At 54.5% G+C, this 57,671-nt stretch carries 49 protein-coding genes (2 of these 49 only partly in view); 29 read left to right on the top strand and 20 right to left on the bottom strand.

Annotation, left to right across the window (positions count from 1 at the left end):
• From B051_RS0115830 to B051_RS0115805, 5 genes are all read left to right on the top strand, one after another.
• Positions 1–234: the 3' portion of a hypothetical protein gene (locus tag B051_RS0115830; protein WP_245539644.1), read on the top strand. Its footprint begins 141 nt before the window's first position; only the last 234 of its 375 coding nucleotides appear in the window; its start codon lies beyond the left edge, outside the window; its stop codon occupies positions 232–234.
• Between the two features lie 64 nt (positions 235–298).
• Positions 299–1,198 carry a transporter family protein gene (locus B051_RS21455; protein WP_018479194.1) on the top strand — a complete coding sequence of 300 codons (900 nt, stop codon included), beginning with the start codon at positions 299–301 and terminating at the stop codon, positions 1,196–1,198.
• Between the two features lie 74 nt (positions 1,199–1,272).
• Entirely contained in the window at positions 1,273–3,570 is a 2,298-nt protein-coding gene (locus B051_RS0115820) for a nitric-oxide reductase large subunit (RefSeq protein WP_018479193.1), read from the top strand.
• Between the two features lie 219 nt (positions 3,571–3,789).
• The gene (locus B051_RS0115815) at positions 3,790–4,422 is read left to right on the top strand and encodes a hypothetical protein (protein WP_018479192.1); all 633 of its coding nucleotides are present in this window, start codon (positions 3,790–3,792) and stop codon (positions 4,420–4,422) included.
• Between the two features lie 234 nt (positions 4,423–4,656).
• A complete protein-coding gene (locus B051_RS0115805) occupies positions 4,657–6,303 on the top strand; it encodes a M28 family peptidase (RefSeq protein ID WP_018479190.1) in 1,647 nt (548 codons plus the stop codon).
• An 830-nt stretch (positions 6,304–7,133) separates the two neighbouring features.
• Here B051_RS0115805 and glgP read toward each other — a convergent pair.
• Together glgP and B051_RS0115795 are read right to left on the bottom strand one after the other, a co-directional pair.
• Positions 7,134–8,780, bottom strand: a complete 1,647-nt coding sequence (gene glgP, locus B051_RS0115800) for an alpha-glucan family phosphorylase (RefSeq protein WP_018479189.1) — start codon at positions 8,778–8,780, stop codon at positions 7,134–7,136.
• 550 nt (positions 8,781–9,330) lie between these two features.
• Positions 9,331–9,990 carry a response regulator transcription factor gene (locus B051_RS0115795; RefSeq protein WP_018479188.1) on the bottom strand — a complete coding sequence of 220 codons (660 nt, stop codon included), beginning with the start codon at positions 9,988–9,990 and terminating at the stop codon, positions 9,331–9,333.
• Between the two features lie 473 nt (positions 9,991–10,463).
• Here B051_RS0115795 and B051_RS0115790 point away from each other — a divergent pair, with 473 nt between their 5' ends.
• Entirely contained in the window at positions 10,464–10,805 is a 342-nt protein-coding gene (locus B051_RS0115790; protein ID WP_018479187.1) for an STAS domain-containing protein, read from the top strand.
• Between the two features lie 65 nt (positions 10,806–10,870).
• Entirely contained in the window at positions 10,871–11,218 is a 348-nt protein-coding gene (locus B051_RS0115785) for an STAS domain-containing protein (RefSeq protein WP_018479186.1), read from the top strand.
• A gap of 91 nt (positions 11,219–11,309) precedes the next feature.
• On the opposite strand, the gene B051_RS21450 is transcribed toward B051_RS0115785, so the two are convergent.
• A complete protein-coding gene (locus B051_RS21450; RefSeq protein WP_051080675.1) occupies positions 11,310–12,800 on the bottom strand; it encodes a hypothetical protein in 1,491 nt (496 codons plus the stop codon).
• A gap of 421 nt (positions 12,801–13,221) precedes the next feature.
• On the opposite strand from B051_RS21450, the gene cphA reads away from it, so the two are divergent.
• Complete coding sequence (gene cphA / locus B051_RS0115775; RefSeq protein WP_033316943.1) at positions 13,222–15,861, top strand: cyanophycin synthetase; 2,640 nt, start codon at positions 13,222–13,224, stop codon at positions 15,859–15,861.
• A gap of 115 nt (positions 15,862–15,976) precedes the next feature.
• On the opposite strand, the gene B051_RS0115770 is transcribed toward cphA, so the two are convergent.
• The 4 genes from B051_RS0115770 to B051_RS0115755 form a co-directional block, all read right to left on the bottom strand.
• Positions 15,977–17,344, bottom strand: a complete 1,368-nt coding sequence (locus B051_RS0115770) for a glycoside hydrolase 5 family protein (protein WP_018479184.1) — start codon at positions 17,342–17,344, stop codon at positions 15,977–15,979.
• A gap of 298 nt (positions 17,345–17,642) precedes the next feature.
• A complete protein-coding gene (locus tag B051_RS0115765; RefSeq protein WP_018479183.1) occupies positions 17,643–18,869 on the bottom strand; it encodes a glycoside hydrolase family 1 protein in 1,227 nt (408 codons plus the stop codon).
• Positions 18,870–18,923: 54 nt separating this feature from the next.
• On the bottom strand, positions 18,924–20,117 hold the full coding sequence (gene glf, locus B051_RS0115760; protein WP_018479182.1) for a UDP-galactopyranose mutase: 1,194 nt from the start codon (positions 20,115–20,117) through the stop codon (positions 18,924–18,926).
• A 37-nt stretch (positions 20,118–20,154) separates the two neighbouring features.
• A complete protein-coding gene (locus B051_RS0115755) occupies positions 20,155–21,414 on the bottom strand; it encodes a glycosyltransferase family 1 protein (RefSeq protein ID WP_018479181.1) in 1,260 nt (419 codons plus the stop codon).
• A 747-nt stretch (positions 21,415–22,161) separates the two neighbouring features.
• Here B051_RS0115755 and B051_RS0115750 point away from each other — a divergent pair.
• From B051_RS0115750 to B051_RS0115705, 10 genes are all read left to right on the top strand, one after another.
• Positions 22,162–22,875, top strand: a complete 714-nt coding sequence (locus tag B051_RS0115750; protein WP_018479180.1) for a hypothetical protein — start codon at positions 22,162–22,164, stop codon at positions 22,873–22,875.
• A gap of 66 nt (positions 22,876–22,941) precedes the next feature.
• Positions 22,942–23,691: a DUF72 domain-containing protein gene (locus B051_RS0115745; RefSeq protein ID WP_018479179.1), complete on the top strand. Its 750-nt coding sequence runs from the start codon at positions 22,942–22,944 to the stop codon at positions 23,689–23,691.
• A 136-nt stretch (positions 23,692–23,827) separates the two neighbouring features.
• Positions 23,828–24,841 (top strand): NAD(P)/FAD-dependent oxidoreductase, encoded by a 1,014-nt coding sequence (locus B051_RS0115740; protein WP_018479178.1) that lies wholly within the window; start codon positions 23,828–23,830, stop codon positions 24,839–24,841.
• Positions 24,841–25,164, top strand: coding sequence for a 2Fe-2S iron-sulfur cluster-binding protein (locus B051_RS0115735; protein WP_018479177.1), 324 nt, complete (start codon positions 24,841–24,843; stop codon positions 25,162–25,164). The genes B051_RS0115740 and B051_RS0115735 overlap by 1 nt, the downstream gene beginning before the upstream one ends.
• A gap of 389 nt (positions 25,165–25,553) precedes the next feature.
• On the top strand, positions 25,554–25,943 hold the full coding sequence (locus B051_RS0115730) for a hypothetical protein (RefSeq protein ID WP_018479176.1): 390 nt from the start codon (positions 25,554–25,556) through the stop codon (positions 25,941–25,943).
• An 80-nt stretch (positions 25,944–26,023) separates the two neighbouring features.
• Positions 26,024–26,560 carry a DUF1697 domain-containing protein gene (locus B051_RS0115725; RefSeq protein WP_018479175.1) on the top strand — a complete coding sequence of 179 codons (537 nt, stop codon included), beginning with the start codon at positions 26,024–26,026 and terminating at the stop codon, positions 26,558–26,560.
• Between the two features lie 173 nt (positions 26,561–26,733).
• Entirely contained in the window at positions 26,734–27,411 is a 678-nt protein-coding gene (locus tag B051_RS0115720; protein WP_018479174.1) for a hypothetical protein, read from the top strand.
• A 62-nt stretch (positions 27,412–27,473) separates the two neighbouring features.
• Positions 27,474–28,274 carry a HipA family kinase gene (locus tag B051_RS0115715; protein ID WP_018479173.1) on the top strand — a complete coding sequence of 267 codons (801 nt, stop codon included), beginning with the start codon at positions 27,474–27,476 and terminating at the stop codon, positions 28,272–28,274.
• The gene (locus B051_RS0115710; RefSeq protein ID WP_018479172.1) at positions 28,252–28,635 is read left to right on the top strand and encodes a DUF3037 domain-containing protein; all 384 of its coding nucleotides are present in this window, start codon (positions 28,252–28,254) and stop codon (positions 28,633–28,635) included. The genes B051_RS0115715 and B051_RS0115710 overlap by 23 nt, the downstream gene beginning before the upstream one ends.
• Entirely contained in the window at positions 28,616–29,221 is a 606-nt protein-coding gene (locus B051_RS0115705; RefSeq protein ID WP_211214345.1) for a tetratricopeptide repeat protein, read from the top strand. The genes B051_RS0115710 and B051_RS0115705 overlap by 20 nt, the downstream gene beginning before the upstream one ends.
• Before the next feature lie 12 nt (positions 29,222–29,233).
• Here B051_RS0115705 and B051_RS0115700 read toward each other — a convergent pair whose 3' ends face one another.
• Positions 29,234–29,617, bottom strand: coding sequence for a hypothetical protein (locus B051_RS0115700; RefSeq protein WP_018479170.1), 384 nt, complete (start codon positions 29,615–29,617; stop codon positions 29,234–29,236).
• Between the two features lie 133 nt (positions 29,618–29,750).
• Here B051_RS0115700 and B051_RS21445 point away from each other — a divergent pair, with 133 nt between their 5' ends.
• Complete coding sequence (locus B051_RS21445; protein ID WP_018479169.1) at positions 29,751–30,296, top strand: NUDIX domain-containing protein; 546 nt, start codon at positions 29,751–29,753, stop codon at positions 30,294–30,296.
• A 39-nt stretch (positions 30,297–30,335) separates the two neighbouring features.
• On the opposite strand, the gene B051_RS0115690 is transcribed toward B051_RS21445, so the two are convergent.
• From B051_RS0115690 to B051_RS0115675, 4 genes are read right to left on the bottom strand one after another with little or no spacing between them, the layout of a single operon-like run.
• Complete coding sequence (locus tag B051_RS0115690; RefSeq protein WP_018479168.1) at positions 30,336–31,232, bottom strand: cyanophycinase; 897 nt, start codon at positions 31,230–31,232, stop codon at positions 30,336–30,338.
• 36 nt (positions 31,233–31,268) lie between these two features.
• Positions 31,269–31,694 (bottom strand): hypothetical protein, encoded by a 426-nt coding sequence (locus B051_RS0115685; RefSeq protein WP_018479167.1) that lies wholly within the window; start codon positions 31,692–31,694, stop codon positions 31,269–31,271.
• A 19-nt stretch (positions 31,695–31,713) separates the two neighbouring features.
• Positions 31,714–32,595: a TIGR02587 family membrane protein gene (locus B051_RS0115680; protein ID WP_018479166.1), complete on the bottom strand. Its 882-nt coding sequence runs from the start codon at positions 32,593–32,595 to the stop codon at positions 31,714–31,716.
• A 13-nt stretch (positions 32,596–32,608) separates the two neighbouring features.
• Complete coding sequence (locus B051_RS0115675) at positions 32,609–33,322, bottom strand: transporter (protein WP_018479165.1); 714 nt, start codon at positions 33,320–33,322, stop codon at positions 32,609–32,611.
• 787 nt (positions 33,323–34,109) lie between these two features.
• On the opposite strand from B051_RS0115675, the gene B051_RS0115670 reads away from it, so the two are divergent.
• Positions 34,110–34,763, top strand: a complete 654-nt coding sequence (locus B051_RS0115670; RefSeq protein ID WP_018479164.1) for an outer membrane beta-barrel protein — start codon at positions 34,110–34,112, stop codon at positions 34,761–34,763.
• Between the two features lie 4 nt (positions 34,764–34,767).
• Positions 34,768–35,496, top strand: coding sequence for a hypothetical protein (locus tag B051_RS0115665; RefSeq protein WP_018479163.1), 729 nt, complete (start codon positions 34,768–34,770; stop codon positions 35,494–35,496).
• Between the two features lie 84 nt (positions 35,497–35,580).
• On the opposite strand, the gene B051_RS0115660 is transcribed toward B051_RS0115665, so the two are convergent.
• Both B051_RS0115660 and B051_RS0115655 read right to left on the bottom strand, forming a co-directional pair.
• Entirely contained in the window at positions 35,581–36,321 is a 741-nt protein-coding gene (locus B051_RS0115660) for a (Fe-S)-binding protein (RefSeq protein WP_018479162.1), read from the bottom strand.
• Positions 36,322–36,323: 2 nt separating this feature from the next.
• Positions 36,324–37,169, bottom strand: a complete 846-nt coding sequence (locus tag B051_RS0115655) for a hydroxymethylglutaryl-CoA lyase (protein WP_018479161.1) — start codon at positions 37,167–37,169, stop codon at positions 36,324–36,326.
• Positions 37,170–37,314: 145 nt separating this feature from the next.
• Between B051_RS0115655 and B051_RS0115650 the strand changes: the two genes are divergently transcribed.
• From B051_RS0115650 to B051_RS0115640, 3 genes are all read left to right on the top strand, one after another.
• Positions 37,315–38,172: an SDR family NAD(P)-dependent oxidoreductase gene (locus B051_RS0115650; protein ID WP_018479160.1), complete on the top strand. Its 858-nt coding sequence runs from the start codon at positions 37,315–37,317 to the stop codon at positions 38,170–38,172.
• Positions 38,169–39,599, top strand: coding sequence for an aldehyde dehydrogenase (locus B051_RS0115645; protein WP_018479159.1), 1,431 nt, complete (start codon positions 38,169–38,171; stop codon positions 39,597–39,599). The genes B051_RS0115650 and B051_RS0115645 overlap by 4 nt, the downstream gene beginning before the upstream one ends.
• A 107-nt stretch (positions 39,600–39,706) precedes the next feature.
• Positions 39,707–40,102 carry a hypothetical protein gene (locus B051_RS0115640; protein ID WP_018479158.1) on the top strand — a complete coding sequence of 132 codons (396 nt, stop codon included), beginning with the start codon at positions 39,707–39,709 and terminating at the stop codon, positions 40,100–40,102.
• A gap of 268 nt (positions 40,103–40,370) precedes the next feature.
• On the opposite strand, the gene aceA is transcribed toward B051_RS0115640, so the two are convergent.
• Entirely contained in the window at positions 40,371–41,651 is a 1,281-nt protein-coding gene (aceA, locus tag B051_RS0115635; protein WP_018479157.1) for an isocitrate lyase, read from the bottom strand.
• A gap of 13 nt (positions 41,652–41,664) precedes the next feature.
• Positions 41,665–43,263 carry a malate synthase A gene (gene aceB / locus B051_RS0115630; protein ID WP_018479156.1) on the bottom strand — a complete coding sequence of 533 codons (1,599 nt, stop codon included), beginning with the start codon at positions 43,261–43,263 and terminating at the stop codon, positions 41,665–41,667.
• 152 nt (positions 43,264–43,415) lie between these two features.
• Between aceB and B051_RS0115625 the strand changes: the two genes are divergently transcribed.
• From B051_RS0115625 to B051_RS0115610, 4 genes are all read left to right on the top strand, one after another.
• Positions 43,416–44,897 (top strand): helix-turn-helix domain-containing protein, encoded by a 1,482-nt coding sequence (locus B051_RS0115625; RefSeq protein WP_018479155.1) that lies wholly within the window; start codon positions 43,416–43,418, stop codon positions 44,895–44,897.
• Between the two features lie 703 nt (positions 44,898–45,600).
• Positions 45,601–47,166: an exodeoxyribonuclease VII large subunit gene (gene xseA, locus B051_RS22050; RefSeq protein WP_018479154.1), complete on the top strand. Its 1,566-nt coding sequence runs from the start codon at positions 45,601–45,603 to the stop codon at positions 47,164–47,166.
• Entirely contained in the window at positions 47,156–47,419 is a 264-nt protein-coding gene (gene xseB, locus B051_RS21435; RefSeq protein ID WP_018479153.1) for an exodeoxyribonuclease VII small subunit, read from the top strand. Before xseA ends, xseB begins: the two co-directional genes overlap by 11 nt.
• 18 nt (positions 47,420–47,437) lie before the next feature.
• Entirely contained in the window at positions 47,438–47,626 is a 189-nt protein-coding gene (locus B051_RS0115610) for a hypothetical protein (RefSeq protein ID WP_018479152.1), read from the top strand.
• A gap of 83 nt (positions 47,627–47,709) precedes the next feature.
• Here B051_RS0115610 and B051_RS21430 read toward each other — a convergent pair whose 3' ends face one another.
• Positions 47,710–49,917 carry a bifunctional alpha,alpha-trehalose-phosphate synthase (UDP-forming)/trehalose-phosphatase gene (locus B051_RS21430; protein ID WP_018479151.1) on the bottom strand — a complete coding sequence of 736 codons (2,208 nt, stop codon included), beginning with the start codon at positions 49,915–49,917 and terminating at the stop codon, positions 47,710–47,712.
• Between the two features lie 533 nt (positions 49,918–50,450).
• Here B051_RS21430 and B051_RS0115600 point away from each other — a divergent pair.
• Positions 50,451–51,050, top strand: coding sequence for a DUF2179 domain-containing protein (locus B051_RS0115600; RefSeq protein ID WP_018479150.1), 600 nt, complete (start codon positions 50,451–50,453; stop codon positions 51,048–51,050).
• Between the two features lie 526 nt (positions 51,051–51,576).
• Here B051_RS0115600 and glgB read toward each other — a convergent pair.
• The 3 genes in view from glgB to B051_RS21425 are tightly spaced (at most 15 nt apart) and all read right to left on the bottom strand, a layout consistent with a single transcriptional unit that may run on beyond the window.
• Positions 51,577–53,871 (bottom strand): 1,4-alpha-glucan branching protein GlgB, encoded by a 2,295-nt coding sequence (glgB, locus tag B051_RS0115595; RefSeq protein ID WP_018479149.1) that lies wholly within the window; start codon positions 53,869–53,871, stop codon positions 51,577–51,579.
• On the bottom strand, positions 53,864–57,199 hold the full coding sequence (gene treS, locus B051_RS0115590) for a maltose alpha-D-glucosyltransferase (protein WP_018479148.1): 3,336 nt from the start codon (positions 57,197–57,199) through the stop codon (positions 53,864–53,866). The genes glgB and treS overlap by 8 nt, the downstream gene beginning before the upstream one ends.
• Positions 57,200–57,214: 15 nt before the next feature.
• Positions 57,215–57,671 carry the 3' portion of an alpha-1,4-glucan--maltose-1-phosphate maltosyltransferase gene (locus B051_RS21425; protein WP_018479147.1) on the bottom strand. It continues 1,565 nt past the right edge of the window, so only the last 457 of its 2,022 coding nucleotides appear in the window; its start codon lies off the right edge, out of view — the gene reads right to left on this strand; the stop codon is at positions 57,215–57,217.

Raw genomic sequence — 57,671 nt, 5'->3', positions numbered from 1 at the left:
GAGTGCCAAGGCAAGTGTCACCTCCGCAAAGAGCTTAAAAAAGACGCCGAGCGCGAAAAGCAGTCGCAGCGCCAGCAGCAGACCGCCGTGGATATGATTGCGCATAGAGCGGAGTCAGTCGTGTTGGCTGCCGCTATACCTGAAAACGACAGCGGCGACTGCCCCACCTATCAGGCCGGCAGGTATACCTCCCCCGACCACGCTTTTTTCCACCCGCCCCAATTCATTTCTTAGTTTCTATACCTGGCGCCAGACCGGCACCACCCCTTTTTATTATCAATCAAAAAGAACCTAAGTCATGAAAAAGTTAGTATTACTTGCGCTTGCCCTTTTATCCATCAACATCAGCAGCGAGGCCTGCGACAAAGGCTGCACCATGGGCGGCAGCTACATGGGCATCCTGCCCCAGTTCCACAAGCACTTTGTGGGCGTGCGCTACAGCACCCGCTCCTTTACCACCACGGCCACGCATGGCCAGCACGTACAGGTGACCGATGAGCGTTTCGCCACCGCCGAGCTCTGGGGGCGCTTCAACCCTGTGAAGAATGTGCAGTTGTTTGCCTTTCTGCCTTATGTGCTCAATGCGCAGACCAGCGGCCATAGCTCCATCAAGAGCAAAGGCTTTGGAGACGTGACACTCATGGCCAACTACTCCCTTCTCAACACCGGCGACAGCCTGGGCCATACCTTCAAGCATACCCTGCAGTTGGGTGGTGGTGTAAAACTGGCGACCGGCAATTTCCAAAAGCAGGAGCACGACGAGCAGCTGGCAGCCAACATGCAACCCGGCACCGGCAGCACTGACTACATGGTGAATGGCATCTATACCATCCGCTACAAGCAACTGGGCCTGAGCAACGACTTCACCTACCGCTTCAACACCGAGAACAGCGACGGCTACCAGTTCGGTGACCGCCTGAGCACCTCCTCCAACGTGTTCTATTGGCAGAATGTGAAAGGCATCTCGCTGCTGCCGAGCGCCGGGGTGTACTATGAGCACGCCAAAGGCGACCGCTACGAAGGAGCCACCAACGCTCAAAAAGGCGGCGACTCATTCTTCACCAACCTCGGCCTGAGCGTGTATGTGAAGAACATCGCCGTGGGCGGCACCCTGCAACTGCCCGTCAGCAGCACCGAGGCTCACCACCACACGGAGGGCAACAGCCGCAGCATGGTCAGCCTCACCTACATGTTCTAAGGCTCTCTGCTCGGAACCCCAGCGCAGGAATTTCAACCTAAACTCAATTATATACTTTCCAAATTCTACTTTTTATGAGATACAGAAACCTATGGCTGGGGTTCATTGCCGTGATAGTCGGCTCCTTCGCCGTTCTCGGTTACTACGGTATCGAGATTTACCGAGAAGCACCGCCTATACCTGTGCAGGTGGTCACCACATCCGGCAAAGTCGTGTTTTCAGAGCAGGACATCAAAGACGGACAGAATGTGTGGCAGTCCACTGGCGGGCAGCAGCTGGGCTCTGTCTGGGGCCACGGCGCCTACATTGCGCCTGACTGGAGCGCCGACTGGCTGCACAAAGAGGCCATGTACTTCCTGGACTATTGGGCGCAGCAGGAAAAAGGCATGACCTACGACGAACTGGATGAAGAGATTAAAGCCATGCTGGAGGCGCGCCTGCAGAAGCAAATCCGGGCCAACACCTATGATGCCGAGACAGGTATACTCACCATTTCGGATTTGCGCGCCGAGGCGATTGCCGATGTGAGCAAGCACTACACCGGCCTGTTCATGGATGACCCTGCCCTGGCCAAGTACCGTGATGCCTACGCCATGAAAGACAACACCGTGGAAGACCCGGTGCGGATGGAGAAGCTCAACGCTTTCTTTTTCTGGACTTCCTGGGCCTGCGTGACGGAGCGTCCGGGCAAGAAAATCACCTATACCAACAACTGGCCCGCCGAGAAACTGGTAGCCAACGAGCCCAGCTCCGACCTCATCATCTGGACCGGCTTCAGCGTGATTATCCTGATTGCGGGTGTAGGTATGCTGGCATACTATTATGCCTCTAACAAAGAAGAGGAGATTGACCACTCTAAACTACCGAAGCAGGACCCACTGCTGGGACTGACAGCCACGCCTTCCATGAAAGCGACCTTGAAATACTTCTGGATTGTGACGGCGCTGATTCTCGTGCAGGTGACCCTGGGTGTCGTGTCGGCGCATTACGGTGTGGAAGGACAGGCACTGTACGGCTTCCCGCTAGCCGAGTACCTCCCCTACTCCATCACCCGTACCTGGCACGTGCAGCTGGCTATCTTCTGGATTGCTACTTCCTGGCTGGCTACCGGTCTGTACATAGCGCCTGCCGTGTCGGGCCATGAGCCGAAGTTCCAGAAACTGGGGGTGAATTTCCTGTTCGTCTGCCTGCTCATCATCGTGGCCGGTTCACTGGCCGGCCAGTGGTACGGCATCATGCAGAAGCTGGGCTATACCGAGAACTTCTGGTTCGGGCACCAGGGCTATGAGTATGTGGACCTGGGTCGATTCTGGCAGATTTTCCTGCTGGTAGGCCTGTTCCTGTGGCTGGCGCTGATGGTACGTGCTATACTGCCTGCCTTCCGTAACGATGTGGAGGGACGCCACCTGCTGGGCATGTTCCTCATTTCGTCGGCTGCCATCGCCATCTTCTATGCCTCTGGCCTGATGTGGGGACAGCATACCAACCTGGCCATTGCCGAGTACTGGCGCTGGTGGGTAGTCCACCTGTGGGTAGAGGGCTTCTTTGAGGTGTTCGCCACGGTGGTCATCGCCTTCCTCTTCGTGCGCATGGGCCTGTTGGATACCAAAATGGCAACGGCAACGGTGCTCTTCTCGACCATTATCTTCCTGTTCGGCGGTATCATCGGTACGTTCCACCACCTATACTTCAGTGGCACGCCGACTGCGGTGATGGCGCTGGGTGCTACCTTCAGTGCGCTGGAAGTGGTGCCATTGGTGCTGATTGGTTTCGAAGCCTACCACAATCTGCAAATCAGCAAGCTCACGCAGTGGATTAAAGCCTACAAGTGGCCCATCTACTCCTTCGTGGCGGTGGCCTTTTGGAACCTGATTGGTGCCGGTGTGTTCGGTTTCGTGATTAACCCGCCGATTGCACTCTACTACATGCAGGGACTGAACACAACGCCGGTGCATGCCCACACAGCCCTGTTCGGAGTATACGGTATGCTGGGCATCGGCCTTATGCTGTTCGTGCTGAAAGGCCTCTCGGCCCGCCGCCGCTGGAAAGACGGTGTCATCAGCTTTGCGTTCTGGTCCATCAACATCGGCCTGATTCTCATGGTGCTTATCAGTGTGCTGCCGATTGGCCTCATGCAGACCTGGGCGAGTGTGGAGTACGGTCTGTGGTACGCCCGCTCCATGGAGTTCATGCAGACCGACACCATGAACATCCTGCGCTGGCTGCGCGTGGTGGGTGACACCATCTTTGCGGGCGGTGTGCTGGCGCTGGCCTGGTTCATCATCGGCCTGAAAACCGGCTGGTCTTTGGAAGAGGATGAGGACGTGGTACCGTATGTAGAAGAGGAAAGGGAAACGAGCAAACACGCCTAAGTTATACCTGACGCATACATTATTTCCTGTTTTCCTGAACGGCTCCTTCGGCTCTATAGCTGGAGGGGCTGTTTTTTTGGGGAGACTATACCTGAGAATAGCCACAGGTATAGCCAACATCAAGCACCCCAAATCGTAAAGCAGAGGTTGACAAAGCATGTTGTGGGATGGCATTCTTGTAACAGCAGTCTTCATAAAACGCCGAAAACAAACAGAGTCATGGGTATAAAAAAGATAGTCGATAAGATAAAGGAAGAGGTAAAGGTAGTGCAGGGCGAAGAGCCCAAAGACAAGCTATACCAGAACGAGCAAACCTTTCCGGATGTGGCCAGCGCTCAGGAGGCGTTTGAGGAATCGAAGCGCAAGCTGTTCAACGTGAACCTGTGGTCCAACCTGGAAGGCATCAACTCCACCTTTGAGCTGCACGATGAGCGAGGCCTGAAAACAACAGCCGAGACACCTAAAGTGGGCTACTATGTGAAAATAACGCTGCCCGCCTCCAACGTGGAGAATTGGGTCAACATATCAAATATCGTACAGGATGAAAATCTGGCCGAGTTCACCGTACATCCCAGCGAAAAACCAAATCCGCCTGCCGATGAGGAGGAAGTGACACAACACTTTTTTACAAAAGAGGCTAGCAGCACCTTCCGGGTGGAGCTACAGGGTACACGGTTAATAGCCTCTGAGATTGGCCAGAATGAGTACATCAACAACAAAGGGAAGGAATCCGGTGGGCGCAAAATCCTCAACACCTTGGTAGCCGAAGGCGGCTGGGCTGGTTTCCAAGCGCTGCAGTGGGACAAACTGACCAGCTATCTGGTGCACCAGGAGGAGGCAAAACCTGAGTAAGAAACATCTGCATTCCACAGTATACCTGCAAGCGCATCCGATGGAAATATTCAGCCTGTTGCTTTTTCTGCTGTTCCTCACTGCCCTTACCTTATTCCTGAGGCGTCAGGAGCGCCGGAAACGAAACTCCAAATAAACTGTTTTGGCTCCCGGCTATACCTAGGCAGCAGGTATAGCCGGGAACTATATTGACATTTCTCTTATATTTGGAGAAATAAACCGAGTCATATCTGAATGAAACGCTTCCTGCTCCTTTTGCTATCCTGCGGTGTGCTGCTGCACGAAAGCGCGTTGGCCCAATCGCTCACACTAGATAAACCCACAGCCAAATCGCTGAACAAGGTAAAACCGAAGGATATTAAGGCCCATGTGAAATACTTGGCCGATGACCGCCTTCTGGGTCGCCAGCCCGGCACGCCCGGCTATCAGATGGCCGTAGATTATGTAGTCGACCATTACAAGAAGGCAGGCGTGGAGCCAGCCGGTGAAAACGGGACCTACCTGCAGTTGGTGCGCCTGCGTAAATCCTTCATCGGAAAAGATGCCGCCCTCAGCGTGCTGGACGCGCAGGGAAATGAGATGAAACTCACAGATGGAAAGGAGTTCTCTATCTACCCCCATGCTGAGGAGCAACAGGTGAGCATCAACGCGCCGCTGGTATTTGCCGGATACGGCATCAGCGCCCCTGACTTGGGCTACGATGACTACGCAGGTATAGACGTGACGGGTAAAATCGTGGTGGTGCTGCGCGGTGCTCCTGCCAGTTTCCCTTCTACTGTTTCAGCCTACAGCCGCGACATGATGACGGTGCTGCAGACGGCCGCTGACAAAGGCGCCGTGGGAGTGGTGGTAGCCACTGCTAATCCGAAAGGCCGCGTGCCAAACCTGCAGCGTGGCACCTACAGCGTGATGGACGCAAACGGAAAAGTAGCCGTATCGCGGAACTATGTGTCTGAAAAAATCAAAGTGCTAGCCAATATAGACGCTAAGACGTTCCACCAGCTCCTGCAGGGCGCTGCCCTGGACACTGCCCAGGTAGTGCCCGGACTGAAAAAAGGAACAACGGCTTCTGCCCCGCTCGGCTATACCTTGCGCGCCAGCTACAACTCTACTTACCAGGACTTCGAGAGCCAAAACGTGATAGGCAAAATCACTGGATCAGACCCGCAACTGAAGAACGAGTACGTAGTGCACAGCGCCCACCTCGACCACGTCGGCATAGGCGCACCGGTAAATGGCGACTCTATCTACAACGGAGCCCACGACAATGCCTCGGGTGTGGCCAGTGTGCTGGAGATAGCTAAAATCTATTCCCGCCTGCCTGAAAAACCGAAACGCTCCGTACTGTTCGTGATGGTGACCGCCGAAGAGATGGGCCTGCTAGGCTCCGCATACTTCGCCCGCTACCCAACAGTGCCGGTACAGAGCATCGTAGCCGATATCAACACCGACATGCCGACTATTATCGCGCCGTTGCTTTCTGTCGTAGGACTGGGTGCCAACCATTCTACGCTGGAGAATGAGGTGGCTGCTGCGGCGCAGCACCTGGGTTTGGCAGTGGAAGAAGACCCGGAGCCGGAGCAGATGCGCTTCATCCGCAGTGACCAATACAGCTTCGTGACACAAGGAATACCTGCCCTGCACATCAAGTATGGCAACAAGACCAAAGACGGACAGAACAACCTGAACAAGCAAGTGGAGGCTTGGCGCGCCGTCCATTACCACAAGCCGCAGGATGGCTTCGAAAACGGCACCTTCGACTTCGACGCCGGCAAAAAATACGTACAGCTCAACTTCCTTATTAGTTACCAAGTAGCCAATAACCCGCAACGACCCACCTGGAAGCCAGGCGACTTCTTCGGAACGCGGTTCGTGCAGTAGAAAGTAGTATCATACCTAAACACGGCGAGCTGCTCTGATTTCAGGGCAGCTCGCTGTGTTTAGATAGTACCGATACCGGTTGCTTCTGTGTGTAGGTGGTGTCTGGTGTTACATCTCATTCCTGAACCCTCCCCTCCGAGCAGTGGGACTCCTCCTGCAGGAGCTGTACTCCTGCTCTAACTTTCATACCTCGCCCTTTCTGTCATTCCGACGAAAGGAGGAATCTGTTACGCTGCCTGCCGCCGGTGCGAGCGCAGCGGGAACCGGCGGTGAGACATGCCGGCCAATATGCACCTGGCGTTCCCTCTGTTCCCTTCCCCTCAGAAAAGCCGCATCTGCGCTGACGCTGGATGCTCTGCCAGTAGGGCATGAGATTCCTCCTTTCGTCGGAATGACAGAGAGTGTATGGGAAAGGGTACAAGAGTGGCGGGAGCGTGAGCAGATATAGCAGGCGAAGACCAGGTATAGGTATAGCTGACAGGTATAGCCTTGACACCCCTCTGGCTCCCCTCAAGGGGAGAGTTTCCACAGCAGCTAAAAGGAAAAGACATCGGCCAGGTGCGCCAATGGCGATTTTTTGTTCGAGCGGTCAGCGAGTTCAAAAGCGTCTTGACTTTTTTGCTTACTTTTTGTGTCAAGACAAAAAGTAAGGCCCGCCCGGCCAGGGCAAGCTATACAATAAAAGCAGAAGGAAGAAGCTAACAATAACTACGAAGCTACCTACTTAAACACCAAGAGCTGCCCTAAATCAGGACAGCCCTTGGTTCAATCGTTGCTGCGAATCATCACCTCACTTTTCCGAGGCCTTAGCAGAAATCATTATCCATTAACTAGTACATCATATCATAATACTCATGCGCCATACGGTCGGAGTCGAAACGTGGGATGATGTCCCGCATGCCTTGCTTCACAATATTCATCCACTTGGCTCTGTCGCTGTAGTAGGTCGGAATCACCTCTTTTTCGAGGATATTCATCAGGTTTTTGTGGTCAATCTCATCCTGCATGGGGTCAGGGAGGTTGGTGTCCACAACAGGTAACACGAAGCTGTTTTCGCCGTGGCGCGCAAACTCTGGCAGCCAGCCATCCAACACCGACAGGTTGACTGCTCCGTTCATAGCCGCCGTCATGCCACTGGTGCCGGATGCTTCGCGTGGGCGGCGTGGCGTGTTAAGCCACACATCCGCTCCTTGCTTCAGCTTCTTGGAAAGGCCAATCTCATATCCCGTCAGCACAGCAAAGTTCGACTTCTGGTACGACAGGCTCACCAGGCTGTTGAAAACGCTCACTGCGCCCTCATCAAACGGGTAAGGTTTGCCTGCCCATATCACCTGCACCGGCCGCGCCTCCTGCGAAAGCATGTCGAAGAAACGCTCAATGTCATGCACCAGCAGGTCGGCACGCTTATAGGCGGCAAAGCGCCTCGCCCACACAATGGTGAGCACGTCGGGCCGGAAGAGTTTACCTGTCTGGTCTGCCACAATCTCGAACAAATCCCGCTTCATGTCAGCTTTGCGCTGTATCATAGCCTGGTTGTCGTCGTGCTCCAGGCCCTGTCGCAGGGTCTTGTCCATCCAGAAGGGCACATTTTGGGCATTGGTGATGGCTTTTATATCACAGATTCCCTCGTTGCCGTACCACATGCGCCGGGACACCTCCCCGTGCAACTGCGACACCCCGTTGGCCACTTTGGCCAGCCGCAGCGCCGCCAAGGTATAGTCGAAGTAGTTGCCGTGCATGCCGGTCATTCTTCTGGCCTCCTCCAGTGGCGTATCATTGAAGAACGACATCCTGTTGAGCAGCTGGATATCGTGCACCTCGTTACCGGCTTTTTCCGGGGTATGCGTGGTAAATACCAGGCGCTTCCTGACCTCCTCCGCACTGCCATATTTCTCATGCAGGTGGAAAGCCAGCGGCAGCGCGTGACCCTCGTTCATGTGATAAATGTCTGCCCCACCGAGCTCCTCTACTACTTTGGCACCGGCTATACCCAGCACAATACTCTGCGCGATGCGAGTGGTCTGCTCCTTGTCGTATAAATGGTATGTAATGGTGCGGGCCAAGTAATCATTCTCAGGGAGGTTAGTCGTGAGGAAGTACATAGGCACCGTGCCGAAAACCTCAGGCCGCAGCACCAGCGCTTGCACTACCACCGGGTGGCCATTCACATTGACTGTTACTTTGATGCCAGAGTCTTCGAGGTAGGTATAGTATTTCTTCTGAAACTGCACCCGCATGGTCTGGTCGTCGTTGCGGGTCTGGTCATAATAGCCGTACTTCCACAGGATGCCGATTCCCACCATGTTCTGACGCAGGTCATAGGCGCTGCGCATGTGCGACCCGGCCAGGAAACCTAAACCCCCTGAGTAGACTTTGAGCGCCTGGTGAATGCCGTACTCCATGCTGAAATACGCTACGCGTTTCTGATACTTCTCATTAATCTCGTAAGGATGGTACCACTTACTGTAAATTGTCATAATCTAAAAACCTAAATTTAATCATAAATGAGGGCCTGAATGCAGTTCGTTTGCACGCCTCTCCAGTATCCGCACAGGCCATACCTGAACTTGCGATAATTCAATTCCCCTCCTATAACAGCGCCCCAAATCTCGATTTATATAAAACAACGTATCTTGTACGTATAGTAAAATCCGTATTTGTCTCGCTGCTTTCAACCTGCAATTTGAGACAACCAAAGTTCCTATACAAGCTTCACTCCCTTTTTGTTAACGATATAGTACTAAAAACCTGTCCCTACCCGTCCTGCTGCTGTATTGGTTTTGAACCCAGTTTGGCTTATACTTACACGGCCGGCCTTCTTGGTGAGCCCAGGTGCCAAGTATAGGTTTCTCGACCCGATGCCCAGACTGTCTCCATTTGAGTTCCGTTAGTGTAACCCTCCTTCATCTAAACTATCGCCAAAGAATTAGTCTCCTGACCAGTTGCCTAGCATATTTGGTAGACAAGCGGAAAATGAAAAAGCGCCGCTGGGAGGCGGCGCTTGTATCAAATATATTTGTCTTAACCCTAACTGTTGATGAGCCCTCGCTGCAGCGCATACCTTACCAGCATAGCGGTATTGCGTGAGCTGGTCTTCTCCAGCAGGTTCTGTCGGTGCGTTTCTACAGTACGCTTGCTGGTAAACAACCGTTCAGCAATTTCGGCATTCGTGAAGCCCTCGCCGATGAGCGCCAGCACCTCCAGCTCTCGCTTCGAAAGCTCCCGTTGCTGCTCAGCGGTTGGCTGCAGCACTGGTTGGGCCAAGTTATAAGACTGTACCTTGCGGAGGAGGTGCAGCGCTATGTCAGAACAGATATACCGGCTCCCAGAAGCCACAAGCAGGAGCCCGTGGCAAAGTTCGTCCCTGCTTACGGTTTTGAGCATGTAGCCTGAGGCCCCGATTTCCATCATCCTTTTCACATGGCTTATGTCGTCGAGCACCGAGAGCACCAACACTTTCACGTTCGGATATTGCTCCACTATCTCTCTGGTCAGTTCAAAGCCATCCTTGCCAGGCAAACCAATATCCATTAGCACCACATCGGCATGCACAGTAGCCAGCAAGTTCAAGAGTTGGTCTCCATTTGCGGCCTCACCCACTATTCTGATAGAGGGATGCCCGTTCAACAGGGCCTTTACCCCATCCCGGATAATTGTGTGGTCGTCCGTGATTATTACATCAATCATGCTATAGATGTCGTGTACAAATTAGCTGATGAAGCCATTTGGGATAAATAGTGCAGTCCTTTGGTTCTCAATTTTCCCTTTATATTGTTATCGTAAAAGCCTTTCAGGAGCGTTGCCACCTAGTGCGGTGTAACTCCTATCCCCTGGCCTCTAAGACGCGTCCAAGGTCCAAAAGAATGGGTAATTTTCATGATAAAAACCAAAACTGCAATGGCAGGTGGGTTTCTTCGTTAAAAAACAAGGCTTGCCCCGAACATTTAAGTATTTTCTACTATATAACTATACGTGTTTATATCATCTGGTAGAACCTTAATTATGGTTAGATTTGTATTGGCCTGATTCTTAACTAGCTGACATTTTTTCTACTTCAAATCTGAGTATAGGCAACACTTTAAAGCTATACCTTCGGCCTTCGAAACAAGGCAGTCATACCTGATGCTCTGATATGCTAAAAGGTCTTAAATAAGCGAGTTATGGGAATTTCGATACAGGAAATGCCGGAGAGTGTAGTCATCCAGTGCCAGGGAGAACTGGACCAACACGTTGTAGCCTCGTTTGATGAGGCGATTCAAAAGGCGAACTTCTCCTCTCACCACAACATCTGGGTAGACTGTGCGGGAATCACCTCCATCTCTACCTCAGCCATGCGGTCAATACTTTCGTATTTAGGCACTATAGATACACTTGGTATCAGTTTAGTGCTTTACAACCTGCAGCCGGTGGTACAGCAAAAACTGGAGCAGGCTGGGCTTACCCCGCATCTGAAAATAGTACCCGGTATCAAAGAGGCTTACCTGCACTACAAGCACAGGTGAAATGCGGGTTGATTTAGTGAGCCGCCATTAGAAGGCGGAAGTGATTGATGTAAAATGCCTACGTTATGAAAACATTCCATGTTACCACGACTGAACTGCATGACGGCACCATCCTGAAGTTTGAGGGGGAGCTTGACGCCAGTTCATCCGTTTACGCAGACCATGCACTGGAACAAGCCATCGCAGCAGAAAAGGATTATGTCCTGATTGACTGCAGCGGTCTCCTTTATATCTCCTCTGCCGGGTTAGGCGTGCTGCTGGCCGCTTTTCAGGCCTGCAACCTCAAAGACCAACAACTGGTGATGGTGGACATGAAACCGAAAATCCGGAACGTGTTCGAGATTCTGGGGCTGGACCGCATCATCAAATCGGCCGCCACAGTAGAGGAGGCAAAACAGCTGGTAGTGAAGTAGCAGCCATACCTACACCATTTACTGAGCTAATACAAAAAAAGGGCCGCTAGTTGCGGCCCTTTTTCCTTCAAATATACTCAAACATTATGTTCTATCTGTCATAATCGCTGCCTTCGTTGCGGCGGTTGCGTGAGAACAGCGCTCTTTCGTTGCTGTCATCGTTGTGGGAACGGCTGCTGCTGCCACGGCCGGAAGAGGAGCCATAGCTGCCCTGTGAAGAGCCACCGTAGCTGCCTTGTGAACCGTAGCCGGATGAGCCGTAGCCTCCTTGTGAGGAGCTGCCATAGCCTTGGGAGCTACCATAGCCACCTGAGCTGCCCATAGAGCTGGTTCTACCTGACATACCGGACTGAGAACCCTGGCCATAGCCAGACGAGCCATAGTCGGAGCCGCTTCTGCCGTAGCCACTCTGCGAGCCATAACCACCGCCCATAGAACCGGATGAACCGTAGCCTCCCTGCGAAGAACCGTAGTTGCCTTGAGAGGAGCCGTAGCCGCCTGAGCCTGTGTTGCTGTAGGTGCCGCCGCTAAAGGAACCGGCACCGCTGCCAAAGGAGCCACCGCCCATGGAGCCGGAACCGCCGCTGCCCATAGAGCCGCTGCCGTAACCTGAAGACGAGCCACCATAAGAGCTGCCTCTTGAGCCCTGGTCACCGCCCATTGAACCGTAATCGCCGCCACTCATGGAGCCGTAGCTGCCTGAGCCGCCGTAACCGCCATGTGAGCTATAGTTGGAGCCACCGTAGCCGGAACCACTGTAGCCTCCTTGTGAACCAGAGCCGTAGCCACCAGTTGAGCCTCCGCCCATAGAACCGGAACGGCCGCTGTAGTTCTGGCTTCCGCCCATGGAGCCGGAGCTACCATAGTTGCTGCCTTGCGAGCCGGAACCATAACCCGATGAGCCATAACCTCCTTGTGAGGAACCGCCATAACCACCTGAGCTGCCTCTGCCTGACATACCGGACTGTGAGCCGGAGCCATAGCCAGACGAGCCATAACCAGATGAGCCGTAGCCGGACGAACCATAGTTACCGGAGCCGCTCATAGAGCCAGAGCCGTAGCCGCTTCCTTGTGAACCTGAACCATAACCTCCTTGTGAGGAACCGTATCCTCCTTGGGAGCTTCCATATCCACCCTGAGAGCCGGAGCCATATCCGCCTCCGTATGAGCTACCGCCCATGGAGCCAGAGCCGCTGTAGCTGCTGCCCTGTGAGCCGTAGCGCTCTCTGCCTGACTGGCCGTAGCCAGAGCTGCTGCCATACTGGCCACTGCCGCCTCCACCATACGAGGAGCCCCGGCTGCTGTAGTCACTGCCTCCTGTAGAGCCAGAACCATAGCTTGAGGAGCCGTAGCCGCCTCTGTCGTAGTTACCCGAATTGGATGAGCCACCACTGTAGTTTCTGTATGAACCTTCTCTTCTGTCTCTGTCATTGTCTTCTTCGCCACCAGTCACTCTCTCCCAGGCATGGCTGATTGTTTCGCCAATTCTGCCGAAGAAGCCTCTGTCTTCATCGTTGGAGCGGTCGCGGTTGTAAGAACCATAATCACCTTCGTCGTAATTACGCTGATAGTCTCTTGCCATAGCTTTATGTTTAAATAGGTTGATAAATTTTAACAAATCGTATGGTCATTAAACGCTTTATCACCCATCAGGTTTAGAAAAACAGGCATATCCTATAGCTTATATTTTCCCACAACACATAACACAACCTGTAGTAAATCAATAAGTTATATATAACACTACTGCTATACATAATCAATCTGGCAGCCGCTGGTAGGTGTATATACTGGCCTAAACAACCGAACCTGACCAGCCACACAGGTTAAATACTTATTTTATAAAAGCCTCAACCAAAATAGCCGGCACAGGCATTCCCAAACTTCGGTCTTACTCGTAAAAAACTCTTAGCGCAATCCCTGAGGTCCAGGGCAATGGGTGCCTGTTCCTGCACTGTCTGATGCCAGCACCGACTTGGCACCCGTTGAGTTGATGATAAAAGCACATGAAAATATTAGAGCTAAGAATAATGCGTGGGCCAAACTACTGGTCCATCAAGCATCCTAAAATCATCGTGATGAAGCTCGACCTGGAGAACCTGCAGGATGTGCTCACCAGTGAGGTACCGCAGTTTCCGGAACGCCTAGAAAAACTCTTCCCAGGCATGTATGAGCACCGCTCCTCTACCGGTACACCAGGAGGCTTCTTTAAGCTTGTGCGCGAAGGCACGCCGTTTAGCAAGGTGGTGCAGCACATCGCCCTGGAGCTACAGACGCTGGCAGGTATGGACAGCGGCTACGGCCGCCGATACCCTGGTCCGGAGACGGGCACCGACTACGTGATATTCTCTTACCAGCAGGAACGTGCGGGAGAGTTTGCCGCCCATGCCGCCGTCCGAATCACCGAGGCGCTCTCACGTGGCAAGAAGCCAAGCATCGTGCAGGATATAGCCCGCCTGCACCAGATTCGCGAAGACGAATACTTCGGACCAAGTACCGAGGCCATCGTGACGGAGGCGGTCAGCCGTAACATACCCTACATCAACAACCACCGCAGTGGCCTGATTCAGCTTGGTTACGGCATCCACCAGAAGCATATACAGGCGGCTATGACCAGCAAAACCTCGTTCTTCGCGGTGGAGAACGCCGGTAATAAAAACTCCACCAAACTGATATTGGAAGAAGCCGGTATACCGGTGCCGCAGGGTAGCATCGTTACTAACCCAGAGGAGTTGGAGGAGGCGATTGAGCAGTTGGGATTTCCAGTCGTCATCAAACCCCTGAGTGGCAACCAGGGTAAGGGCGCCAGCATCAACGTACGCTGCCGCAAAGACTCCCTGAAATCCCTCGCAGAGGCGCAACGCTATTCCCGCGAGGTCATGGTGGAGCAATTCATTGTTGGTGATGACTACCGCCTGCTCGTCATCAATGGCAAGTTCACGGCCGCTGCCAAGCGCACACCGGCACTGGTCATCGGCGATGGGGTTTCCACCATACAGCAGCTGGTGAAGCAAGTAAACAAGGACCCACGCCGAGGTATAGGCCACGAAAAGGCACTCACACACATTAAGGTAGACAAGCAGACCCGCAGCATACTCAAAGACAGGGGCCTCACCTTGAAGTCGGTGCTGCCTGCCGGCGAGGTGCTATACCTGAAGAGCACGGCCAACCTCAGCACAGGCGGCACGGCCACTGATGTGACTGATATAGTGCATCCGTACAACGTGCTCATGGCCGAGCGTATAGCTGGCATCATTGGTTTGGATGTGTGTGGCATTGATGTGATGACCACCGACATTGCCATACCTTTGACAGAGACACGGGGAGCCGTGATTGAGGTGAACGCCGCGCCGGGTCTGCGCATGCACATCTCCCCTACCGAAGGACTGCCGCGCAACGTGGCAGAGCCCATCATCAACATGCTCTTCCCGCATGGCACTCCCTCGCGTATACCTATCGTGGCCATTACGGGCACCAACGGCAAAACCACTACCACGCGACTCGTCGCCCACATGCTCAAATTCAAGGGTTTCCAGGTAGGCTTTACCACCACGGATGGCATTTACATACAGGACAACAAAATCATCAAAGGCGACACGACCGGTTCCTACAGCAGCGAGTTCGTGCTCAAAGACCCCACCGTGAATTACGCCGTGCTGGAGTGCGCCCGTGGCGGTATGCTGCGCTCTGGACTCGCTTTCAGGCAATGCGACATCGGCATCGTGACCAACGTGTCGGCCGACCACCTGGGCCTCGGCGACATCTATACCGTGGACGACATGGCGCAGGTGAAAGCCGTTGTGCCCAGAACGGTGTGCTCCAATGGGTATGCCATACTCAACGCGGACGATGACCTGGTATATGACATGGCGACAGGCCTCAACTGCAAAGTCGCATTCTTCAGCCTGGACGAGAACAACCCGCGCATCCTCAAGCACATCGCCAAGGGCGGGCTGGCTGCCGTGTTCGAGAACGGCTTTATCTCCATCTTCAAGAACACCTACAAAATACGCGTGGACAGGGTGGCTGATATCCCGCTGACCTTTGGGGGGCGCGCCAGGTTCAACATACAAAACGTGTTGGCGGCCACACTCACCGGCTACATCAACCACTTCGAGATTGCCGAAATCAAAACAGCGTTACGCACGTTCCTGCCTTCTGCCGAGACCACACCAGGCCGCATGAACCTGTTCAAACTGCCACGCTACGAAGTGCTCATAGACTACGCCCACAACATTGCCAGCATGGAGGCCATCGCCGACTTTGTGGCCAATGTGCAGGCCACCTACAAAATAGGCATTGTGGCAGGTGTAGGCGACCGACTGGATGAAGACACCATTGAACTTGGACGGATAGCGGCTAGGACCTTTGATGAAATCATCATCCGGCAAGACAAGGATTTGCGGGGCAAGGATGGACAGGAGCTGAACAACCTGTTGAAGCAAGGCATCATGTCCGTTAAACCTGATATGAAGGTGATGGAGATACAGCAGGAGACCAGAGCCTTAGCCCACGCGCTGGAATATGCCCCGGAAGGTGCTTTCATCGCCCTCTTCTCAGAGGATATACCGGGCTCCATCAGGATGGTGGAAAGCTTCCGCATCATCCAGCACCGCCAGGAACCTGTGGACCAGAACGGAGCCTGATAGCAACTGCCTTCGCACCCATAAGTTTATGTTTGAGAAAAAGCTGCGCTTCCCGCTCCGGGAGGTGCAGCTTTTTTCTTTTCGGACCAAGTTTAGGTATAGCTATACCTGCTTTCTATACAAATGGCGACACCTGCCGCAGTGCAACAGCCACATCAGCCTGCACCATACCCAAATCAAGCTGCATGTCTCCTGCAGAATCCTGGGTAAAGGTGCGAGTGGCGATAGCGCGGCCTTCGTGGGTATGCCAAGTGGTGAGGGTATAGGTACCGGTCGCCATACCTGGCAGTGTGATGTTAACCGGTAACGGAGTTGCCTCCTGATTTATGGTGCGGTCCTTGCGCAGGTTTTGCTGGCGCAACAGCCACACCACCGCCTGCCTATCGTCGGCGCAGGCAAATGGCGCGAAGGCAGGCTCGCTCACCCGTATCTCCTCATTCAGGTTCCTTCTTCGGAAAGTGGTCCATTCAATGAGTTTCACAAACGCCGCCATACCTTTCTGGGCCAGTCGCATGCCATGCGTGAGTACGTGCGGGTGGCGGTTAGGCCAACGCATACCGCCACCGGCCCCGCCCGAAGCCAGGTGCGCCCACTGCATGTGACGGAAATACTCGTCATCGAAGTGCTCCGGCAGCGTGCGCTTCAAATCTTTGAAGGCATGAATGGGTCCGTGCTCGCTATCAAAAAAAGGGCGACTGTCCTGCAGGTGCTGAAGCGCCTCTCGAGTGAGTTTGCCCGTACAGATGGCAGATGCCACGGTGTTTTTAGGATGGTTGATGGTGGCCGCATCGTAGAAGTGGGTACTGGCGAAGTCCAGCAGCGGGTGACGGAAAATGGCATCGGCCACATCGGGGCGCTCGTGCAGCAGAGGACCGTAGATGGAGACGGTCTGCGGGTGTGACCGGCCATAGAGGCGCAGCTCCGTTTCCCGCACGTGCGTGCTCAGCTCAGTGATGAAATCAGTGAACACATCGGTGCGGCCACCGGCATGGGCGGGGTGTATCTCGTTCCAGAGGTCCCATGCAAAGAGCACGCCGCTGCCGCCCCACCGCTCAATGGCGAACGTGAAACGGCTTTTGATGGCTTGCAAGGTATCGGGGCAGGTGAGCCAGCCGGAGCGCTTAGCGCAGGGGCCGCCATTCTTCCGGTTGTAGGGGTGGTGCTTCCACCTAATCCACATCCAGAAGGTATCCACGGGGGTGAGCAGGATGCGCAGGCCGTGCTTGGCACAGAGGGCGAACAAATCGTCCCAGAGTCGCACCATGTTGGGTGCAAATTTTCCTATAGGCCGCTCAATATACCTGTTCTCGGTCTGGGCGTACTCCAGCATGAAGCGTAGGCAGGTTACTCCGTGCTGCGCCAGCCAAGCCAGGTGCCCGTCCACCTGCGCCAGGTCCTTGCGCCGAAAGGCCTTAGCAAAATCCGGCCAGGTGATGGCGTCGTTCTGACCAATGGGTGTCCAGCTTCTGCCGTGCTCGGTCATGAAATAAGGTACGTCGGGTGCAACCTGTATCCAGGGGAGATGGTGTTGGTGGGCTTCAGCCTGTGTGGTTTTGGTGTGGCTACCCGCTAGTCCCAGTTCTTGGGTTAGTAGGCCGTTAATGGCTTCATTATCTTTTAACTTTACTGGAACTTCTGATTTTAGCTGCTTGTACTCCATACCTACCTATGGACTCCCGGCTCTAGTTTCCGTCCGGGAATCATCCTGAATTCAAAACTAGCGGTAATCAATAAAATTTAAAATGATGCTATCGATGCCTGTCGCTCGCCTCCTTTTTGAGTTAAGTGACAGGCGCCTGTCGCAAAGATAAGCTTTCGGAAAGTGTCGTCCTGCGCATTATTTCCTGCGCCTTCCGCAGCGCCTCGGCATAGGGCTCACACAGAATGCGTTGTGGCTTGTCACCAGGTTCTTGTTCCGCATCCCAGAGTCCCGCCCTGTGCCAGCAATCCAATCGGTCCCAATCCGGGCGGTCGATGATTGGATACAGGCAAATGCCCCAGAACTGGATGCCTTCCTGAACCACGGCTGCGCATTCTTCCGTCACAAAGCGAACCCAATGCGGACGGTCTATACCTGGATGGCTTGTCTCTGCCAGTACCAGGGGCTTGCCATAGCGATGGTATACCTCTGACAGCAAATCCCTCAAACCCCGCCACCGCTCATCGGCGTGCTCTTTCACCCAACTGAGGGTGGCATTTGTGCCTACCTCCCACTGGTTGTCATAATAATAATTGGCTCCAATTATGTCCAGGTAATCCGGTGAACCGCCTAACTCCGGGCAGATGCGGCCGCACAGTATGTCCACTGCCTGGTACTGGAGCTCGTGCGCGCGTTGTGCCTCGGCCAATTGCTCCAGATTCGCATCCAACGGTGCCACCACATTCACCAACGGCTCTGTCGTCATAATCAACACGGAAGGGTCTACCTCACGCATGGCTGCCACGCCCTCAATATAAGCGCGCATCAGGGCATATTTCACTTCCCACCCTTGGCCCATGCAATAAGGGGAGGTACCCCTTACATCACCGCCAAGCCAGGACAGAAAACTCACTTCGTTGATGGGAGTCATCACCAGGATATCATCCGGGTAACTGGAACGGTAAAACGTGACGAAGGCACGGCACATGGCCGCAAAGCGCCTGGCAAACATAGGGTGCAGGGGTGTCAAATCATCCGGGAAACCGAAATGGCACAGGTCCCATACCTGCTGTATGCCCAGCGCCTTGCCCTGGCGCAGCATCTGCCTCACCGTTGACCAGTCGTATTCGTACGGGCGCTTCTCCACTTGGCTCCAGCGTATACCTTCCCGCACGGTCCGTATGCCAAATGCCAGCAGGTTCTGGTAATCCTGTTGTAATTGCTGCAAATGGCCGGTGAGCAACAGAAAGTCCACTCTGTTTCCAAAGGCGTTGAGCTTGTCAGTGCATTCAAACCCTGCCATCCAGAATGAGTGGAACGGGCTCTCCTGAAGTGTATTGGTAAATGGTATGGCCGCTTTTTTTGTCATGCGCAATGTATAGGTACTTTCTCGTCCCAACCACCCGGCCAGGAAGATTTAGGGTCAGATGGCGTTTCCGTAGCCGCCTTTGCCAAGGTTCACCCCAACATCAACCTGCTTGAAACCGTTGCTTTTCAGCTTTGCGCCATCGAGTAGCGCCGGCTCCTCTTGCACCGATAGTTTCTTGAAGAGCGTGAGCGCCTGGGCCACCACCTGGTCCATGTTGTAGTATTTATAGGTCGCCAGTCGGCCCACGAAGTGCACGCCCGGCGTGGCATCGGCCAGCTTCTTGTACTGGTTGTAAAGCGCAGCATTCTCCGGCCGTGGCACCGGATAGTAGGGATCCCCTTCCGCCTGCGGATACTCATAGACCACACTGGTCTTGGTATGCTCCTGCCCAGTCAGGTATTTAAACTCTGTGATGCGGGTATAGGCGTGCTCGTTGGGGTAGTTCACCACCGCCACCGGCAGGTGCACCGGCTTGTCCAGCGTCTCGTGCTTGAACTCCAGCGAGCGGTAGGGCAGCTTGCCATACCTGAAATCAAAGTACTCATCCACCGGACCGGTATAAATCATCTCCCGGAAAGGAATCATGTCCAGGATGTCGTGGTAATCGGTGTTGAGCATGATTTTGATGTTGGGGTGCGCCAACAGCTTCTCGAACATACTGGTAAAGCCGTGCAACGGCATGGCCTGGAAAGTATCGGTAAAATAACGGTCGTCGCGGTTAGTGCGCACAGGCACCCGAGACGTCACGGACTTGTCCAGTTCCGACGGGTCCATGCCCCACTGCTTGCGGGTATAGTTCCGGAAGAATTTCTCGTACAGCTCGCGCCCCACCTTGCTCACCACCACATCCTCGGAGGTGCGCACCGGCGACACCTCCTCCGCCACCGACTTGAAGAAATCATCCACCTCAAAGGAGGTCAGGCTGAGGCCATAGAGTTTGTTGATGGTATCCAGGTTGATGGGCATGGGAACCAGTTGCCCGTCCACGCTGGCCAGCACCCGGTGCTCGTAAGGGCGCCAGGCCGTGAACTGCGACAGGTACTCGAATACCTCCCGGGAGTTGGTATGGAAGATGTGCGGCCCGTACTTGTGCACCAGTATACCTGACTCGTTGTAATGGTCGAAGGCGTTGCCCGCAATGTGCGGACGTTTATCAATGATGAGGACTTTCTTATTCAGCTGTGAAGCCAGGCGCTCGGCAAGGACACTGCCGGCAAAGCCCGCCCCTACTATCAGGTAATCGAACATATAATGATATATTAAAAAGGTGAGTAGGGTGTGAGGCTTAGTCCTGGTACTGATTTTTCTGATGCAATGCTTTGGCCATCAGTTCCACCATACCACGCCAGGTCTTATCCCAGGATTGGTCGGCCATGAAGGTATCCACCGCAGTCAGCCACTGGTCATCTTCCTGTTGGGCCATGGCTTTTTCCACTGCTTGCACAAAGCCATCGGCTGTGTCAGCGATGTGGACCAGGCCTGCATCTCCGTAAGGATGCACCACATCCCGTATTTCCGTGGAGACGACGGGTTTGCCGGCCGCCAGGTACTCGGGTGTTTTAGTCGGGCTGATGAACCGGGTCGATTCGTTGATGGCGAAAGGGAGCATCGCCACGTTCCAGCCACTCAGGTAGGCAGGCAGTTCCTTGTACGATTTGCCACCCAGGTAATGGATGTTAGGGTGCTGCGGCAGCGAGGCGGGGTCAATCTTCACGACCGGACCAATCATCACGATTTGCCACTCCGGCCTGGCCGCCGCCAAATCACCTAGCAAGTCGATGTCCATACGCTCGTCTATCACCCCGAAAAAGCCGATGCGAGGCTGCGGAATGGATACCTGGTCTGCTGGCTCGGGCAGGGCTTTGCGTGCCTGCGCGAAGTGCGCCTTATCGATGCTGCTCGGGAAGGCATAGGCCTGCTGGTGCTGCTGTTTCTTCGCTTCGTACAGACTCTGCCCGCCCGTGAAAACGAGGTCAGCTTTTTGGAACAGTTCCAACTCCAACTCCTTCAGGCGCGGGGGTGCGAACTTGAATGCTGCCAGTTCATCCATGCAATCATACACTGTGAGCACTGGATTGAAGTGACTGGTGAAACTCAGCGCCATGGGCGTGTAATACCAGAAAAGGTACCGGTCAATGGATTGCTCCGCGAACAGCTTGTCGAGCAGCGCGCGCTGCGCCTCCTCCACCCGCTCTGCCGGGAAGCCATGTGGCAGACAAGGCACGGCGAGTTGCACGCCTGCCTCCCGCTCCGAGAGCTGCAGGTAGGGTTGTTGGCAATCGGCATACACGGGCTCTTCCACAAAGAACAGGCGGCCATATCTGGCGAAGCGTGAGAGCAGGTGCTGCGGCCGCTGGTAGACAAAATCCCAGCGTAGGTGTGACAGGCAGACCACGTCCGGCAGGTGCTGCAGAAAGGTTTCTATACCTGCGGTGTCACTTGATTTTTTTGCTGCCTTCCCTGTTGTAGTGGGTGCAGTTATGGTGTTGCTTTCTCCGGACGTTTCCGGCTCAAAAGATGCAGAGTCTGAGTTTGTTTTGAACATGTTTGGTGCTATAAATAGGATTGGGATTCACTTCTGCCGCTGAGGCGCTGTTTCTCCTCTTGGCGAAGCTTTGTGTCGGTCTTCTATCTATGGGGTTTCGAAAAAACACAGCAGGAGAATAACACCGATTAGCTTACGTTCTTATACCCACTCCTAGTTGCACCGCTTGTATAATAATAAGTTCTAAAGGAACACTCCTAATAACAGCGAGCGAAAGGACTTCTTTGCCCATACGCACTACATGTGCCATTTCCAGCCTCCAGAGCAGTATTAATTGAATTGTATCAAGCGTCAAAACCTGACGGCATCCTGCGCTGCACAGCCCTCGTACTTGTACTGATTTTAGCTAAGAGGAAGTACGTAATTACTGTTGCAGCCTGAAAGAGGACTCCTGCAAGTGATTGAGTATCAACAAGACATTCAGTACCAAACGGATTTGGCAACTGGAAACTGCAACGGGAGCATGCTCTACGGGTGAACCTGCACCTGATCCTGTCTGACGCCACGCAAGCGACGCACACACTCGCTTTAGTACATAGCACAACGAACCATTAGAAATGGAACATGCTAGCTTCACTTAACTCGTCCACTTACTTGCCCTATGTGACAAAGCTAGGCGCGTTGTAGGTATAGCCTATACCCCTTGAGCGCCAGCCGCTTGTTTTACCTGCTGGATTTAATGAGTGGAATCTGTCCCAAATGTTATCATGAATACCTATTTTGCGAGTCAGAAAATAGGCGGCAGGTATGCAGGATTCCCCCACAGACGAAATCACTCCCACACAGAGCAACGGCATTGGCCTACGCAACGAGCGCTCGCTTTACGCTGCCCTGAAGCAATGGTACGCCCAGCCCGGCGATTGCTTTGAGGTGCCGCTCAATGGGTATGTGATTGACTTGGTGCGGGACGGGCAGCTGGTCGAGATACAGACGCGCAACTTCTCGGCTATCCGCCAGAAGCTGCAGACGCTGGTGCAGGAGCACCGCGTACACCTGGTTCACCCCATCACGTTGGAGAAATGGGTCGTGCAGGTAGACAAGAAAGGTTCCACCACGCTCTCCCGCCGCAAGTCCACTTCCAAGGGAAGGCTAACCGATTTGTTTGAGGAACTGGTGCGTAAACCGGAGCTAATCAGCCACGCGAACTTCAGCATCGAGTTCCCTCTGATACAGGAGGAAGAGGTGCGTTGCAAAGACGGCAAAGGCAGCAAGCGCCGCAAACGCGAAAGCCTGAAAGACCGCCGACTGGTGGGCGTACTGGACTCCAGGGTCTTCCGCAGCAACCTCGATTTTCTTTCCTTCCTGCCTCCTTCCCTACCCCAGCCTTTTTCAACCAAGTGCCTGGCCCAAGCCACCGGACTGCCCCTACACCGCTGCCGCCAAATCACCTACTGCCTCCGCAAGATGGACGCCATCGTGGTGACAGGCAAACGCGGCAATGAGCTGCTCTACGAGTGGTAGCCGTACCTTAACCCAAGTTGCGCCCGCGCAGTATACCTGTGTTGATTCCAAAACCGACGACACAGCATGGAGCAGCGCAACATCTACATCGGCACCTCGGGGTGGCACTACAAACACTGGATGGGCACCTTCTACCCAGAGGGTCTCAAGCCTAAGGACTTTACCAGCCATTACCTCCGCTTCTTCCGTACCGTCGAAATCAACAACTCCTTTTATAAGCTGCCCTCCCGCGACACCTTCGCCAACTGGCGCACCTCCGTACCCGATGACTTCGTTTTTGCCGTGAAGGGCAGCCGCTTCATCACGCACATGAAAAAACTGAAGGACCCGCAGGAGAGCATACAGCGCTTTTTAGAGAACGTGAACGCGCTGGAGGAAAAGCTGGGGCCCATCCTGTTTCAGCTGCCACCGGGCTGGGCCGTGAACGAGGAGCGGCTGGCTGCCTTCCTGGCAGTGCTGCCACCCTACTACCGCTATACCTTCGAGTTCCGCCACCCCAGCTGGTACACGCCCGGCGTGCTGGAGCTTCTGCGCAGGTATAACGCCGCCTTCTGCATTTACGAGCTGGAGTACCACCTTTCGCCGCTGGAGGTGACCGCTGATTTTGTGTATGTGCGCCTGCACGGGCCGGAGACGAGGTATGCCGGCAGCTACTCAGAAGAAGCCCTGCAGCACTGGGCCGTACAGTGCCTCGGCTGGCAGCAGCAGGGGCTGGATGTGTATGTGTACTTCGACAACGACCAGCTGGGCTACGCCGCCTTCAACGCCCGGCGCCTGCAGGAGCTCGTGCACGAGAAACAGTCGCAACCGGTATAAACTCAGGAAATGGTGGAGCCAACGAAGCCTTTTTGCCCAATTGTTTGTTAAGGGGAAGAATAGCAGAAATTGCTATGGATGCTTGGTTGGTGACTGTATCTTTGCAGTACCAATTTGTGAGAAAAAACAAAAGTAAATGGAACGTATAACAACTGATATATGCATTGTAGGCGCAGGCCCGGTAGGCTTGTTCGCCGTGTTTGAGGCTGGCCTGCTCAAGATGCGCTGCCACGTGGTAGACGCCCTGCCTGTGGTGGGAGGCCAACTGGCTGAAATCTACCCCAAGAAGCCCATCTATGACATACCCGGCTACCCCTCTATTCTGGCAGGTGAGCTGGTAGATAACCTGATGAAACAGATTGAGCCTTTCCACCCGACCTTCACCTTAGGTGAGCGCGTGGAGGAACTCGACAAGCAGGAAGACGACTCCTTTATCGTACGCACTTCCGAAGGCACTGAAATTGCCTGCAAGGTGGTGGTGATAGCCGGTGGCCTTGGCTCCTTTGAGCCGCGCAAGCCGGCCATTGAAAGTCTGGAGAACTTTGAGGGCAAAGGCGTGACCTACATGGTGCGCGACCCGGAACTGTTCCGTAGCAAGCGCATTGTGCTGGCTGGCGGCGGCGACTCTGCCCTGGATTGGACCATTTTCCTGGCCGGATTGGCCGAGGAACTGACGCTGGTACACCGCGGCTCTACCTTCAGGGGAGCACCGGAATCAGCCGAGAAGGTATTGGCCCTGGCCGAGGAAGGCCAGATAAAACTGCTGCTGAAGTCGAACGTGACCGACGTGAGCGGCAACGGAAAACTGGACTCGGTGAAGGTGCTGATTGATAACGAGACCGAACACCAGATAAAGGCCGACTACTTCATCCCGCTCTTCGGGCTGGTGCCGAAGCTGGGGCCGCTGGAGAACTGGGGGCTGGAGTTGGAGAAAGGCGCCATCGTGGTGAACACCTTCGACTACTCCACCAACATACCGGGCGTATACGCCATCGGCGACATCAACACCTACCCGGGCAAGCTCAAGCTTATTCTGTGCGGTTTCCATGAGTCGGCTTTGATGGCCCAAAGTGCCTATAATATTATTTACCCGGACAAGAAGTTCGTGCTGAAATACACCACCGTGAACGGCATACAGGAGCTCAGCTAATGGAAGGAACCGTGAACATACACGTGGAGCTGCATGACGGCAGCCGCGTAACACTGGAAGCACCCACCGACATGGGCCTCTCGGTGATGGAAGTGATGAAGGCCAACGAGCTGGAAGTACCTGCTATCTGCGGCGGTATGGCCATCTGCGCCACCTGCCACGTGGAGGTGCTGCAAAGTGGTGAGCTCCCTGAACCAAGTGACGATGAGGCCTACATGCTGGAGACCTTGCCGCACGCCACTGCCACCAGCCGCCTCTCCTGTCAGCTGCGCATCAACCCCTACCTGGACGGACTGGTGGTGCGTCTGATGCCGGAAGCATAAGCGCTATACCTTTTACCTGAAAACCAGAAAGCCATACCTGTAGCGGGTATGGCTTTTTTGTTGTGCTATACCTTGTTCTGCTCCATGTACGGCTGCCAGTTGACGATGAGCACACTTTAGATATACTCAGACCCTGTTCGGGCACAGAAGCAGTAAGATAACAGAGCTTTACACCCATGTGACAAGCTACGCGCTTGATAAATCACGAGACTAGTTGAAAATCTGTGACATTCACCTATATTAGCTTAACTATATACAATGGGAGGTGCGTGCGGTGCTGCACAGCTCAAAACGAATGAATACAGAAAATATCACCTTCACATATAACGCAGATAAACGTGACAGTAACGCTTACACAGTAGTTGGGCTGCATGTATTATTTATGAAGAATGAAATTCAGTAACACTAATGCCTTACTAATTCAAGCTGTTTATCACTCTCAAAAAGGTGAAGAAGGAGTATCATTGGTGAATCTAATAGGCTTTGTTGACTATGTGAACCACTCCATCATATCATATCAAAAATTTGCTGAAAGTATAGAATCAGCTAAAGATTGCGGTTTGATAAAAATACAGGGAGGAAAGCTAAAGACAACTAATTCTTTCAAAAGCTGGAGAGTGAGTCTTCCAAAGAAGCTCAACTTTCAAAAGGAGAACTCGGAGTTATTATGCTACCTGGATAAATGTTGTCAAAAGCCTGGAAAAGCGATAAGTACACCTGAATTCCCTGCAGATGAATTTAATTGCGCTGTAGAAGAGTATTTGAAAAAAACACGATAGCCCAACACAATGCATACTAAACCCTCACTACGTTTCGGGCTTTGCATGCACGCGGCCGTCTGGCAACACAACAAACACCCATGCAAACCTACATCCTACTCCTGAGAGGCGTGATGCCGACTGGCAAGAACAGGGTGCCGATGGCGCAGCTCCGGCAGGTGCTGAGCGACGCCGGCTTCGGCCGTGTCCGCACCTGGATTCAGAGCGGCAACGTCATCCTGCAATCTGATTTGGCGCCCAAAGAGCTGGAGCATCGGGTGCATGCCTTGATTAAAGAACACATCGGCCCCACACTGGCCATTGTGGCCCGGACGGCCGATGAAATCAGGCAGGTGATTCAGGGCAACCCATATCTGGACGGCCATGACAGTGCGCGGGTGTTTTATGTGTCATTCCAGGAGCCACCACCTGCTGACAAAGTACAAGCGCTGCTGGCACAGGATTTTTCTCCTGAAAAGCTCACAGTAACAGAGAACGCAGCCTATATGTACATTCCAGCTGTCTATAGCAGCGGCAAGCTCAGCAACAACTTCCTGGAAAAGAAGCTGGGTGTGTCGGCCACTACGCGCAACTACAATACCTTGTCTAAACTAATCGAACTGGCCGAGGAGACCTGACCACCTATTTTTTTGAGCAACTGCACTACCTAGGTTTGTGAGACATACCTTTTAAAGTATATTAACGGCCCCATTACATCCACCGCTGGAGGCTGAAGCGGTATAGACAAGAATAAATACGTCCTACTCTCACTAGCTAGGTATAGCCACAGACTCCTAACTGAAAACAAAACATGACAAAAGGCTTACGCTATACCCTCTTTTTTGTGGGTGCTATCACCCTACTCACTGGCTGCGGCACCAAAGAGGCTGACGAGATAGAAGTCACGCAACCCCGCATCCAGGCCCCTGCCACATTCAAGCTGGCCAAAACGGAGACAGGCGCCGTGGAAGTCTACACCAAAGACGGCAAGGTGACGGGCGCGAAGGCCACGCACATGGGAGGAAGCGCCTTTTACTTCAACAACATCGTATCCACCACCACGGAGTTAGAATTCGTAAAGCCCGATACCGTCATTGCAGCATACAGATATGACAGGCCTTACTCGGAATCGGAACATCACCGTTTCAAGTACCGGAGCGAGTACACCCCCACCGACATCGTGCTCCACCCCTACAACCTGAGCAAAATCATCCGGCTGGCTCCCGAGGCCTCCAGCGGGTACGAGCTGGTGACCGACCCGACCGTGGTTGCCAAGGAGAAGCAGCTTTTTGTGCAGGCGCAGCAGGACACGCTCCTGACAATCACGCAGTACGAGCAGGTTTTCCAGCGCATGCGTTGGAACGGAGGGGCCATTACAACCTACACCAGAAACAACGACCAGGACAAGGCGCTCTACCAGCAGTTCACCGAAGTGGACACGCTGTGGATTCGTAAGAAAACCTTCTCTTTCCGGAAGGTGAAAGGGTAACAGAGGCTGATTTTGCAGCTTGGCGCGCGGCCCTATACCCTCAAATTTCGTATGTTGCAGCTATGAATCCACACCAACCCGAGATACGGACCGTCAACGTGACCCGCTACGTCACGCCCCTGCGCGAGGGCGGCTCGCTGCCTGCCATTGTGGAGGCCGACGACGAGTTCCTGTATGTGCTCAAGTTCCGGGGCGCTGGGCAGGGCATCAAAGTGCTTATAGCGGAAGTGATAGTGGGGGAGATTGCCCGGGCCCTCGGCTTCCGGGTACCGGAGATTGTGTTCATGCATCTTGACGAGGCCTTTGGCCGCACCGAGCCGGACGAGGAGATACAGGACTTGCTGCGTGCCAGCGAGGGCCTCAACCTCGGCTCGCACTACCTCTCGCAAGCCATCACCTTCGACCCGGTTGTCACCACACTGGATGCCACGCTCGCCTCCCAGATTGTCTGGCTGGACTGCCTGGTGACCAACGTGGACCGCACCGCCCGCAACACCAACATGCTCCTCTGGAAGAAGGAACTCTGGCTGATAGACCACGGCGCCGCCCTGTACTTCCACCACTCCTGGCAGAACTGGGAAGAGCAGGCCAAGCGCCCCTTCCCGCAGATAAAGGACCACGTGCTGCTGCAGCAGGCCACGGAACTGGAGGAGGTGGATGCCGCCTTCCGCCCCATCCTGACACCGGAGCGCCTGCACGCCATACTGGCCGCCATTCCGGATGAGTGGCTGACGGGTGTGGATTCACCGTTTGAATCGGCGGCGGAGCACCGGCAGGCCTATGCCCATTTCCTGGAGACCCGACTCGCCCATTCCCTAACTTTTGTCAAAGCAGCCCAGCATGCCAGAGAAACACTTATTTGAGTACGCCGTCATCCGGGTGGTGCCGCGGGTGGAGCGTGAGGAGTTTCTCAATGTAGGCGTGATTCTGTTCTGCTCCTCGCAGGGCTTCCTGCAGACGCTGTATACCCTGGACGAAAAGCGTCTGCGCGCCTTCTCACCCCATATTGATTTGGAGGAGATAGAGCAGCGGCTACAGGCCTTTACCAAGGTATGCGCCGGCCGCAAGGAGGGTGGCCCCATCGGCCAGTTAGGTACCGCTTCCCGTTTCCGCTGGCTCACCGCCAACCGCAGCACCATGGTGCAGGTATCGCCAGTGCACCCCGGCCTTTGCTCCGATGCCAGGGAGACGCTGGAACACCTGCATGCGCAACTGGTGTTGTGAGGAAGCGCCTATACCTTATACCTGCATGAACATCTCCAAAATCATCACCATTGTACTGGCCGTTGCGGCAGCCGCCTTTCTGGTCCTGATTCTGTCTGACCCCTACTTCTTTACCTCCTCCCGGAAAATACAGAAGACGGGCGAGGCCAAGCTGGAGGAAGGCATCCTGGGCAACAAGGCCGCCTTCCGGCAAGCCTCCCATTACTTCAGCTCCCTCATAAAGCAAGGGCGCGGCAACCGCGACACCTACGATTTGCTGTACTGGAGTTACCGCTACGACGATGACCATGCCCAGGCTGAGATAACGATGACCGATGCCCTGGAAGAGTACCCGAACGACGTGGATTTCCTGTACCAGCGGGCGGAAACGCGGCTGGAGCTGCAGCAATACGCGCCTGCCATATCGGATTACAACCAGGTGATAGACATAAGCAAGGACTTCCCATACCTGCCGGACGTCTATTACAGCAGAGGCGCCGCACACTACAAGCTGGGTCAGGAGAAAGAGGCTTCAGCAGATTTGCAGCATGCCCTGAGAACCTCCTCCGATTCATTGCAGCCTTACCCGGTATACTTCCAGGAGTAGCCGTCGCATTGGCTATTTCTCGCCAGGGTGCACCCTGGCTATACCTTTCTGACCTACCCAAATCCACAGCAGGATAAGCAGGATTTCCGCCACGCCATCCAACAGGTACACGTTCCGGATGACGTCGTTCAGGCTGTAGTAAAAGTCAATGAAAGCCATGCCGGTCGCCCCGCCTATACCTAGCCATTTCACCTCCGGCGTCACCCTTTTGTAAACGCCCGCAAAGAGCAGCACCAGGCCTATGACGGCAATGAGAATACCTACTGTACGTACCAGCCACAGGTCTTCCTTCGGGCTCGTCACCCACAGGAAGCTGGGCATGTGCAGCAGCGGCCACACACCAGTAATAGCCCAATACGCGCCCTGCAGTTTTGCAATGAGTCCTGCTCTGTCCATAGCGGCTATTTCACATTTCTGAACCTATACGCATAGTCCTTTCTTTAGCTTCAAATAAGGCGTTAGCTATACCTTGCCCCCGCCTTCTGTCGTAAGGTATAAGCACTTTTGGTCCGAAAACAGACGCAACAACATGAAGATAAAAAAGGAAGAGACGGTATACGAAGGTTTCTATACCTTCAAGAGACTGCTGGTCGAGGAGAAGGGCGAGACCTTTGTGCGGGAGCAGTTTGAGAGTGGCAACGGCGTGGCGGCGCTGGTGTATGACACCCAACGGGAGGAGTACATTTTCGTGAAGCAGTACCGCTACCCCATCGGTGGGGAGCTGCTGGAGACTGTGGCCGGGGTGCTGGAAGACGACGACCCCGAAAAGACCATTCGGCAGGAGATAGAACAGGAAACAGGCTACACTGTGGACAAACTGGAGCACATCTGGGATTTCTATACCTCTCCCGGCGCCTGCACCGAAAAGATATACCTGTTCTATGCCGAGGTGAGCAGGAAAGTGGACGAGGGCGGTGGGCTGGAGGAAGAGCACGAGGAGGTGAAAACCGTCAGCCTATCGCTGGAGCAGGTGTTGCAACTGAACCTGGCTGATGCCAAAACCATCATTGGGCTGCAGTGGCTGGCCGCACGCAAAGGCTTCACATTAAAAAGCCCGGAGGTGAGACTCGACTGAGTCACTTCCGGGCCACGGCTCTGGCTGTTTGTGGCCGTTTTAGATGTGCAGTTGGTCGTAGATTGGCAAGGTATAGGTGTCGCCATTTGCCAGCAGGTGCACCCGCATGTCGCGCACCGAAAAGGGTTCGCCCGTCTTGATTTCATAGATGTTGGTGTCGGTGATGCCCATTCCGTCTACTATGGTGACCAGGCCTGAGCCCAGCACCCTTAGTTCGTTGCCCTGTGTGACACAGATGGCAGTGTCCTCCTCCAGGCCTATGCCGATGCAGCCGGGGTTGGTGGCAATACACTGTGACACCCGTATGATGCGGCCCCGCTGTATGAAGTGCGTATCGATGGCCACGTTCTTCAGGAACTCCAACCCGGTGGTGATGCGCACATCTCCCTTGATGTACCCCCCAGCCGTCTCCCCTTCGTAAATCATAGGGGTGGACATGGCGGTGGCTCCGGCGCTGGTACCCGCCACAATGAAGTTCTCGTCGTAGGTATAGCGCTCCTTCATGAGCTGCAGCACGGGCGAACCACCCAGTATGGCCGTGAGGCGCAGCTGGTCCCCGCCAGTGAACATGATGCCTGCAGCCTCTTCCACCAGCTTGCAGAAATCGGGGTTTCGGGCGTCCATCCGGTTCCTGATATCCAGCACCTCCACACGCTTCACTCCCAGTTTATGAAACTCCTCTATGTAGTCTTTGGAAATATCCTCGGGCACGGTGGAGGCCGTTGGCACGACCAGCACCATCGGGTCATTACCTTTAAGTTCGCCTACAAAATACTTGAGTATCTCATCACTTTCAAAGTCCACGTTCTTTGACTGCTCCTCACTTTTTTCTCCGTTGTTCTTGTCTTCCTTTCCTCCTATTGCCAACAGTATACCTTTGGGAACAGGGGACTCACTGTGATGCTTTGCGCGGTCAGAGACTTTCTTCTTTGCCATAAGATTGTTTGTTTTGTGTAGGGTATCGTGTCAGATTCAAGGTCTTTTGTAGCTCATCACCCGGGCCACCAGCGTATCGGTCTTCCCAGGAGCGTTTTTGAAACTCACCCAGCCTTCCCGTTTCGAATCTTTCGGTGCGAACCCAATGCTGAGCTCCGCTGTCTCCAGTTCCTCTCCTCCCCTTTGCAGGGCAAGCTCCACCTGTACTTCCTCGGCAGTCTCACCTCCCCTGTTGTGCACCAGCACGCGGTAGCGCTGTGGTGCGTTTTCGGAGGGGTCGTGGTAATGTTCCACCACCAGGTCGGGTGAGGAAGGCTTGTCGGTATAAACCTGGTAACCCAGGTATGCCAGTATGCTCAGCACCAGCAGCAGGCTGATGGCAAACACCGTCCATTCCAGTGCATTCTTGTCGTCGCCGTCGCCTGCGCGGCTATGGCCCTGTTGGCTTTTATCGTCGTTCATGGTGTTGCTATACCTTTATTTACTTTATCAACAACCTGCCGGCAGAGGCACCCAGACTCGCCAGCACGCCCAACACAACGCATTGGGCAAAGGCCACCTCAAAATTCACCCCTTCAAAACGCCCGAAGAACCACAGCAGAAAAGCAGAGGTAGCCAGGGCGGTGAGGTAGCTCAGGCAGGTATCTACGGTGATAGCGAAGGCCATCCCGCGCTTATTCATGTGCTTGGCCGTGCCCCGGAAGTCGCTGAAGTAGACTACCAGCACGCTCAGGCCGAGTGAAAGCAGCGCCATCAGCAGGATGTGGTAGGAATCCGCCTCCACTGCCAGCATAATCACCTCCTCCGTAGGAGCCACGTTGCCTCCCACTACCACACTGCCACAAAGCGCCAGTACCACCAGACTTACTTTACTCCGCCACCCCGTCCGGATGCCGGCTTCTTTGGCCTCCACCTGGGCCTCCGTCTCCTCTTCCTCCATGTCTTCTTCGCCGGCACCGAGCTGCGCCGTACCGATGGATACCCCGATGGAGACGGCCATCGCCTCAATGATGATTTTGCCCATCACCTCGTCCAGCGCCATTTGCTGCAGCTCGATGCGGTTGAGCACAAACAGCACGGCGAACGCGATGACCAGGCCCAGTCCCATCTCCTCCACCGAGTCAATAAAGACACTGCGCCAGGAGGCATCGGCCCGCATGCCGGCGTAGCGGTTGTAGCCCAACAACAGCAGGTAGGTCACCGTCACCATGATTAGCAGCTGCAACGGAGTGGCCGTAAAGCCTGACCACCACACCTCCATGGTGTAGAGGAGCGGAAAGCTGAAAAGCAAGCCGCCGGCTATACCCCGGGCATACTCCTGCAGCGACTTTCTGACGGGCCTTTTCTGGTAGTTGCTTCCCATGCTCTTTCCCTGATTAGCGCGGCAACCGGCCTGAAAAACCTGCCGTCACAAAATAATCGGGCGCCGCTTTACTTAGTCCCCGGCCAGCTGCCAGGTCTAACTGCAAGTTGGGTAACACCAGCAAGAGCAGTCCCACATCGGCCATGTGCTCTGCCGGTTCCCCTTTCTCTTTGCTGCCAAAGGCCTCCAGGTATACCGTCAGCTTATCTGATAGTTCTCGCTCAATATTGGCTCCGTAAGAAGGCACTGGGTTTCCGCCTGTCCAGCCATACCCCAGGTTGTAGGTAAGGTCTAATTTCTCGCTCAGTGCATTCGCCAAACCCAGGTTGAACTGTGGCTCCACGTTGTCGGGCCGAAAAATGCGGCTGGCTACTGGTAAGGCCAGCATCGCCGCCAAGGCGGCTTCCGGGCGCCAACCGCTTTCCTCCCACAGGTGTATTTTGGCTCCTATGCTCAACGGCCCGAACCCTTCAAGTCTGCGCCGCGCGCCATTTTCGATGACCGAGTCCTTCATGGCTCCCTGCAATCGCAGCTCCACTTTTTCGGCTAACCCAATACGCAGCAATGCGGTAGGGTAAGCGCTTGTCCTGATGTCCAGCCCATCCTGCCTGCGTCTCTGGTACAGGTAGCCTGCCTCGAACTGCAGCGTATGCCGGGGAACCAAGGTAGGCCCCTGCGACTGGTCCGGTCGGTCTGAACTTATCTTTTCCTCTTCTCCCTGCCCCATTGCCTGCTGAGGTTCGCACACTCCCCACAGCAACAGAACCAGCAGACACAAGAGGTATATTTTAGAATTTTGTCTCACAGGCATTGTGTAGCGTTTGCGCCTTATACGCTACACCCATCCTACAGGTGCGTATTCTCATCTGAATACAGTTTTATACCTATATTGAGGGCATTACGCCCTATAGGCATTGCAAATGCAAGCGTCACCCACCCATGTCAGTACTGCATGAGTGAGGAGAATCCGTCTAAGAGAAAGGCTGAGAGAAGTATAAGTAGGCTGCTCTGAGAGCAAAATAGGGAGCCGGCTCCAACCGCCTGCAAATATGTTATATTACCGGCTCCCTTATTAAGCATGGCCTAGACTGCTATCCGCACCCACGAAAGCAGCACGGCCATGTTTTATAAACAGGATTTGATGTTACAGCAGGCAAAACCCAAAGGCTTTGATAAAGAGGCGACTCAACCAACCTAAAACCACCTACTTCTCTGCTGCACTAGTTCTGTTTCATGTTCATCTATACGGCGGCCTATCTGCGTTAGTGGTAGGCAATGTGCCTATTTAGGCGTTAATCCGCTATTTTCAGTATTCGTCCAACCTGCCCCCGTATTTCTACGCGGTACACCAAAGCCACCTCAAAAGCCCATTTCATACTGCTTCCGCCAGGTTCAAGTTAGGCAGTAAGCGTAACCGCAGCCTGACCTATAAATATTCAGTTCCAATAATATATGGTTTTCCATATACTGGTATGTTTATTGTACCTGCTGAGGCTAAATCAAATGACAAAATCATGAAGAGAATTTTTACCACAGCCTTACTGGCCTTGCTTGGTACCAGCGCATTTGCACAAACTTCCCAGGGCACTATTGCCGTGTCAGGGTCGGTCAGCCTGCGGCACGAGGTCAGTAAAGCGCTGGAAGACACCTCAGGAGGCAAAAATGGTTACCGCGGCATCAACCTGAACCCTCATGTCGGGTACTTCGTCCAGAATGGCTTGGAGCTGGGTGTCGGGCTTGGCCTGTCCCGGTCTACCAACATGTACAAGTGGGATGATGGGAAAAGCTACATCAGAAGCAACGAAATCAGCCTACGTCCCTATGCCCGGAAGTATGTAGCGCTTACGGAGCAACTGCAGTTGCACGGAACGGGTTACTTGTCTGTTGGCTTGGGCAACCGCACCTCCAAAGGCAATGAGGAGGGTGCCTCTGCCGAGGTGTTTGCCACTTCATACACGTACGGTATCGGGTTCTATCCTGGCCTCACCTATTTTGCCACGCCAAAGCTGGGTTTCACGGCCTCTTTCGGCGCGCTCTCCTACTCCAGAGGCAAAGAGACACCAAAAGATGACCGACAATACGTCTATCCGACAGACAGTCATTCCTTCGCGGTTGACTTATCGACCAGCAGTGTGAGCATCGGAATCGGGTATTACTTAACGCGCTAAGCCGATGAAGTTAAAGAGACTCACATTTGCGTTTGTAGCCGCCCTGCTGGCCTGCGGCGCACAGGCACAGACCACCAAAGGAACCGTTGCACTGACAGGCAAGTTGGGCTATACCCACAATAAGGTAGCGAGTGAAGCGGAGAAAGTTGCTTACACAAACAACTCTGAAAACCACAGCTATACCTTCGCCCCGGGGGTTGGTGTTTTTGTGAAGGATAATTTGGAAATAGGGGCTTCTGTATCCCTGAACAGTTATAAATATGAGCATTCAAACGAGCAGCCATCTTATCCCGGCACCTATACCAGCTCTCATCAGGAAGATACCAGGGAAAAGCATGCTGGCGTGTATGCCAGGCAGTATAAGTTCCTGACGCAGAGGTTCGCTGCGCATGTCACCCTTTCGGCAGGATTAGGCAGTTCGAGGAGCGAAACTGTCAACTCCAGCTACAATCAGTCTTCTTATTCCAACACCCATGACAACCTCGAAAAGACCATCTTCTCTACTATCGCCATTTCCCCTGGCCTCTCATTCTTCGCCTCCGAAAAAGTAGGGATTTCCGTTCATCTGGGGGCACTCAGGTATAGCCGACGCGATTTTGAAGCGGTACGCAAGAGCACTTCCCTGAACTACGAACCGCAGCAGTATGAGGGCAAGCACCAATCGAATGTTCTCGAACTTGACTTCTCCAGCATGAACCTCAATTTTGGCCTGACCTATTTCATCGGCAGATAGGTATAGCAAGCCCTGAAACAGCAGCGGCCCCACCCTTTCCAGAGTGAGGCCGCTGCTTTTGTGCTATACCTAGATAGCTATACCTTACCAGCCACTGGCCAGTACATCGGCAATGTGCATGGTTCTTATCGGCTTCTTCTGCTTCTGGATGTAGCCGTTGAGGTGCATGAGGCAGCTGCTGTCAGTCGAGATGATGTAGTCGGCGCCGGTAGCCAGAGCATTCTCCACTTTCTGCTCCGCCATCGCAACTGAGATAGACTCGAACTTCACGGCGAAGGTGCCGCCAAAGCCGCAGCAGGTCTCGGTGTCTTCCATCTCAATCAGCTCCAGGCCTTCTACCCCTTGCAACAAGGCGCGCGGACCTTCTTTGATGTGGCACTCGCGCAGGGCGCTGCAGGAGTCGTGGTAAGTGGCCTTGCCAGGCAGCGAGGCTCCCGGCACCTCCGTCACCTTCAGCACGTCCGTCAGGAATTCGGTCAGTTCGTATACCTTCTTCTGCATGGCGCGGTACTTCACCAGCTTCGATGATTTCACAAAGATGTCCTGGTAGGCGTTCCGTACCATGCCCACACAGGAGGCCGATGGCGCCACGATGTAGTGAGAGGTGTCGTTGGAGAAATCGTCCAGGAACTTGTTAGCTACTTCGCGGGCCTCGTCATAGAAACCGGCGTTGAACGCGGGCTGTCCGCAGCAGGTCTGGTTGGGGTTGTAGTTCACCTCGCAGCCGAGCCGCTCCAGCACCTTCACCATGCTCATGCCCGTCTCGGGGTGCAGCTGGTCCACGAAGCAGGGAATAAAAATATCTACGATTGTTCTTCTTGCCATAATCAGGAGAAAACAGCGCCTGAGGCTGCCAGGGCAGCGGCAAAGGCCTGCTTGTTGAGGCCCAAATTTAAGCCATTATTTTCGAAGTAGGCGACCAAATTTTCGGTGGCCATGTTGCCTACCAGCTCGTCCTTGGCCATAGGGCAACCGCCATACCCGCGCAGGGCCCCATCGAAGCGACGGCAGCCGGCTTTATAGGCAGCCTCTAATTTCTCCTGCCAGGTGGTGGGGGTGGTGTGCAGGTGGGCCCCAAACTCGATGTGCTGGAAAGCAGGTATGAGCTCGCTGAAAAGGTAGGTGATGTTCTCGGGGTTGGACACGCCAATGGTATCGGACAAAGAGATGATTTTCAGGTCCAGTTTGTCCAGGTCTTCCACGAAGCGAATCACGGTTTCGGCATCCCACGGGTCATTATAGGGATTGCCGAAACCCATGGAGATGTAGGTCACCAAGGTTTTGTCGTGCCGGCCGCAGATGTCCTGGATGTGTGCCAGCTGGGTCATGGCCTCCGCGATGCTTTTGTTGGTGTTGCGCTGCTGAAACGTCTCCGACATGGACAAAGGGAAACCTAGGTAATCGATTTGTTTATGAGAGGCCGCCTCTTCCGCGCCCCGCACGTTGGCGATGATAGCCAGCAGTTTGGAAGAAGTTTTTTCCAGTTCCAGGTTCGCCAGCACCTCGGCCGTGTCGCTCATCTGCGGTATGGCCTTGGGCGACACAAAGCTGCCAAAGTCGATGGTGTCAAAGCCCACCTGCAGCAACAGGTTGATGTACTCAATCTTCGTTTCGGTGGGTATGAACTGCTTCAGTCCCTGCATGGCATCGCGCGGGCATTCGATAATCTTCATAGGTATAGGTATAACAGCTATCGCCAAATATACAAATTACTACGCTACCCGGCTTTGTCACATGGCTGGCTGAAGATTTTATTATCTGAAACCAAACTTATATATTAAGGGTGCGATAACGTGTAAAACGTAAAATGAGCCTCTTATGACCAGGATAAAAGAGAGTGTCGTGTTGATAACGGGAGGCGCATCCGGCATAGGCAAACTCATGGGGCAGAAGTGCCTGCAACAGGGCGCTACACACCTTCTTATCTGGGATGTTGACCCGGTCAGTTTACAGGCGGTCACGGAGGAGCTTTCGGCAGCGGAGCATCAGGTGCACCCCTACCTGGTCAACATAGCCGACACAGCACAGGTACAGCAAGCAGCGCAACAGGTGCTGCAGGAATTCGGAGCCCCTAACATCGTCATCAACAATGCGGGTATCGTGGTGGGTAAGCCGTTTGTGGAGCATACCATGCAGGAGATTGAGCGCACCCTGCAGGTGAACGTACTAGGTATGATGGCTGTGACACATGCCTTTCTACCGGCCATGCTGGAACGCAGGCAAGGGCACTTCGTCAACATCGGCTCGGCGGCCGGCATGCTCCCCAACCCGCGCATGAGCGTATACGCCGGCAGCAAATGGGCCGTGCTGGGCTGGTCCGAAAGTCTGCGGTTGGAGCTGGAGCAAATAGCCCCTGGGCTGCACGTCACCACGGTCACCCCTAGCTACATCGATACAGGTATGTTCGCCGGTGTGAAGGCTCCGTTCCTTACGCCCATCCTGCAACCCCACACCATTGCCGATGCCATCCTGCGGGCAGTGGAGCAGAACCAGATACTCCTCCGTAAGCCGTTCATCGTCAACCTCCTCCCCCTGCTCCGGGGCCTGCTGCCCACGCGTATGTTTGACACCATCGCAGGCAAGTGGTTTGGCGTCTATACCTCCATGAGCGGCTTTACCGGACGCACAGCACCAGAACATTCACGAACAGGAACAAATCTTCCCGAGAAGCTATGAACACACCAAAACCCTTGCAGCCACAGGCTCCTGCTGTTCCGGAGACGCGGCCTGAAGAGATTGAGCACCTGCTCCAGCGGCAACGCACGTATTTTGCCAGCGGCAGGACGCTGGAAGTCAGCTACAGGGAAGAGCAGCTGCGTCTTTTATTGAATGCCATCAAAAGCCATGAGCAGGAGTTGCTGGAAGCCATGCACACCGACTTTCGCAAACCGGCCTTTGAGACCTATACCACCGAGATTGGCTTTGTGGAACAGGAGTTGCGCCTGGTACTGAAGAACCTGCACAAGTGGGCACGGCCACGGCGGGTGCGGGAGTCGTTGCTCAACTTCCCGGCCAGCAGCTACATCTATTCTCAGCCGTTTGGTATCGCGCTCATCATCGGTCCCTGGAACTATCCGCTGCAACTGGTGCTGAACCCGCTCATTGGTGCCCTGGCCGCTGGCAACTGCGCCATTGTGAAACCTTCTGAGCTTACGCCGGCCACTTCGGCAGTAATCACCAAATTAATCAACACCACGTTTGAGCCGGAGTATGTGGCGGCGGTGCAGGGTGGGGTACCTGCCACGCAACACCTGCTGGCGCAACGCTTTGACTACATCTTCTTTACCGGCAGCACCCAAGTGGGTCGTATCGTGATGAAGGCCGCTGCGGAGCACCTCACTCCTGTCACGCTGGAACTGGGCGGCAAGAGCCCCGCCATCGTGGCCGAGGACGCAGACTTGGGCCTGACCGCCCGACGCATCGCCTGGGGCAAGTTCATGAACGCCGGCCAGACCTGCGTAGCACCCGACTACCTGCTGGTGCAGGAGCAGGTGAAAGATGAGTTGCTGGAGCAGCTGCGAATCGCCATACAGCAGTTCTATGGGGAGGTGCCTGAAAACAGCCCCGACTTTGCCCGCATCGTCAATGAGCGGCATTTCAACCGCCTGCGCTCCTACCTGCAGGATGGGCTGGTGCGAATAGGCGGACAGGTCAACGCCGACACCCGCTTCATCTCCCCCACCGTGCTGGATCAGGTAACCTGGACCCACCCCGTCATGCAGGAAGAGATATTCGGACCTATACTGCCTGTGCTCACCTACGATACGCTCGACGAGGCGATTGAGCAGGTGAACGCTGGTCCAAGGCCATTGGCACTATACTTCTTTTCGGGCAGCCGGGCGCAGCAGGACCAGGTGCTGGAGCAGGCACACTTCGGAGGCGGTTGCATCAACGACACCATCTCGCATCTTATCAACCCCAACTTGCCCTTCGGTGGTGTGGGCGAGAGCGGCGTAGGCAGCTACCATGGGCAGTCCAGCTTTGACCTGTTCTCCAACCAGAAGAGCGTGGTGCGTCGCGGCACCTGGGTTGACATACCCTTGCGCTACCCGCCTTACGGCAACAAGCTGGAGTTTATCCGAAAGTTTTTCAGGTGGTTATAGGCCTCTTTACCCTTACAGGTTTACTGCTGGTCTACTTAGCGCTAATCCAGTGCATATAAATGGGCCCTGGCTCCGTATATGAGGGCAGGACACTACAAGACTAAAAGATGGAAAACCTGATAGAATATCTGGATGAATCGTTGATTCCGCTGGAGGAGAAAGTAAAGGAATATTTGCACATTGAGCGCGATATACGGCTGTTGGAGGTGGAGCTGCTTTCGCTGCAGAGCATTAAGCCTGATTTCAATCCGGAGCAGCACAGCCTGGAGCAAAGCATAGAAGATGGGCAACGCGACAGCTCACTCAACGACAAAGAGCAGAAGATGGTGGAGTTGTTGGAGCAGTATAGAAAACTACAGGATGAGGTCATCGCGATGCTTCCCGAAAAAAACAAGTTTGTGGAACTGAATCTGGGCTATGGTCCGAGCCAGGTAGGTTACTTCACCGTAGACCCGGATACCCGCGTGACGCTTAACGAGCCGGTACTGCGCGTAGTCCATTAATCCGCTATACCTCTAAGGTAATTTGACCCTAATCTTCTACTGGTATACCTGCCCGCTATACCTGCGGCAGGACTTAATTGATGCTATACCTTGTTCATTCCCGTTTTGCTTAGCACCTCCCACTCAGGCATAAACGCCCAGAGGAAACAGCGCAGATGAGACAGGCTGATTATTAGATTGAGCAAAAGATTTTACTCACAGAAAGAGCCACGTCCGCAGGAACTATACCTGCGGGCGCGGCTCTTTCTGCTGTAAACAGTGTTGCTTCTTAGTGGAACTGCTCCTCTTCTGTGGAACCCACCAGTGCGGCGGTGGAGGCTGTGCCGGCAGTCACGGTATGCTGCACGGCATCAAAGTAAGCAGTGCCTACAAATGACTGGTGCTTCACAGCTTTAAAGCCATCCTTCACCAAACCGAATTCCCGCTCCTGCAACTCAGAATAGCCAGCCATACCGCGTGCCTTATAAGCCTTCGCCAATTCAAACATACTCGTGTTGAGTGCGTGGAAACCGGCCAGTGTGATGAACTGGAACTTGTAGCCCATCTTGGCCAGTTCCTCCCGGAATGTCTCCATCTCCTCCACGCTCAGTTTGGCTGCCCAATTAAAGGAAGGCGAGCAGTTATAGGCCAGTAGCTTGCCTGGGAACTCCGCATGTATGGCCGCCGCAAACTGACGCGCCTGCTCCAAATCAGGCTTGGAGGTCTCCATCCAGATGAGGTCCGCGTAAGGAGCGTAGGCCAGGCCCCGTGCTACACCTTGCTCCAGACCGCAGCGAACATGGAAGAAGCCCTCGCTGGTGCGGGGTTGGTCTAGAATGAAAGCGTGGTCGCGTGGGTCGATGTCGCTGGTGATGAGGTTGGCTGCGTCGGCATCGGTACGGGCCACCAGCAACGTTGGAACGCCCATCACGTCTGCGGCCAGCCGGGCGGCCACCAGTTTGTTGATGGCGTCCTGCGTTGGCACCAGCACCTTGCCGCCCAGGTGACCACATTTCTTGGCGCTGGACAGCTGGTCCTCGTAGTGCACGCCGGCGGCGCCTGCCTCAATCATCATTTTCATCAGTTCAAAGGCGTTGAGGTTTCCTCCGAAGCCGGCTTCCGCATCTGCCACAATCGGTACCAGCCAATCCACCTCGCCCTCGCCGGACACACTCTGAATCTGATCGGCCCGCAGCAGCGCGTTGTTTATCTTCTTGATGACGTTCGGTACGCTGTCGGCAGGGTATAGGCTCTGGTCGGGGTACATGTGTCCAGCCAGGTTGGCGTCGGCAGCCACCTGCCAGCCGCTCAGGTAGATGGCGTTGAGGCCCGCCTGCACCTCCTGCACCGCCTGGTTGCCGGTCATGGCACCCAAACCCGCCACGTATTCTTCGGTGTGCAACAGTCTCCAGAGTTTCTCGGCACCATTTCGGGCCAAGGTATACTCAATCTTGACCGAGCCCTGGAGCTTCACCACCTCATCGGCAGTGTATGGTCTTTTGATGCCTTCCCAGCGTGGGTTCACTAACCAATCATTCTGGATAGCCTGGATTCGTTCTGTCTTGTTCATGGCGTATGGGGTTTTAGTCTATGTATTTGTAAGCCGGTAATGTCAGGAACTCCACAAAGCAGGTGGAAAGCACCAGCTCTGAGAAAAGATGGGAGGCGCGCTCGAAGTGGCAGTTCTTGAACTTCGCCAGTCCAACCTCCTCCTTGATGATCTCGGTCTCCTCCTGAATCAGCCGCAGCACCCGCTCTTCCGAAATCAATTCCCCGTCGGTGGTGCGGGTATTGGAGTGGTGGAGCCACTGCCATACCTGAGCACGCGATATTTCGGCGGTAGCGGCGTCTTCCATGAGGTTATGGATGGCGGCGGCACCCGTGCCGCACAGCCAGTTGCCAATGTAGAGGATGCCCACGTTGATGTTGAGTCGCAGCCCGGCTTCGGTGATGTGGCTGCCGGCCATAGTAAAATTGAGTAAATCCTTTGCTTGTACATCCACCTCCTGACGCAGCACATCTTTCTGGTGCGGCCTGTCTCCCAGCACCTTGTCGAATGACTCGCGTGCCACGCTCACCAAATCAGGGTGCGCTACCCAGGTACCGTCAAAGCCGTTTTTGGCTTCGAAGTCTTTGTCCGCTTTTACTTTCTCGAAGGCTGCCTTGTTCACCGCTGGGTCGTGCCGGTTCGGGATGAATGCTGCCATACCTCCCATGGCATGGGCACCGCGTTTGTGACAGGTTTTCACGAGCAGGTCAGTATAGGCTTTCATGAAAGGCACCTGCATGGTGACTGCCGTCCGGTCCGGGAACACGATGTCAGGCTGCTTCCGGAACTTCTTGATAGCGCTGAAGATGTAGTCCCACCGGCCTGCGTTCAGCCCCACGATGTGCTCCCGCAGTTCGTACAATATCTCCTCCATCTCGAAGGCGGCCAGTATGGTCTCAATCAGCACGGTCACTTTGATAGTGCCAACGGGTATGCCTAATGCCTCCTGCGCCGCTACAAACACTTCGTTCCAGAGCCTGGCCTCGAGGTGGCTTTCCAGCTTGGGCAGGTAAAAGTAGGGACCTGTGCCACGAGCCAGCAGTTCCTTGGCATTGTGGAAGAAGTATAGCCCAAAGTCAAAAAGTGATGCCGAGATGGCCTTGTCACCCATTAGCAGGTGTTTCTCTGGCAGGTGCCAGCCTCTGGGACGCACTTTCAGCACGGCCACCTTCTCCTTCAGGCGGTATACCTTGCCGTTCTGGTATTCTATGTTGCGGCGCACGGCGTCCCGCAGGTTTAGCTGTCCTTCCACCACGTTCTCCCACGTAGGGGCGTTTGCATCCTCAAAGTCGGCCATGAACACATCTGCTCCAGAGTTAAGGGCATTGATGACCATCTTGCGGTCCACGGGACCCGTGATTTCTACCCGGCGCAGCTGCAGGTCCACAGGTATAGCCCCCACTTTCCAATCACCCGCTCTGACTGAGGCTGTCTCTGGCAGGAACTGCGGCCGTTCCCCGTCGTCAATCCGCTTCTGCCGCTCGGTCCGCGCTTGCAGCAGCTCCTCGCGGGTAGCGTTGAACTTGTGATGCAGCATCTCCAGGAAATCGATTGCCTCAGGTGAAAGAATCTCTTCCATACCTTTCACAGGTTTTCCAACTAAGCGGGCGGTGGTGGTGCTCTCTGCTAACATAACTATAATTTTAAATTGTTATACTATAACTTTTAAGCATATACGCGAACATTATTATTTTGGCGAATTTTCGCTAAAATAATTTTTTATTCTTTTTGGGAAATAATCGCAAAAGCACGTTTCTTGATACATCTCCAAACAACAGGTGGTACATGAGGCTACAGGAAGACGTTATCCGGCTTATACTCGGACTGAAAATCAAGCAGCTGCGGAGCGAGAAAAATATCTCGCTAACTGATTTGGCTGTTGCGACAGGTATATCGGTCTCATACCTGAATGAGATAGAGAAAGGCAAAAAGCATCCGAAGCCCAGCAAAATCGCTGTCATCGCCGATGTGCTTGGGGTAACTTATGATTACCTGGTGTCGCTGCAGCTGAGCAAGCGCCTGCAACCCGTAGGGGAGCTGCTGCGATCCAACATTCTGTCTGAGCTGCCGCTAGAGCACTTTGGTCTGGACATCAGCCGTCTGCTCGACCTTTTTGCCACGGCACCGGCCAAGCTGAGCGCCTTCATCAATACATTGCTGGAAATTTCTCGGGCGTTTGACCTACGGGTGGAGCAGTTCTACTTCTCTGCCCTCCGCTCCTACCAGGAGCTGCACGACAACTACTTCGAGGAGCTGGAACTGGAAGTGGAGCGTTTCCTGGAACTACACCAGATAAGTCCGGAACAGACACCCTCCTATGGCCAATTGGCAGCTATACTCCAAAACACATTTAACATAACAATTGAAACAGAGACACTGAACCAACATCCGGAACTGGCTCCACTCCGATCGGTCTTCCTTCCGGGTGCTGCTCCCCGGTTGCTCCTCAGCACGGGGTTGACCGAGCAGCAGAGTGCCTTTGCCGTGGCGCGGGAGATTGGTTTCCAGGTGCTGCAGTTGCAGGAGCGGCCCTATACCTCCACCTGGGTGCGGGTGGGTTCTTTTGAGGAAGTGCTGAACAACTTCAAGGCCTCTTATTTTGCGGGTGCGCTGCTACTGAACCGCGACCGGCTGGTGCAGGATTTGCAGACCTTTTTTGAGTTACCCACTTGGCAGCCGCAGTACCTGCTACAGATTATGGAGAATTACCGCACTTCTCCCGAAACCTTCCTACACCGCATCACCTCGCTGCTCCCCCGCTTCTTCAACATCAAGCAGCTGTTTTTCCTGCGCTTCCACCACGACCCTGCCTTAGACCATTATTCCCTGACAAAGGAACTGCACCTAGCCGGACTGCACAATCCGCATGCCTCCTTTTTGAATGAACACTACTGCCGCCGCTGGATATCGCTCACGCTTTTCGGGGAGATGGAGCGGCGCAAGCAAGTGGGTAACCTGGAGCAGCCACTGGTAGGTATACAGCGTTCCTCCTACATCAACTCTACCAACGAGTACCTGGTAATGGCACTGGCGCAGCCTTCCGAAAGCCAGAACGGCACCATCAGCATCGGCCTACTAATCAATGAGAACCTGCGACGCAAGGTCCGTTTTCTGGACGACCCGGCCATCCTGCACCGCCTCGTGAATGAAACCTGCGAGCGCTGCCCCGCCCTCGATTGCCTCGAGCGCACCGCACTTCCCGTTATTCTGGAGAAACAGCTGTGGCAGGAGCAAGTGATGCAGACGCTGGAGGGGTTGAAGGGGTAATTTCGCTCCTTTGCTAGGTATGCTGCTGGTGTATGTTGCTATACGCTATTCTGTCATAGTTTCATAGCTGCCGCCGTTCTAATGCCCTTACCTGTCACTTCATAGCATTGGTTTGAGCGCTCAAGCCGCAGGCGATGTAACTGTTCCCCCTCTTGGGAAGGAGGTTGTTTCTTCACCTGTCATTCCGACGAAAGGAGGAATCTCACGCCCTTCCGGCCGCACATCCAGCGCCAGAGCAGATGCGGCTTTTCTGCAGGCACTTTCTGTAACCGGTTCGCATCTTCCACCGGCCCGTTCCCGCTGCGCCTGAACCAGTGGTCTATAATGTAAAAGATTCCTCCTTTCGTCGGAATGACAGAAATGGGTTGAGGAATGGCAGAATCGTGAGCAGATATAGCACCTGCTCACGATTGACTCACCTCTGCCCCTCTCAATAGGGGAATTGGGAACGATTACATCCCCCTGCCCCCTTCGAAGGGGGAGTTTCTGCCCTTGCATCTTCAAAGGTATAGGCGCTATAGCATGGATTACTGGCAGGTATGGTAGATATACCCTCCTGCAAGCAGCTATCAAACAGAAGCAAGGCGGTTGCATTGCTTAGTGCATTACATTCAGGGTGAGCGTCGCCGTAACAAAACATCCATGCGCCATAGCCTTTCGCTCAAAATATCCTATCTTCGGGTTTAGATTACATTCCCCGCCCATGGCCCAGTTTTTTTTCCGCCAGACCACCGTCCAACAGGAGTTTCAGGCTCCACTTTCGCTCTTCGAGCTGCACCAGCAGATTCGGGAGGAGCTGGAAGTGGCGTTTCCAGAAAGCTATTGGGTGGTGGCGGAGATTTCGCAGGTGTCGCCGGACAAGCGCAAGGGCCACTGCTACCTCAACCTGGTGGACAAAGGCGATGACCCCAGAGGGGCTGTGCAGGCACAGGCGCGGGCGACCATCTGGAGTGCGCGTTACCAGATGCTGGGGCGCTACTTCGAGGAGAAGACGGGGCAGCAACTCAAGGCCGGACTCAAGATTCTCTTCCAGGCCAACGTGCGGTTTCACGAGCTGTATGGCCTGAGCCTCGACATTGTGAACATCGACGCCAACTATACCATAGGGGATTTGGCGCGGCAGCGGCAGGAGACTTTGAAGCGGCTGGAAGCGGAGGGGCTACTTACGGCTAACAAGGAACTGGAACTGCCTCTGGCTCCGCAGCGATTGGCCGTTGTTTCATCGGCTACGGCCGCCGGTTACCAGGATTTCATCCACCAACTCCAGCATAATGGGTATGGGTATACCTTTGATACCAGGCTTTTTCCGGCCATCGTGCAGGGCAACGAGGCGCCTGCTTCCATAGCCAAAGCCATGTCCCTGATTGCCAGGTATAGCCACTTGTTCGATGCCATCGTGGTGATACGGGGCGGCGGGTCCCAGACGGATTTGAGCTGCTTTGATGATTACAAGGTTGCGGCTGCCATCGGCCACTCCCCCCTGCCTGTGCTCACAGGTATAGGACATGAGCGCGATGAGAGCATTGCCGACCTGGTGGCGCACACCCGCCAGAAAACACCAACCGCTGTGGCCGGCTTCCTGATTGACCTTTGCCGTGAGGTGGAGGTGCAGGTGGAGAGTCTGTTCGACAGCATCTATACCTTGTCAGCCCAGTACTTGCGGCTGTCGTCAGATAGATTGGAACGGCAAAGCCTCAAGTTGTCGAACCTCACCAACGGCTACCTGCAAAAGGGTCGGGAAAAGCTGGAGCTCTTCTCCAAGAGCCTGCTACTCAAACCCAAGAACTTCCTGGACAACCAGAAGCACCTGGTGCGCGACCTGGAACTCGAGATAAAGGCCAATACTAAAGATTTGCTGCACCTGCGCGGCAAGCGGCTCACGGAACTATCGGTGTGTGTGGAGGGGTATAGCCAGCGCTGGCTCCACATGAAGGAACACGACCTGAACAAGCTAGTGCACTGTGTGGAGACCGAGGCGAAGGACAGACTCAAGCGCAGCCAACTCCAGTTCGTGAAGTGCACCGACCGGATACAGTACAGCGCCCAGAAGAACCTGAGCAGCAGCGCGCACCGCCTCGACCTGCTTGAGATGCGCATCCAGGCAAATGACCCCGAGAAGCTGCTGCTGCGTGGCTATACCTTGACGCTGGTCAACGGCAGAATCATCAAGCACCTAAGCCAGGTGAACGAAGGTGATGTGATTGAAACCCGCCTGCAGGATGGACGGGTGCATAGTATAGTTGTAAACAAAGACGCAAATGACGCATAAAGACATAAACCAAATGACCTACCGCGAAGCCACCCAGGAGCTGGAGGAGATTCTGCGGGCCATAGAAAGTGACGCCGTGGACGTGGATGAACTCACGCTGAAAGTACAGCGCTCCTCGCTGCTCATCAAATTCTGCAAAGACAAACTGCGCAGCGCCGAAAACGCCATCAACCAGGTGTTCAACGAGGAGAACTGCGAAGAACCCGCCAAGTCTGACAAAGGCAGCGCGGGAGGCGGAACACTTTTTCAATAACCTCAGCAGGGAAACGGTATGAAGAAATTCGCGCTTATCCTGATAGTCCTCATCATTTGTATGCTGGGGTACAATCTATCCCAGATTGATTTTTCAGCCTTGACTTCAGTGCCGAACCAGCGCATCTACATCAACCTGGCCGGCAACCTGATGATTCTACTCTCTGTGGTTCTGACTTACATGAGCTACTCCAGAAGAGTACGATAGCACAAGTGCGAACCAAGGGTATACAAAGAGCCCCTGCTGATACATGTACCGGCAGGGGCTCTTTATGTGAATTAAATCAGTACTTATAACAACTCTTCTGGCAGCTTTTTCTGCTTGAGCTTCACCAGCCGCGAGAGCAGGCGGCGGGCTTCCTCGCAGGTATCGAGGTGGTACTTAGCCACGGAGTGGGTATTCCCAATCTTGACGGTATAGGCGTCGCGCGGCATTGCCTTGAAGATATCCTCATCGCCCCAGTCATCGCCTATGGCCAGCACGAAGTCGTGCGGATACATGTTGAGCCAGTAGCTGGTGGCTTTGCCCTTGCTTACCTCCTGCGCCTTTATTTCCACGGCCATCTGTCCGTCCAGCACCTGCAGGTTGCTGTTGGTGGCCAGGAAGTTGAGGTGGCTCACCAGCTCACGGGCACGCAGTTCACCCAGGCCGGTCTCTACGCGGCGGTAATGCCATACCAGCGAGTACTCTTTTTCCTCTATAAAGGAACCCGGTGTTCTGTCCACGTATAGGTCCAGAATCAGGCGGATGTCGTTCTTCCAGTCGTCGATGAGGCTGGTCATCGTCTGCCAGCCGGTGCCGCGTTGCTTTATCCAGACGCCGTGCTCGGCTATCAAATCGATGTTCAGGCTGCCTAGCCAGCGTTGCATGTTGTCCTTCTCGCGGCTACTGATAACCACCACCCGGTTTTTGGGATTATTGCTCAGCACCTGAAGCAGTTCCAGCAGGTCCTCGTCTGGGGCGGCCATTAGGGGTCTGTTGTGGTAATCTACCAGCGCGCCGTCATACTCCAGGAAGAACAGCCGCGTGCTGGACGTGGTATAGGAGTTGCTGAGTTCCTGGAAAGTAGCTTCGTCGAGGTAAGTGGTCGCCATGGACAGCTGCTTGATTTTCACATAGGAAAGGCGGTCCATGAACATGCTCACCCAATGGTGTATGTTATACCTGCGCAAGGAATCCTGCATGTGCTGCATGTGCTGTTTCTGCACGTCCTCAGGCATGGTAAGGGCGGTATGCAGCGTCTCCACCATCTGGTTCAGGTCGTTGGGGTTGATGAGCAAAGCCTCCGACAGTTCTTTGGATGCGCCGGCCATCTCACTCAGAATCAACACGCCTTTCTGGTCCAGCTTGCTGGCCACGTACTCCTTGCACACCAGATTCATACCGTCGCGCATGGGTGTCACCAGGGCCACATCGGCCATGCGGTAGAAAGCGGAAAGCGTCTCAAGCGGGTAAGAACGGTAGAAGTACTGTATCGGGTTCCAGTTCATGTGGCTGTATTCCCCATTGATGCGCCCCACCAGTTCATCCACCTCTTCCTTCAGTTCCTTGTACTTCTCCACGGCATCCCGGGAAGGCACCACCAGCATCACAAGCGTCACCTTCTCGTGGAACTCAGGGTACTTCTTGAGAAACAGCTCGAAAGCCTGCAGGCGCTGCGGTATACCTTTGGAATAGTCCAAACGGTCAATCGACAGGATGATTTTCTTGGACTGCAGGTTGTTGCGGTACATCTTCTCACGCTTCTTCACCTCTTCGCTATCAGCGGTCTCGGCGTACTTCTCGTAGTCGATGCCCATCGGGAACGAGTCTACTAGTAGGGAGCGGTTGCCGGTGTTAATCCAGCCGTGCGTACTGCCGTGGCCCACCAGCCGGTTCACCGAACTCAGGAAGTGGCGCATGTCGTCGTAGGTATGGAACCCAATCAGGTCGGAGCCCAGCATACCTTCCAGGAGCTCCTTGCGCCAAGGCAGCAGGCGGAACACCTCGTAAGACGGAAAAGGGATGTGCTGGAAGAAGCCGATGGTGCTCTCCGGCAGTTTTTCGCGCAACAGGGAGGGCAGCAGCAGCAGCTGGTAATCGTGCACCCAGATGGTGTCATCCGGACCGGCCAGCTTCACCACCTCCTCGCAGTACTTCTTGTTCACCTCCACGTACGTCTCCCAGAGCTGCTGGTCATAGACGGCATACTGGCTGAAGTAGTGAAAGGTAGGCCAGAGGGTCTCGTTGCTGAAGCCTTCGTAAAATTCTTTGATTTCCTTTTCCGTCAGGAACACGGGGTGCATGTTCTGCTGCTGCAGATTCTCTACTATATTTCTTTGTTCGGCTTCTTCCTCCACCACCATACCAGGCCATCCAATCCAAAGGTTGTCCTTCTGTTTGTAAATAGATCCCAAGCCTGTGGCGAGTCCGCCTTCACTGGGTTTGAAGTCAAGCCTCCCCTCCTTTTCCTGAAGTTTGATAGGAAGTCTGTTTGATACAATGATCAATTTCGCCATGTGTTATTATAACTAAAACCGGGCATCTGTGGCAACGCATAGAGGGGGACAATCGCATCACGGCCAGACACAGGTATAAAAGTTTTCAATCGGTTAAGGTTTAGCAGGCAGTTTTCCTTATCATACGCAATAATTACCCGCACGTTTTCTATATATAGCGCTAATTATATAAATGCTGTATTCCCAGCCAGATAGAGCTTGGAGTTAATGTGGGAACGGCCTTGGGTATAAACAAGGCACAACACCCGGTCTCACTCCTGCGTACCGCAAAGCTTGTGGCAAAACGCATTGCCCTGCCCGACGTCCTCCAGTACAGCAGTTGTAAGAACGATTAAAAGGAGTGATATAGGCCTCAACTACCGCAAGGATGTTATGTCTGTTGTTGGAGCCGCCATGTCCGGGATAATCTTAGTACCTTTATATGAGAAGCAGTAGCTGGTACTGTTGCAGAAAATGTATACCTAAAATCAGCAACCATACCATCATTTCGTTACTGCTTAAATTTACATGCATAGCCAAAGCAACAACCAACTATGGATTACTTCGAAGGAATTGACCCACAGATAGTAAACTGGGTCATTATACCTCTACTCATATTTCTGGCGCGCATTTGTGACGTAACACTAGGCACGCTGCGCATCGTGTTCATTGCTCGGGGCGACAAACTGATAGCGCCTCTCCTGGGCTTCCTGGAGGTACTGATTTGGCTGGTAGCCATCACGCAGGTGATGCAGAACCTAGGCAACTTCGCCTCCTATTTTGCTTGGGCCGCTGGTTTCGCGACGGGCAACTTTCTGGGGCTACGCATCGAGCAGAAACTGGCCCTTGGGCAGATGGTAGTCCGTGTCATCACGGTGGAATCAGCAGATGCGCTCATCGAGCGATTGGCAGGCCGCGGCTACCGCCTCACAAGTGTGGACGCCAAAGGGACCCGAGGCAAGGTAAACCTGCTTTTCATGATAGTCAAGCGCAAGAAGCTGAAGGAAGTCGTTGGCATCATCCGTGACTACAACCCCAACGCCTTCTACTCCATCGAGGACGTGCGGTCTGTCTCCGAGACGCAGATTCCGGAAGAGGAAGTGGAGCGCAAAATAGCCTTCGGGAAATTCTTCCCGCTGCGGAAGGGAAAGTAGGTATGCTGCGGCCAGCTGTGCGTCTCTACTGTTCCGGCCACTGTACCGGGTCCAACTACACCTGCCCCTCCCCCATGAGGGGAATCGGGAACGATTGACATCCCCCTGCCCCTTCAAAGGGAGAGGTTCAGCCGTGATTGTTCGTCACTTCGAAGCATTGTAGCCTACATGAACACTGGCAGGTATGGCCTTAACATCCCTCTGACTCCCCTCAAGGGGAGAGTATCCACAGCAGTCACGGAGCAAAGACATCAGCCCTATTCACCCATGACGATTTTTTTGCTCGAGCGGTCAGCGAGTTCAAAAGCGTCTTGACTTTTTTGCTTACTTTGGGGGTAGGGGCCCTCGATTTGTGTCAAGACAAAAAGTGAGGCTCGCCCGGCCAGGGCAGGCTATGGAACAACTCAGCGGGCGAACAACAAGGAAGCAACAGCTACGCTACAACAACTGTAGCAGCCTCAAAAACTTACATAAAAAAAGGTCTGCCTATGCCTAGGCAGACCTTTTTCATTTCAATCTATCAACTCTACCCCACCGGCTGGAACTTGAAATACACCACAGCCATAGGCGGAAGCTTCAGCACGAGCGAGTAATCCCGCCCGTGGAAGGAATCCGCCACGGATTGCAATATGCCATGATTATGGAAATTACTGCCTCCATAGTGACTGTCGTCGCTGTTGAAAATCTCTACCCAGTTTCCTCCAAGTGGCACACCCAAACGGTAGTTTTCATGCACGCCCGGCGTGAAGTTGCAAACCACCAGTATCTGGTCTTCGGGCCGGTCGCCTTTCCGCATGAAGCTGATGACGCTGTTGTGGGCATCGGCGAAATCTATCCACTCAAAGCCGCTCTGGTCAAAGCTGCGGGCATAAAGGCCAGGCTCCTGCTTGTATACATGGTTCAGTTGTCGCACCAGTTCCTGTATACCTGCGTGGTTCCTGAACTGCAGCAAGTGCCAGTCTAGACTGCTGTCGTGGTTCCATTCAGTTGACTGCGCAAGCTCACCGCCCATGAACAGCAGCTTTGCGCCTGGGTGGGCATACATGTAAGCGTACAGTGCCCGCAGGTTGGCAAAGGCCTGCCACTCATCGCCTGGCATCTTGCGAATCAGGGAGCCTTTACCGTGCACCACCTCATCGTGCGAGAGCGGCAGCATGAAGCGTTCGGTAAAAGCGTAGATGATGCTGAACGTGATATCGCCCTGGTGGAAGCGTCTGTAGATGGGGTCTTTGGAGAAATAGGTGAGCGTGTCGTGCATCCAGCCCATCATCCACTTCATGTCAAACCCAAGTCCGCCATTCTCTACCGCTCCGGTCACGGCTGGCCAGGCCGTCGATTCCTCGGCAATGGTCAGCGTGTCCGGAAAGCGCTCGTGCACGGCCTGGTTGAACTCCTTGAGGAGCGAGATGGCCTCCAGGTTCTCCCGACCTCCGTGCTCGTTCGGAATCCACTCGTTGTGCTTGCGGCTGTAGTCCAGGTATAGCATGGAGGCCACAGCATCCACCCGCAGTCCATCCACGTGGTACTTATCCAGCCAGAACAAAGCATTGCTGACCAGGAAAGACCGCACCTCGTTGCGCCCGTAATTGAAAATGTAGCTGTTCCAGTCCGGGTGGTAGCCTTTGCGTGGGTCAGCGTGTTCGTACAAGTGCGTGCCGTCGAAGTAGGCCAGGCCATGCTCATCGGAAGGGAAGTGCGAAGGCACCCAGTCCATGATGACGCCTATACCTTCCTTGTGCAGGGCATCTATCAGACACATCAGGTCCTCGGGTGAGCCATAGGTGCTGGCCGCCGCGAAGTAGCCCGTTATCTGGTAGCCCCAGGAGCCGTTGAACGGGTGGTGCATCACCGGCATGAACTCCACATGCGTGAAGCCCATATTCTTCACATAGGCAGGCAGCTCCTCGGCCAGTTCCCGGTAGGTGAGCGGCCGGTTGTTGTCTTCAGGCTTACGGCGCCAGGAGCCCACGTGCAGCTCATACACCGAGTAAGGCTGCGGCTGCCCCTGCCTGCTTTTGCGTTGCTGCATCCAATCACTGTCGCCCCAGGTATGGCTCAGGCCCTGTACCACGGAGGCGGTTTGCGGCGGCTTCTCCCGGCGGAAGGCGAAGGGGTCACTTTTCTCGACGTGGTAGAGGTGGTAGCGGGACCGGATGTGGTATTTGTACAGCATACCCTGTTGCACGTCCGGCACAAAACCTTCCCATATACCAGAATTATCTCCACGCGCCTGCAGTTGGTGGCTTTCGCGGTTCCAAGAGTTGAAGTCGCCCATCACCGATACCAGCTCGGCATTGGGTGCCCATACCGCGAAGTAAGCTCCCTGGCTGCCCTGGCGCTCCATCAGGTGCGACCCAAACTTGTCGTAGAGGTTGTAATGGCGGCCTTCCCGGAACAGGTATACATCGAATTCGGAGAACCGGCTGATGTCGTAGTACACCGGGCCGGTCTGTTCCTGGGCAGGTTGAGCTGCCACCGGAGCCGGCTCTATGGAAAGTCCTTGAGCCTCTACGGGTGCCTGTGCCAGCGTATCGGTCTTCTTTTGCGAGGACCGGCCACGTTTGGGTTGGGTTGTCATCTCCTGAGCGGTGCTTCCCATTTCTGTTGTCGTGGTTTTTCTGGGACGGCCACGCTTAGCTGGAACAGCCGCGCCGGATTGCAACTCTACAGTGGTTTTGGCTTCTGCTTTATTCTTCGTCTTGCGGGTACCCGGCTTACTGGCAGTCATACCATCCTCTGAACCCGTTCCGGTGTCCATTCCTATACCTGCTACCGGCTGTATGTTTTCCTGAGTGTTGTCCTGTTGCTTTTTCTTAGCCATTCTGATACTTCCTCATGATGTACTTTATACCTCTGATTGGGATGAGCACCCAATCCGGACGGTTGTTCAATTCATATCCCAGTTCATAAATCGCCTTCTCCAGCAGGAAGGTCTCCATCAGTATTTCAAAGTCCTCCTCCTTCTGCGGCACCACGCCTGTTCCCAGGGTTTTAGCCAGGTAGGTATGCATGAAGAAGCCGCTGGCGTAGTGGTACCACTGCTCGGCCCATTGCTCCAGGTAGGCGCTGTCTTCTTTGCGGAAGCTGTCCTGCTGGAAGAGCGCGTTGTAGGCGGCGTAGTGGAAAGAGCGAATCATACCGGCCACATCGCGCAGCGGGGAGCGCTTGAGGCGGCGCTCGCTGAACGAGCGAGCCGGTTCCCCTTCAAAGTCGATGATGATGAAGTCGCGGCCGGTGAAGAGCACCTGCCCCAGGTGGTAATCGCCGTGCGTACGGATTTTCATGGAATCTATCTTGCGGCTGAAAATTCGCTTGAGTCGTTCCAGAATCTCCTGCCGCATCTGCAACACCTCCTCTGCCTCGGCCCGCACGGTATCGGGCAGGTTGGGCAGATGCTTGCGCAGGCTGTCGAAGTTGCTGCGCACCAGGGAGGTGAGCGACGAGTAGAGCGAGCGTTGGTAGTGCAGCGAGAAGTCCTCTGGTGTGAAATCCTTGGAGTCGGTGATGGAGGCCAGGGCCAGGTGCATCTCAGCCGTGCGCTGTCCCAGCAGCTCTATACGCTCCACGGAGGCGCCACCCAACTGCAACTGCATGTGCTCCGGCGCATCGGCAAAGGCCACAGGCCGTGCCAGCGTCCCGATGGTGCTCGTTATGATTTCGTGGTCCCGGTGCGTCTGCAGCCTCTCAAAGAAGCGCTTGAGGGAATCCTCCATGTATACCCAGGCATCGCCCTGGTTGGGCACCAGGTCCTGCAGCATCACTAGCACCATTGGGTTCTTGCCTGTTTCCTGATGCTCAATGGCGCCCAGGAACATCGGCACGTTCGGGAAATTCACCCGCTCCGTCAGCGCCTGCACCACCTCTACATCGGGGTTCAGAGTGCGGTCGAGCTTGCGGTATACCTTCAGGAAGAACTGGTTGTCATAGATTACGGACGTGTTGCTCTGCTCCGCCCCCAGTATTTTGGAGGAGAGCGGTTGCCCTACCTCCCGCAGACGCGCATTGACGGAGCGGTTGCTATACCCCACCAACTCGGCACCGTCTATGTGGAGGCGCTTCCGCTTGGCTACGTGCTGCAGCAGCAGCTGTCGGTACTCCTCAGAATATACAGCATCGTAGAGGATGCCTTCCTGACCGTCCATCGTCACTCGGGCAATCACGCTGTTGGGCTGGCTGCTGATTAACTCCTGCTCCTCCTCACCGGATGCGAAGGCTATCGGCAGTTGGTAAAGCTCCGGTAGGCCCTCATTGTAACTCACCTCGATGAACAACAGGGAAGCTCCGTTTTCTCCGGCAGGCATCGGGATGTTGTTGACCACCTGCATACGTTGTATGGTGCGTGCTTTGCCTCCGAACCAGCGCCTATTCAGCACGTAAGGTGGCAGCACCTTCGACTCTAGTGTTTTGAGTGCGCGCGGCGGAATGGGGTTGTACAGGGACGGCAGCTGCATGGCCGGCTTTTGCATATCCAGGGCGATTCCCCCGGATGCCTCCTGTGGCTGCAACTCAAACCAGTAGTAGCCATGGGCTCCAATCGTGAACAGGTATTTATCGTCCTTTACCTGCGGGAATTTGTTCTTACTGAACACCTCTACCGGCACAAAGCCCTTGAACTCCGGCAACTCCAGCTCCACCGCCTCCGGGAAGCGGGATAGGTTGGCAATCACCAAAATGTTCTCGTCCTGGTAAGAGCGGATGAAGGCCAGCACCTTGGAGTTGGATGGGTTCAGGAACTGCATAGTACCACGCCCGAAGGCCTTGTAGCGCTTGCGCATGTTGATGACGCGGCGCATCCACCAGAGCAGCGAGCTGCTGTTGTGCTGCTGCGTCTCCACGTTCACTGACTCGTACTTGTACTCTGGGTCGATGATGACCGGCAGGTATAGCTTTTGGGGATTGGCCGTGGAGAAGCCCGCGTTGCGGTTGTCGTTCCACTGCATGGGAGTACGTACGCCGTCGCGGTCACCCAGATAGTAGTTGTCGCCCATGCCTATCTCGTCGCCATAGTATACCACCGGCGTACCCTTCATCGAGAAGAGCAGCACGTTCATGAGCTCTATCTTGGCGCGGTCGTTGCCCAGCAGCGGGGCCAGGCGGTGGCGTATACCCAGGTTGATTTTGGCCATCGGGTCGCGCGTGTATACCTTGTACATATAGTCGCGCTCCTCGTCGGTCACCATCTCCAGCGTCAGTTCGTCGTGGTTCCGCAGGAACATGGCCCACTGGCAGGTCTCAGGTATAGCCGGTGTCTGGTCGAAAATGTCGATGATGGGGTAGCGGTCCTCCATCTTCACCGACATGAACAGGCGCGGCATGATGGGGAAGTGGTAGTTCATGTGACACTCATCGCCATCGCCGAAGTAAGAAGCCGAATCCTCTGGCCACATGTTAGCCTCCGCCAACAGCAGCTTTCCGGTATACTTGCTGTCTACGTGGGCCCGCAGCTTCTTGAGGAAGTCGTGCGTCTCAGGCAGGTTCTCGCAGTTGGTGCCGTCGCGCTCAAACAGGTACGGCACGGCGTCCAGGCGGAAGCCGTCCACGCCCATGTCGAACCAGTAGTCCAGCATCTTGAACACCTCCTGCTGCACGTCCGGGTTGTCGAAGTTCAGGTCGGGCTGGTGGTGGAAGAAACGGTGCCAGTAGTACTGACCGGCCACCGGGTCCCAGGTCCAGTTGCTGGGCTCGTAGTCGGTGAAGATGATACGCACATCCTTGTACTGCTTCGGGTCGTCGGTCCAGACGTAGTAGTTGCGGTACTTGGAGCCCTTCTTGGCACGACGCGCCCGCTGGAACCAGGGGTGCTGGTCGGAGCTGTGGTTAATAACCAGCTCGGTGATGACCTTGAGCCCGCGGCGGTGCGCCTCCTTCACAAACAGCTTGAAATCCTGCATGTTACCATAGCTCGGGTTGATGCTGTAGTAATCCGCTATGTCATACCCATCGTCTTTGAGCGGTGACGGATAGAAAGGGAGGAGCCATATAGCCGTCACTCCGAGGTCCTCGAGGTAGTCCAGCTTCTGCATCAGGCCTTTAAAATCGCCTATGCCGTCGCCGGAGCCATCCATGAAGGCCTTGATGTGGAGCTCGTAAATAATGGCGTCTTTGTACCAGTGAATGTTGTCGTCTAGAAGGGTGTTGTCCTCTGCCATATTGCTTTTTAGTGATTATGCGTGTGTGCCGTGGTCTTCAGGTAACCAGGTATCGTCGAGGCTGTCATGGCCCATACCCGGTGTGGCCACCTCAATGCGGAATACGTGTACCGGCATCTCATGCGGCCGCAGTTCCACGTAATTCCATTCGTTTGCCCAGGTGTATTTGTGCTCGGTCATCAGGTCGTGCACCATGTACTGCTGCTGGTCCTGCATGCCGAGCGCCTGCAGTGGCACCTGCACCCAGCCTGCCTGCGTGTTGTGCGGGTCCAGGTTCACGACCATGAGCATCTTGTTGCGGAAGCTGCTGTCCCACTTAGCGTAGCAGAGCAGTTGCGGGTTGTCGGTGTCACCGAAGGCGATGTTCCAGGTGGTCTGCAAAGCAGGGTTCACCTGGCGTATCTTGTTGATTTTGGTAATGACCTCCCGTATTTTGGTCAGCCTTCCCCAGTCCCACTGCATGACCTCGTAC

The sequence above is a fragment of the Pontibacter roseus DSM 17521 genome (genome assembly GCF_000373265.1).
Lineage (GTDB): Bacteria > Bacteroidota > Bacteroidia > Cytophagales > Hymenobacteraceae > Pontibacter > Pontibacter roseus.
The sequence above is the reverse complement of the archived record's forward strand: the minus strand, read 5'-3'. Positions and strand labels throughout refer to the sequence as shown.

Coding starts and splice junctions, on each gene's coding strand:
- B051_RS21455 (WP_018479194.1), top strand. CDS start 299: ATGAAAAAGTTAGTATTACTTGCGCTTGCCCTTTTATCCATCAACATC.
- B051_RS0115820 (WP_018479193.1), top strand. CDS start 1,273: ATGAGATACAGAAACCTATGGCTGGGGTTCATTGCCGTGATAGTCGGC.
- B051_RS0115815 (WP_018479192.1), top strand. CDS start 3,790: ATGGGTATAAAAAAGATAGTCGATAAGATAAAGGAAGAGGTAAAGGTA.
- B051_RS0115805 (WP_018479190.1), top strand. CDS start 4,657: ATGAAACGCTTCCTGCTCCTTTTGCTATCCTGCGGTGTGCTGCTGCAC.
- glgP (WP_018479189.1), bottom strand. CDS start 8,780: ATGACAATTTACAGTAAGTGGTACCATCCTTACGAGATTAATGAGAAG.
- B051_RS0115795 (WP_018479188.1), bottom strand. CDS start 9,990: ATGATTGATGTAATAATCACGGACGACCACACAATTATCCGGGATGGG.
- B051_RS0115790 (WP_018479187.1), top strand. CDS start 10,464: ATGGGAATTTCGATACAGGAAATGCCGGAGAGTGTAGTCATCCAGTGC.
- B051_RS0115785 (WP_018479186.1), top strand. CDS start 10,871: ATGAAAACATTCCATGTTACCACGACTGAACTGCATGACGGCACCATC.
- B051_RS21450 (WP_051080675.1), bottom strand. CDS start 12,800: ATGGCAAGAGACTATCAGCGTAATTACGACGAAGGTGATTATGGTTCT.
- cphA (WP_033316943.1), top strand. CDS start 13,222: ATGAAAATATTAGAGCTAAGAATAATGCGTGGGCCAAACTACTGGTCC.
- B051_RS0115770 (WP_018479184.1), bottom strand. CDS start 17,344: ATGACCGAGCACGGCAGAAGCTGGACACCCATTGGTCAGAACGACGCC.
- B051_RS0115765 (WP_018479183.1), bottom strand. CDS start 18,869: ATGACAAAAAAAGCGGCCATACCATTTACCAATACACTTCAGGAGAGC.
- glf (WP_018479182.1), bottom strand. CDS start 20,117: ATGTTCGATTACCTGATAGTAGGGGCGGGCTTTGCCGGCAGTGTCCTT.
- B051_RS0115755 (WP_018479181.1), bottom strand. CDS start 21,414: ATGTTCAAAACAAACTCAGACTCTGCATCTTTTGAGCCGGAAACGTCC.
- B051_RS0115750 (WP_018479180.1), top strand. CDS start 22,162: ATGCAGGATTCCCCCACAGACGAAATCACTCCCACACAGAGCAACGGC.
- B051_RS0115745 (WP_018479179.1), top strand. CDS start 22,942: ATGGAGCAGCGCAACATCTACATCGGCACCTCGGGGTGGCACTACAAA.
- B051_RS0115740 (WP_018479178.1), top strand. CDS start 23,828: ATGGAACGTATAACAACTGATATATGCATTGTAGGCGCAGGCCCGGTA.
- B051_RS0115735 (WP_018479177.1), top strand. CDS start 24,841: ATGGAAGGAACCGTGAACATACACGTGGAGCTGCATGACGGCAGCCGC.
- B051_RS0115730 (WP_018479176.1), top strand. CDS start 25,554: ATGAAATTCAGTAACACTAATGCCTTACTAATTCAAGCTGTTTATCAC.
- B051_RS0115725 (WP_018479175.1), top strand. CDS start 26,024: ATGCAAACCTACATCCTACTCCTGAGAGGCGTGATGCCGACTGGCAAG.
- B051_RS0115720 (WP_018479174.1), top strand. CDS start 26,734: ATGACAAAAGGCTTACGCTATACCCTCTTTTTTGTGGGTGCTATCACC.
- B051_RS0115715 (WP_018479173.1), top strand. CDS start 27,474: ATGAATCCACACCAACCCGAGATACGGACCGTCAACGTGACCCGCTAC.
- B051_RS0115710 (WP_018479172.1), top strand. CDS start 28,252: ATGCCAGAGAAACACTTATTTGAGTACGCCGTCATCCGGGTGGTGCCG.
- B051_RS0115705 (WP_211214345.1), top strand. CDS start 28,616: ATGCGCAACTGGTGTTGTGAGGAAGCGCCTATACCTTATACCTGCATG.
- B051_RS0115700 (WP_018479170.1), bottom strand. CDS start 29,617: ATGGACAGAGCAGGACTCATTGCAAAACTGCAGGGCGCGTATTGGGCT.
- B051_RS21445 (WP_018479169.1), top strand. CDS start 29,751: ATGAAGATAAAAAAGGAAGAGACGGTATACGAAGGTTTCTATACCTTC.
- B051_RS0115690 (WP_018479168.1), bottom strand. CDS start 31,232: ATGGCAAAGAAGAAAGTCTCTGACCGCGCAAAGCATCACAGTGAGTCC.
- B051_RS0115685 (WP_018479167.1), bottom strand. CDS start 31,694: ATGAACGACGATAAAAGCCAACAGGGCCATAGCCGCGCAGGCGACGGC.
- B051_RS0115680 (WP_018479166.1), bottom strand. CDS start 32,595: ATGGGAAGCAACTACCAGAAAAGGCCCGTCAGAAAGTCGCTGCAGGAG.
- B051_RS0115675 (WP_018479165.1), bottom strand. CDS start 33,322: ATGGGGCAGGGAGAAGAGGAAAAGATAAGTTCAGACCGACCGGACCAG.
- B051_RS0115670 (WP_018479164.1), top strand. CDS start 34,110: ATGAAGAGAATTTTTACCACAGCCTTACTGGCCTTGCTTGGTACCAGC.
- B051_RS0115665 (WP_018479163.1), top strand. CDS start 34,768: ATGAAGTTAAAGAGACTCACATTTGCGTTTGTAGCCGCCCTGCTGGCC.
- B051_RS0115660 (WP_018479162.1), bottom strand. CDS start 36,321: ATGGCAAGAAGAACAATCGTAGATATTTTTATTCCCTGCTTCGTGGAC.
- B051_RS0115655 (WP_018479161.1), bottom strand. CDS start 37,169: ATGAAGATTATCGAATGCCCGCGCGATGCCATGCAGGGACTGAAGCAG.
- B051_RS0115650 (WP_018479160.1), top strand. CDS start 37,315: ATGACCAGGATAAAAGAGAGTGTCGTGTTGATAACGGGAGGCGCATCC.
- B051_RS0115645 (WP_018479159.1), top strand. CDS start 38,169: ATGAACACACCAAAACCCTTGCAGCCACAGGCTCCTGCTGTTCCGGAG.
- B051_RS0115640 (WP_018479158.1), top strand. CDS start 39,707: ATGGAAAACCTGATAGAATATCTGGATGAATCGTTGATTCCGCTGGAG.
- aceA (WP_018479157.1), bottom strand. CDS start 41,651: ATGAACAAGACAGAACGAATCCAGGCTATCCAGAATGATTGGTTAGTG.
- aceB (WP_018479156.1), bottom strand. CDS start 43,263: ATGTTAGCAGAGAGCACCACCACCGCCCGCTTAGTTGGAAAACCTGTG.
- B051_RS0115625 (WP_018479155.1), top strand. CDS start 43,416: ATGAGGCTACAGGAAGACGTTATCCGGCTTATACTCGGACTGAAAATC.
- xseA (WP_018479154.1), top strand. CDS start 45,601: ATGGCCCAGTTTTTTTTCCGCCAGACCACCGTCCAACAGGAGTTTCAG.
- xseB (WP_018479153.1), top strand. CDS start 47,156: ATGACGCATAAAGACATAAACCAAATGACCTACCGCGAAGCCACCCAG.
- B051_RS0115610 (WP_018479152.1), top strand. CDS start 47,438: ATGAAGAAATTCGCGCTTATCCTGATAGTCCTCATCATTTGTATGCTG.
- B051_RS21430 (WP_018479151.1), bottom strand. CDS start 49,917: ATGGCGAAATTGATCATTGTATCAAACAGACTTCCTATCAAACTTCAG.
- B051_RS0115600 (WP_018479150.1), top strand. CDS start 50,451: ATGGATTACTTCGAAGGAATTGACCCACAGATAGTAAACTGGGTCATT.
- glgB (WP_018479149.1), bottom strand. CDS start 53,871: ATGGCTAAGAAAAAGCAACAGGACAACACTCAGGAAAACATACAGCCG.
- treS (WP_018479148.1), bottom strand. CDS start 57,199: ATGGCAGAGGACAACACCCTTCTAGACGACAACATTCACTGGTACAAA.